Origin of the sequence: Curtobacterium sp. PhB137, from assembly GCF_003814955.1 — a bacterium.
Taxonomy (GTDB): Bacteria; Actinomycetota; Actinomycetes; order Actinomycetales; family Microbacteriaceae; genus Curtobacterium.
This window is the reverse complement of record NZ_RKQO01000012.1, coordinates 1-54,778: the sequence shown is the minus strand read 5'-3', so window position 1 is coordinate 54,778 and position 54,778 is coordinate 1. Positions and strand designations below refer to the sequence as shown.

The window sequence follows — 54,778 nt, the reverse complement described above, 5'->3', positions numbered from 1 at the left end:
GGCCTCCTCGTCGGCACCGCCACCATCACCGCACAGATCAAGTAACACCCCACGTACTCCGGCTGTGCATGGCAGACCGGAACGGCCAACGCCCCGTCGCTCGCGACGGGGCGTTGCTCGTGCGTGGAGAAACCGGGTCAGCGAGCCCGCGCTCGGTACGCACCTGGCGCAGTCCCGCACGCACGGGTGAAGTGCACGTAGAAACTCGACTGCGACCCGAATCCTGCGGCGTGCGCGATCTCCGACGTCGTCATGGACGTCGTCGCGAGCAACCGCTGCGCCTCGGCCACCCTGCACCGTGTCAGGTACTCGACGATCGTGGTGCCGACGTCCTGTCGAAACACCGACATCGCGTAGTGCGGGTGCAGGTGTGCGGCCGCAGCGACGTCAGCGACCTCGATCGGTTCCCGGAACCGGTCGACCACGAACCGCACCATGTCGATCACGCGGTGCATGGCATCCGCGGTGCCGTGCCCGCCGCCGGGCCGCAGGTCAACGGCGTCGCGGTGGTGCCGGAGCAGGCGACGCACGAGCGCCTGCGCCTCGAGGTTGGCGATGATCTCCGCACCGTCGTCCTCGAAGTCCCGCTGCCACGACTCGAGCATCGACTCGACGTCACGGCCAGCGGCTGCGGTCGGCACGACGACCGGGCGGTTCAGGAGCATCGCTCCGAGGTCGTGGTCGGGCAGTCCCCACGCCAGCACCTCGGCCAGCGGGATGTGCACCCAGCGGAACTCGCCCGTGCCGGTGCCGTCACCCACGAGCTGGTGCGGGGTCCAGCCCCAGAACAGTGCGATCTCGCCCGCGTGCACGCTGACCGGCGCCCCGCCGAACCGGTAGTCCAGGTGCCCCTCGAGCACCAGGTTCATCTCGAGGTCGTCGTGCCGGTGGGACGACGCCATGAGCGGGGCCGGGCCGCGGTGGCTCCAGTACGCCGCTTCCATCGTCTCCACGTCGAGCACGATGTCGAGACTACGTCAGCGAGGGTTTGCCCGCAGGTTCAGGCTCAGGAGGACGGCTGGTACCCCGTCACGGAGCAGTCGTCCACGGTGAGCGTGCCGCCAGCAGCGGCGGCGTTCATCGAGAAGACCTGCATCGCGAGCGAATCCCCGGCCTCCTGCACGTAGCCCGTGGCGTCGAGGCGCGTCCACACCCCGACGGTGAGCTCCCGGACGTCGAAGCCGGTCCACCCGGAGTGCGGAGCGATCGGTGTGGCCGGGGTCGTGGGCGGGTCTGATGGTGCCCACTCCCGACTGCGGAACGCGACGCTCGCCCCGGTCGTGCTCGGTCGGACCCAGCACGACGCCCGGAACCACGCGTGCCGCTGCGCATCGGTCGCCACGGTGCGCGTCGCGCCGACCGTACCGGCGGTGCTCGAGGCCGGAGTTACGGTGATCGCACCCTTGCCGTTGCGCGTCACCGTCGTCGTCCTGTCCACCGACCCATTCCCCATCGGCGCCCATCCATCCTCGCCGCGCTCGAAGCCGGGGTCGGAGAGCATCTCGCCGGGGGTGGTCACGACCGGGATCGACTTCGATGGCACGTAGGTCTGGACACCACAGGCGGTGGAGACGAACAACCGGTGCTGTGCGATCGCCAGGTTCCCGCCGGATCCGCCGTCCGCGCACGGTGCGACGAACTCACTGCGGCGGACGCCGGTCGACTCGTCGAGCGCCAGGACGGTCGTCTCGTCCGTGGATCCGCTCATCGACGTGATCCACACGAGACCGTTCGCGACCAGCGGGGCGCTGGCTGCATCCCACGGGAAGATGCTGTTCATCGGGAACGAGTGTGTCCAACGCACCGTGCCGGTGACCAGGTCGATCGCGCGCAGTGTGGCCGCCTTCGCGGGCGACGACGTGTCACCGTACGTCGTGAAGAAGCCTGTCCGGCCGTCGAACGCGATGGACTGGGCGGACTGCGGGAGCGTCCGCACGATCCTCCCGGTCTTTGCGCCGAGCACGATCGTCTTCGGCCCAGGCACGTAGACCAGTCCGTCGTGCAGGGAGGGCCTGGCGCTGCTCTGGTTCGGCCAGATGCCCGTCAGGTCCTTCGGGTACAGCGTGCGCCAGAGGCCGCGGCCCGATGCGTCGGACGCGGTGGCACCCATCCCGGACGCGTAGAACAGGCGTCCGCCGGCGACGAAGGACCAGCCAGGGCGGCCGACGTCGATCCGTGGTTTCCAGAGTGCCCCGCCGGTTCGAGCCGACAGGACGACGTCGTCGTTCGTGACGAGCCCTGCTCCGACGCTGAGGCTGCCACCACGGGTGCTCACAGGACCCGTCCACAGTCGACCGCCGGTCCGGGCGGAGAGCGAGTCGACCATGGTCTGACTGGTGGCGGGGTCGTCGCGCTTGACGTACACCGTGCCACCGGAGACGATCGCCTCGTCGACAGAGTGGTACTGCTTCCGCCAGACGAGGGCACCGGTCGCGATGGTGTACGCGGAAACGCTCGCGCACTGGTACTGCGACTCCGCCACGATCGTGAGGGTCCGGCTGACGCTGATCGAGGACGCGCCCACGCCGCCCGACTGCGGGCAGAGCGGCGGCCCGTTGCGCCAGCTCGGCGCGACGGTCGCCGGCACGGAATCGGTGAACTGGGCGTTCTGGTTCGCCCCGTCGTTGCCCAGGCCTGCCACGCTGTTGCCGCCGGATGGGTACGCCAGACGGGTCGGGACGATGGCGGGCAGCGCAGCGGCTGTCGTCGTCGCAGCGCCGGCCGAGGTCGGAACGACCAGGCCTGCGGTCAGGAGGCCGATCGCGACGAGCGTGGTGAGGGTGGGGCGCCATCGCATGGCGGGCTCCGTTCGGGTCCATCGGACGCCGAGCGTCGGCGCTGGTCGACCCTATCCTTCGAGGCGACCTCAGGTCGCACTCCGTCCGTGACCGATCCGAGGATCCTGGAACCCCACCGTCCCAAGCCGGAGGACCGCACACCCCCGCGCTTCCTACCGTCGACACATGACCAAGATTACCATCATCGGCGCCGGCGGCTTCGTCTTCCCCTTCCGCCTCATCGGCGACCTCGTCTCCTTCCCCGCCCTGCAGGACGCGACGTTGCACCTCATGGACCTCGACGCGGGCCGGGTCGCCCGCACCGCGACGGCCGCCCGCGAGCTCGTCGCCCACCACGGCCTCGGTGTCGAGGTCCTCGAGACCACGGACCGGCGCGCGGCCCTGGATGGTGCGGACGTCGTCATCATCACGTTCCAGGTGGGCGGCGTCGAGTCCTACAAGTGGGACGTCGAGATCCCGCGCAAGTACGGCATCGACCAGGCGGTCGGCGACACCGTCGGCCCGGGCGGCGTCTTCCGCTTCCTGCGGTCGGTCCGCGCGTACGAGGACATCGCCCGCGACGCCCTCGAGCTCTGCCCGGACGCCCAGTTCATCAACTACGCGAACCCGATGGCGATGGCCACGGCGTTCCTCAACGCGAAGGGGCTCCGGACGGTGGGGCTCTGCCACAGCGTGCAGGGCACGACCCGCATGCTGGCGCGCACGCTCGGCGTGCCGTACGACGAGGTCGAGTTCGTCAGCGCCGGCATCAACCACCAGGCGTGGATCCTCGAGTTCACGCGCCGCAACGGCGAGGACCTGTACCCGCGTCTGCGCGAGGTGATGACGGCGAAGCACCAGCGGGGCGTCGCGGCGTCCGACCTGCACGACGACGACGGCGACCACAGCGAAGCGGCTGCCGCGGCGAGCAACTACGAGGGCGGCAACGAGCAGGTCCGCACCCAGCTGATGCGCTCGTTCGGGTACTTCGAGACCGAGTCGAGCCACCACGCCAGCGAGTACGTGCCGTACTTCCGCAAAGACCCGGAGACGGTGCTCGAGTACATCCCGGAGCGCTGGGACTACTACGAGATCTGCCTGGCGCACGACGAGCAGGGCGACGTGGACACCCAGCTCGAGAAGCTCAAGGCCGACCTGACGCCGAGCGTCGAGTACGGCGCGAGCATCGTGAACGCGATCGTGACGGGTGTGCCGGCGGTCGTCTACGGCAACGTGCCGAACGCCACGGGCGTCATCCAGAACCTGCCGTCCGACGCCTGCGTCGAGGTCGCGTGCCTGGTCGACGGCAAGGGGGTGCAGCCGACGTCGTTCGGTGAGCTCCCGCCGCAGCTCGCCGCGATCAACCGCACGAACACGAACGTGCAGACCCTGGCGGTGCGTGCTGCGCTGACGGGCAACGTCGAGCACGTCCACCACGCGGTGGCGCTCGACCCGCTGACGGCGGCGCACCTGACGCTCGACCGCATCGCCGAGATGACCGACGAGCTCCTGCACGCCCACGCGGCGCTGCTCCCCGAGTCGTTGCGTCCGGCGGACGCGGTCACCGCGGCACCGGTAGCCGACCGGGAGGCCCGCCCCGCGCTCGTCTGAACCGTCGCGCCCGACGTGGGGTCGGGTCCAGGACGCGACCCCACGTCGGACGCGCGGCGCCCCGTGTGCGCACCCCGCGCCTCCCGGCCGACCTGAACGGCACCACGACCTCAAAGGAGAGGACCATGCCGACCCGACCATCCCCCCAGCTCGCCAGACGGGGGTTCCTCGCCCTCGCCGGCATCTCGCTGACCGGCGCGCTGGCAGCGTGCGCCGGCGGCGGCACGACCGGCCGCGGCGGGACGAAGCACATCCGCCTGTCCACCTGGAACATCCCGACGGACATCACGAGCTACCAGGCGATCGCCGACGAGTTCGTCGCAGCGCACCCCGGTACGAGCGTCGCCGTCGAGGTGACCACCGGGCAGTTCCACCAGTGGTTCATCACCCGGCTCGCCGCCGACCTGGCGCCGGACGTCATCCGGATCACCCCGCAGCAGATCGGCCGGTACGCCGCCAACGGCAGCCTGGTCGACATCTCGGGGTCCGTCCCGGCGGACTACCGGCAGGACTACAGCGACCCGTTCTGGGCGATCGGCGCGCGGGACGACGGCGTGTACGGCGTCTTCCAGCACACCGACAACTTCATCACCTACTACAACCGCGACGTCATGGAGCAGATCGGCGTCACGCCGCCGCAGGCCCTGGCCGACGCGTGGACGTGGGACGAGTTCCTCGACGTCGCGAAGGAGGTCAAGCAGGTCACCGGCAAGTACGCGTTCGGGTACGGGTGGTCGTCGCCCGAGACGGCGTACCGGTGGCTGCCGCTGGTCCACCAGAACGGCGGCGCGTTCCTCGGCGAGGACGGTGCCACCCCGTCGATGGACACCCCGGAGGCGATCGACGCCCTGGCCTTCGGCCGGAAGTGGTACGCCGACGGACTCGCGACCACGGGCAACCTCAGCAAGAGCGGCGGCGGTGACGTCTCGCGGAACCTGTTCCTGACCGGGCAGATCGGCATGATGCTCAACAACCCGGAGTCCATCGCGCAGCTCGACACCGACATGCCCGACAACTGGGGCACGGCCCCGATGATCCGCAACGTCGGCGAGGCGAGCGACCTGGGCGGCAACGCCCTGGCCGTCACGAAGTCGAGCAAGCACCCGGAGCTCGCGGCCGAGCTCGTGGCGATGATCACGTCACGGTCGAAGATGCAGCAGTTCTGCCACGACGGCAACTGGCTGCCCGCCCGGAAGTCCCTCGACGCGAAGGACATCGGGTACGCCGCGAACACCGACACGATGCAGCGGTTCATCGACCAGGGGACGACGATCCCGCTCTCGATGGTGAAGGCCGAGAGCGGCGAGTACTTCAGCTCGCTCAACGCGGTGTTCGCCGACTACCTCGACCTCTGCCTGCTCGGGCAACTGAGCCCGAAAGAGGCCTCGAACCAGATGATGGAGGCGATGCGCAGTGTCACTGCGAACTGAGACCGCGCCGGTCCGCACGACGGCGTCCACCGCCCCACCGACCGGCGGACTCCCCGCGGGCGGCGGTGCCCGCCGGAACCGGGGCCGCTTCGTCCCGTACGTGTTCATCGGCCCCGCGGCGCTGCTGTTCCTCGGCTTCTCGCTCATCCCGATCATCACGGCGATCGCGCTGAGCTTCCAGGACTCCAGCACATCGCTCGGCGACGGCACCTGGGTCGGCGGGAAGAACTTCGTCGACATGGGCTCCGACCCGCTCATCGGCACGGCGCTGCGGAACACGCTCGTGTTCACGCTCGGCACCGTGCCGACCTCGATGGCGATCGGGCTCGCGCTGGCCGTCGCCCTGAACCGGCCGCTGCCCGGGCGCTCGGTGTTCCGCGCCCTGTTCTTCGTGCCGATGGTCGCGGCCGGCGTCGTGGTGGGCGTCATCATGTCGTGGATCTTCAACGGCGACTACGGCGTCGTGAACAACCTGCTCGAAGCGCTCGGCATGGGGCGCGTGCCCTGGCTGACCGCTCCGGGGTGGGCGATGGCGACCCTGGTGGTCGTCGTGGTCTGGACCCGGATCGGCTTCTGCATGGTGATCTACCTCGGCGCGCTGCAGTCCGTACCCGCAGAGCTCAAGGAGGCCGCCGCGATCGACGGCGCCTCGCGCTGGGTGCGGTTCCGGACCATCACGTGGCCGCTGCTCCGCCCGACGACGTCGATCCTGCTCATCCTGAACGTCGTGTTCTCGTTGCAGGCCTTCGACGTCATCTACGTGATGACCGGCGGTGGCCCCGGCTTCTCGACGACCGTGCTGATCCAGTACGTGTTCCGGTCCGCGTTCATCGATGCCCGGATGGGCTACGCCGCGGCGCTCGGACTGGTGCTCGTCGCGATCCTGCTCGTGTTCACGCTGCTCCGGCAGCGCGCCAACCGCAAGGCGGAGGAGATGCTCTGATGGCCGTACTCGATGTCCGCGGTGCCCGCCGCCGTCCGGCTGGAGCCCGCTCCCGGCGCCGGCCCGGTCGGTGGGTGCTCGTCGCCGGGCTCACCGCCCTGGCCATCCTGATGGTGTTCCCGCTGTACTGGATGGTCGTCTCCGCGCTCACCCCCGGCGGGCAGTCGCAGAGCGGCACGTTCTCGCTGTTCCCGACCCGGCCGACGTTCGAGAACTACACGCAGGTGTTCAGCACGCAGCCGGTCTGGCGGTGGCTCGGCAACTCGGCGCTCATCACCAGCGTCGGCACCGCGTTGAGCGTCGTCGTGTCGCTGATGGCCGGGTACGCCCTCGCCAAGTTCCGGTTCGCGGGCCGGGGGCTGCTGTACTCGGCGTTCCTCGTCACGATCATGATCCCGATCCAGGTCACCCTGGTGCCGAGCTTCCTGGTCGTCGCGAAGATCGGCCTGGTCGACTCCCCCTGGGCGGTGATCCTGCCGACCGTGTTCGACGTCGTCGGGATCTTCATCGCCCGGCAGTTCATGCTCGGGGTGCCGGACGCCCTGATGGAGGCCGCTCGACTCGACGGCGCCGGCGAGTTCCAGACGTTCTTCCGGGTGGTGCTGCCCTCGTGCGGCCCCCTGGTCGGGGTGCTCGTGATCCTCGGCTTCATGACGCGGTGGAACGACTTCCTCTGGCCGCTCGTCGTGCTGCAGGGCAACGAGAACCTGACCGTGCCGGTGGCCCTGTCGACGCTGACGAACAACCCGGCGTTCAGTTCGCCGTGGGGTGCTGTGATGGCCATCGCGACCGTGACCGTGCTGCCGCTGCTCGTGGTGTTCCTGGCGTTCCAGCGCCAGTTCGTGCAGGGCATCGCCTCGACCGGCATCAAGTAGCCCGGCGGCTCGCGCCGGCACGGCGGGCGGCGGGCGGCGGGCGGGCGGCGTACCGAGCCGAATCGGGCGTACCTGGTCGATTCTTTCGACCAGGTACGCCCGATTCCGCATACCAGCGCAGTGGACATGGGAAAGAAACGACGGGAGGCACGGTGCCAGCTGGCACCGTGCCTCCCGTTCGTCGTCCGCGTCAGCGGATGATCGAGATGTTGTCCGCCTGCGGGCCCTTCTTGCCGGGGCCCACGTCGTACTGCACGTGGTCGTTCTCCTCGAGCGACCGGTAGCCGGTCGTCGCGATGATGCTGGAGAAGTGGGCGAACAGGTCCTCGGACCCGTCGTCGGGGTGGATGAAGCCGTACCCCTTGGCGTGGTCGAACCACTTCACGGTGCCGGTCGGCATGGTCGACAGCACGGCGTCAGTGGATGCGCAGTTGCGCGACCATCGGGCAGGCGAACGGGTCACGGGCAGCGAGCCCGACCCGGTTCAGGTACCGGACGACGATGCCGTAGGAGCGCAGCAGGGTGGTCTCGGTGTAGGGCACCTCGAGCGTGTCGCAGTGGTCGCGGACGAGCAGGCGGGCCTGCTTCAGCGCCGGTCGGGGCATCGACGGGAACAGGTGGTGCTCGACCTGGTAGTTCAGGCCGCCCATCAGGAACGAGACCCACCAGCCGCCGCGGATGTTGCGCGACGTGCGGACCTGGCGCGAGAAGAAGTCGACCTTGGCGTCGTGCGCGATGGTCGGCATGCCCTTGTGGTTCGGGGCGAACGAGGCGCCCATCATCACGCCGAACACGGCGAGCTGCACACCGAGGAACGCGCAGGCCATGCCGAACGGCAGGAACCAGAACACGACCGTCAGGTAGATGCCGAAGCGGGCGACGAGCAGCGCGGCCTCGAGCCAGCGGTGCTTGACGTCGGCCTTGGTGCCGTTGCCGGTGACGATGCTCTGCACCGCGTACCGGTGCAGGTTCAGGCCCTCGAGCGTCAGCAGCGGGAAGAACAGCCAGCCCTGGAACCGCATGAACGTCGTCATGAGCGGACCCTTGACCGCGGCGGCGTCCTCCGGCAGGAACCGGATGCCGTCGGGTGCGATGTCGGGGTCCTTGCCGACGGTGTTCGGGTTGCCGTGGTGGCGGGTGTGCTTGTTCATCCACCACGAGTAGCTGAGGCCGACCAGGAACGTGCCGAGCCAGCGGCCGGCGTGGTCGTTCCACTTCTGCGAGGCGAAGACCTGGCGGTGCGCGGCTTCGTGCGACAGGAACGCGAACTGCGTGAAGATCACGCCGAGCGCACCGGCGACGATGAGCTGGAACCAGGTGTCGCCGAGGAATGCGAACGCGACCCACGCGAGGGCGAAGGTGACGATGAGTGTGCCGAACAGCGACCAGTAGAACCCGGTGCGGCGGCGGAGGAGTCCGTTCTCCTTCACCTGCGCGAGCAGGGCTGAGTAGGTCGAGGTGCCCTTGGGGCTTCCTGTTCCAGGTCGAGTGCGGGTGTAGCCCGGAGCGAGCGGAGTGGTGGTCAAGATGGACCGACCTTCCGGTGCGGACCGGCCCTTCGGCCGGTTCGAGAGAGTTCACGCGATTGCGCTTGGTGCGACCCTAGGGCCTGAAGGTGCGATTCCACCTGACAATCAGCCTGCCCTGTCCAGCGGGCGTTGTGATGGCACCTGAAGGGGGTGTGCGTCCCCACGGGCGGACGGGAGGCGCGGGTCGCGCCCGCCCCGCGCCTCCCGTCCGCCGCACGCGCCCGACCAGGGCCGTGGCCCGCGCCGTCAGGTCGCGATCCGCGCTCCGGAGCGGTGCGACTCCGTCGCGGCGTCGGCGAGCAGGAGGGCTCGCCGGCCGTCCTCGAGCGTCGCGCGCGGGCGCTCGTCGCCGCGCGTCACCGCGACGAGGTGGGCGATCTCGGCCGCGTAGGCCTCGCGGTACCGGTCGCCGTAGTGGCTGATGGCGAGGTCGCCCGCACCGACGCCGGCGGTGGTCGACGCGCTGACCGAGGTCGCGGTCCGGTTGCCGACCGCGAGCGTGCCCGCCGGCCCGGACGCCTCGAGCCGCTGGTCGTACCCGGAGGCGTTGCTCCGCGCGTCGACGATCGTGACGAGTGCCCCGCCAGCCGTGGTCAGGGTGACCATCGCACCGGAGACGTCGTCGAGTGCGGCGACCTCGGGGTCGCTCACCTGGCCGACGGCGTGCACCGAGGTGACCTCGCCGCCGAGCCACCGGGCCATGTCGAGGTCGTGGATGGTCATGTCGCGGAACAGTCCACCCGACCCCGGCACGGAGGCGATGGGCGGCGGTGCAGGGTCGCGGCTGACGATGACGAGCTGCTCGAGGGGGCCGATCTCACCGGCCACCAACCAGTCGTGCAGGGCCGCGAACGACGGGTCGAACCGACGGTTGAAGGCCACGACGACCCGATCTGCGGCGGCACCGACGGCCGCGATGCAGGCGTCGACCCGGGCGATGTCGAGGTCGACGGGCTTCTCGACCAGGACGGCCTTGCCACCGTCGACCGCCTGCGTGGTGTGCGCGGCGTGCAGCGGGTTCGGCGACGCGATGACGACGGCGTCGATCGCCGGGTCGGCGAACGCGGCATCGACCTCGAGGGCGGCGGCTCCGTGGCGAGCGGCGAGCGCCGGTGCTCCGGACCCACCGGCGACCGCCGACAGGACGGCACCGTCGGTGCGGGCCACGTTGGCGGCGTGCACGGCCGCCATCTTGCCGGCGCCGATGATCGCGATGCGGACGTCGGCGATCACGAGGCGTCGACCCGGATCGCTTCGAGCCCCTCGACCACGAGCGCGTGGTCGTCGTGCATCTCGAGGCCACTGACCCCGACCGCACCGATCAGGCGGCCCTGCAGCAGGAGCGGGAACGCACCGCCGGCCGCCGCGTACTCGTTCGTGTCGAGGGCGCCGTCCTGCTTGAAGCTCCCGCCGGCGGCCAGGTAGGTCGCGCGGACGCGCAGCGACGACTGGCCGAAGTGCCGCACGACGCGGAACTTCCGCTCGAGCCAGGCGTCGTTCAACGCAGCGGCGCCCTCGGTCGCGGCGTGGAAGACACGCTGCTCGCCGAACACGACGGCGAACCCGATGGCGTGGCCGCGGTCGATCGCCGCCTGCCGGAGCCAGGAGCCGAGGCGCCACGAGTCGTCGAGGTCGAAGGACGGGAACGTCAGGCGCTGCTCCTCGGCCGCGAGGGCATCGCGCAGGGCGGTCGGGTCGAGGTCGCGGTAGTGAGCGCCGTCGGGGTGGGCCATGATCTCTCCTTCGAGGTGGTCCGGAACGCCTTCTGGAACGTTCCAGCGCGCTGAGCGTACCGCCCCCGACACGCCTGAGCGAACGCACAGAGCCGCCGCCAGGCACCATGGAGAGCATGGCAAGCACCACCTCCGCTCCCCCGCCCGGCCCCGTCGAGACGACGTCGAAGGTGCGGCGGTGGGTGTTCTGGCCCGCCGCCGTCCTCGTGCTCGGTTTCGTGGCGTTCACCCTGATCTCCCCGTCGAGCGCCGAGGCGATGTTCGTCGGCCTGCAGGACGGCATCGTCAAGAACTTCAGCTGGTACTACGTCCTCGTCGCCGCGTTCTTCGTCGGCTTCTCGCTGTTCGTCGGCTTCAGCAAGTTCGGCGACATCAAGCTCGGCAAGGACCAGGACGAGCCCGAGTTCTCGACCGGGTCGTGGTTCGCGCTGCTCTTCGCCGCTGGCATGGGCATCGGCCTCGTGTTCTACGGCGTCTCGGAACCGCTCAGCCACTTCGCCTCACCGCGCCCCGGCGTCACCGGCACCGAGAACGAGCTCGCGCAGCAGGCCCTCACCCAGACGTTCCTGCACTGGGGACTCCACGCGTGGGCGATCTACGTCGTGCTCGGCCTCGCCCTGGCCTACGCCATCCACCGCCGCGGCCGTCCGGTGTCGATCCGGTGGGCGCTCGAGCCGCTGCTCGGCAACCGGGTGCGCGGCGGGTGGGGCAACCTCATCGACGTCATCGCGCTCGTCGGCACCCTGTTCGGTGTCGCGACCTCGCTCGGCCTCGGGGTCATCCAGATCGGCGCCGGGCTCGAGAGCGCTGCCATCGCCGACAGCAGCATCGTCAGCCAGATCGCCATCATCGCCGTGATCACCGCGGTCACCATCGTGTCGCTCGTGACCGGTGTCACCAAGGGCATGAAGATCCTGTCGAACTTCAACCTGCTGCTCGCCGCCGCACTGCTGCTGTTCGTGCTCATCGTCGGGCCGACCCAGTTCCTGCTCCGCGACTTCGTGCAGTCCATCGGCGCGTACCTGCAGAACATCGTCGGCCTGTCGTTCAACGTCACCGCACAGCAGGGCGCCGAGGGCGTCGCCTGGCAGGGCGCGTGGACCACCTTCTACTGGGGCTGGTGGATGTCGTGGGCGCCGTTCGTCGGCGTCTTCATCGCGCGCATCTCGAAGGGCCGAACGGTCCGCCAGTTCGTGTTCGGCGTCCTCCTCGTCCCGACCGCGCTCACGTTCCTCTGGTTCGCCGTGCTCGGCGGCGCCGCCATCCACCGCGAGACCGACGGCTCCGGTGGCCTGGTCGGCTCGGACGGCTCGGTCGACCTCGAAGGCTCGCTGTTCGCCCTGCTCGGCGACCTGCCCGCCGGAGCGGTGCTGACCTTCGGCGCGATCCTGCTCATCGGCGTGTTCTTCGTGACCTCGTCGGACTCCGGGTCGCTCGTGATGGCGATGATCGCGTCCGGCGGCGACATCGAGCCGAAGAACTGGCTCCGCGTCTTCTTCGCCACCGTCTCGGCACTGCTCGCCGTTGCCCTGCTGCTGAGCGGCGGGCTTAACGCTCTCAAGACGGCGGCGATCACCACGGCGTTGCCCTTCAGCATCGTGCTGCTACTCACCTGCTGGTCGACGATCATCGCCTTCACCCGCGAGCGGCGGGCGTACGACAAGGCCGAACGCGAGGTCCTGCTCGAACACGTCGGCGCGTACTACGGCCTCGAGGTCGAGGGGCCGTCAGAGCGCGCGCCGCGATCGGCCTTCGGTCGGCCGTGGGCAGCCGTCAAGAAGCGCGTGCGCGGTGGGTCAGCGGCACACCCGGCCGCCACCGCCCTCGACGACTTCCCGATCCGGACGCAGACGGTGTCACCCGACCCGGCGGTCGACGCGAGCCTGGACGACGGGCCGGCTGCGGAGAGCGCGCCGCGCCCGACGGACGGATGACGGACGGGAGGCTCGTGGCGGGGCCGCCACGGGCCTCCCGTCCGGCAGCGGTCACGACCAGGGCGTCGCGCTTGCCCCGACACGAGGGGCTCAGAGGCGCTTCTCCATGCAGTAGCTCGTCGGGTCGTCGGTGTACGGCCCGAACCGCGGGACCTGGCGGTAGCCGAGCTCCTCGTACAGGGCGATCGCCGCGACCTGCGGCAAGCCCGTCTCCAGTTGCATCGTCGAGATGCCCCCGGCCAGCGCATGTGCTTCGAGCGCCTGGAGCAGGGCACGGCCGACCCCGAGTCCTCGGGCCTCGTCGGTGACGAACATGCGCTTGACCTCGCCGGATCCGTCGCGCCGATCAACCAGCGCCGCCGTACCGACGGCTACATCACCCTCGCGAGCGACGAAGAGCGAGACCCCGTCGGCTTCCAGGGCGTCGACGTCGAGGCCGTAGTAGTTCTCGGCCGGGTACAGAGCCAGGGCGAAGGCGTCCCCCTGGCGGAGCAGGCTGAGGACGTCGTCGCTGCGAGGGCTCTCGATCTGGATGGAAGGCACGGCCGATTGTACGAGTTCAGTCGGCGACTGGGCGTCGTCCCGCCGAGGACTGGAACCGCACCAGGTACCCGTCCGGGTCCTGCACGAGGAACTGGTCCACGCCGGCCTGCTCGTTCCCGACGTCGTACCACTTCGTCTCGGGCTGCATGAAGAGTTCGGTCCCGGCACGGAGCAGGGTGGCGGCGAGCGCGCGGCTGTCGGGCACGGTGATCTGGAAGTTCACGCCTCGGCCGAGCGGGCGCTCGAGCGGGCCGGTGATCCAGTTCCGACCGACGCCGACCTGTTCGAGCATGAGGTGGGCAGTGCCGAGGGCGATGTACGCGAAGCGCTCCTCCGGCCGGGAGTAGCGGGTCTCGAAGCCGCACAGGCCGCACCAGAACGCCAGGCTCCGGTCCAGGTCGGCGACGAGGAGTTCGGGGACGAGTGCGGGCTCGGGCGTCACGCTCATCGGAACAGGTCGAGGTGCGGCGTCGCGCCGGGATCGGCCATCTGCGCTTCGGTCTCGCGCACCAGCTCGTCGACGCGGGCTCCCCACTTGCGCATGAAGACCACGCGGACGATGCCGATGACGGTCCACAGCACGGCGATGACCCCGCGCCCGATGCCCGCGGGGTCTCCCTGCAGAATGTCCGGCACGGCGAGCGCGGCCCACAGGACGCCCAGGCTGATCCAGACCCACCCGGTGACCGCGCCCTGCGACGTCTGGCGGCGCAGGAAGCGCCTCCGGATCGCGACCGGGACACCGGTCGGGTCGGCTCCACCGCGCAGCCACCGGTTCATCGCTCGGTACGAGCCGTAGCCGCCGAAGCGCGACCAGCTGCCCAGGATGAGCGCGAAGCCACCTGCGGCGAGGACGGCCACGACGACGAGGACGACCGTCTGGGACATCTCCGGAAAGTCGAGGCCGACCAGCATGAGCCACAGCCCCACGAAGAGGGCGGGGACGCCGAGGAGCTGTGCCCACCCGATGAAGTCGAGTTGTCTGATGCTCACCATTGCACTCTACGCACGCCCACCACCGCCGTCAGATGCCGGGACAGGAATACGTCGATGCGGCGTCGTGCGAGGATTCGTCGACCACATCGACGAAGGGCTCGATCATGACCACCGCGCGCACGTTCCACCTGATCAGCACGCCGCTGCTGGCCGTCGGGTTCCTCGGGGTCGGCGCGCTGATGGCCGACGTCTACTACGGACCGGAGGGTGGGGGTGCCAACATCGGCCTCGGGCTCGTGATGCCACTGTGCCTCGGCTCCGGCGTGGTCGGCATCGCGATGGGGATCGCGGCCCTCGTGACGACGTGGTCGGCCGGCCGCGCCGAACGTTCGCGCCAGCCACGCCCGGGGCACCTCCCCGAGGTTCCATGACATGCCGCGTGCACGTCGCCGAGGTTCCACGGGCAGGCTCCGCGGCGCGTGAGATGCCCGAATCTTGGAACCTCGGCGCGCTCACCACCCCGGCACGGCCACCCGCACCGCACTGATCCGCCCCGCACGCGTCTGCGCCGTGGTCGCCGGGTCGTAGCTGTCCGCCGTCGCCAGGTACAGCGTGCGGCCGTCCTCGCCCCCGAGCGCGCAGTCGATCGCGCACAGCCCCGGCGCGTCGATCCGGTCCGTGACCTCGCCGCCCTCGAGGACCCGGAGGAACTCCCCCGTGTCGACGGAACAGACCCAGACGGCGCCGTCGCGGTCGACCGTGCTGCCGTCCGGCGTGACGCCACCGGGCAGCGCTGCCCATTCGCGTCGGCCGGTCAGCGACCCGTCGGGCTCGATGTCGAACGCGGTGAGACGGCCGCCCCACGTCTCGCTCACCACGAGGGTCCGGGTGCCGGGCAGGACGTTCGCGCTGTTCGGGAACACCAGCCCCTCGGCGGCGAGGCGGAACGAGCCGTCCTGCTCGATCACGTACAGCGGACCGGGGCGGAGCTCCTCGCCGCCGTACAGGTCGTAGCCGAAGGCCCCGATGTAGGTGCGGCCGGTCGCCTCGTCGACGACGAGGTCGTTCAGGAGCGACGACTCCTCGCCGGACAGGTCGGCGAACACCGACGCCTGGCCATGATCGTCGACGGCGACGACCCTGCGGGACTCCATCGAGCTGACGACGAGTCGCCCGTCGGCGAGCCACCCGAGCCCCGACGACTGGCCCTCCACCGTTGCCTCCAGGCGCGGAGCCGCGGTCGAGGTCGGGTCCATCGAGAAGACCTCGCCGGTGTGCATGTCCGAGTACCAGAGCCGCCCGTCGTGCCAGCGGTTGCCCTCGGGGAAGCGGATGTCGGTGACGACGTCGGTCGCGGAGTCCAGAGTGATGTGCACCGATCCACCCTGCCAGTCGCACCCCCGCACCACCCGGTGGTCTGGCACGATCGAGGCATGCCCCTCGACGGAACTCCCCTGGAACGGCTCGGCTTCCTGACAATCGGGTCGTTCGACCCCGCCCGACCGTCCGAGGGCCACGAGGACACGCTCCGGGTCATCGAGCGTGCGGAAGCGCTCGGCTTCGACAGCGCGTGGCTGCGCCACCGGCACCTGCAGCACGGCATCTCCTCCCCCGTCGCGGTGCTGGCCGCGGCGTCGCAGCGGACCTCGCGGATCGAGCTCGGCACCGCCGTCACGCCGATCGGCGCCGAGAACCCCTTCCGGCTCGCCGAGGACCTCGGCACCGTCGACGTGCTGTTGGGCGGGCGGCTGAACCCCGGTTTCTCGGTCGGCACCCCGATGAACTTCGACCTCTACAAGGACGCGATCTACCCCGACACCGCCGAGCACGAGGACCTCGGCAACGACCGACTCCTGCGCTTCCGTGCCCTCGTGCGCGGAGAAGCGGTGACCGGAACCGGAACCGCGACCGGCACCGTCGAACGCCGAGGGATCGAGGAGTTCGCGAGCACCGTCCAGCCGCACAGCACCGGCCTCGCCGACCGCATCTGGTACGGCACCGGCAGCACCAAGTCGGCGGTCTGGGCCGGCGAGAACGGCTTCCACCTGCTCACCTCGAGCGTCACGCGCAGCGAGGTCGGCACGGACTTCGCCACCAACCAGCGCGCACAGATCGAGGCCTACCTCGACGTCCACCCCGATCCCAGCACCGCTCGGGTCTCGCAGGGCCTGGTCGTCATCCCGACCGACACGGCGACCCGCGAGCAGGAAGCACGGTACCGCGCCTACGTCGAGAGCCGGTCGGGCCGCGTCGGCGTGCCGATGGGGCCCGCGGGGATGCTCTTCGCCGCCGATCTCGTGGGGACCTCGGCGGAGATCGCGGACCGGTTGCGCGCCGACGCCGGCTACCAGGCGGTCACCGAGGTCGCCTTCGCGCTGCCGTTCTCGTTCGAGCCGGACGACTACGCGCAGATCACCACGGACATCGCCGAGCACCTGGGTCCGCAACTCGGCTGGGCGCCGCGACCGGCGGCCTGAGAACGGCGCCAGACCGCCGGACGGGAGGCACGTGGCCAGCTCGCGCCGTGCCTCCCGTCCGCCCTTCGGTCGCGCCCAGGGCGCGTGATCAGTCCTGCTGGTCCGCCTCCACCGCATCCTGCAACCGCTCGAGCACGTCTGGCACCGCCGAGCGCACCCGGCTCCAGCTCGGGATGAACGGCTTGTCGTCCGGGCGCGCGCTGAAGGCGCCGCCGGCGTCGAGGATCGCCTTGGTGAAGAGCTCCACCGCGGCTTCTTCGGCGTGCTGGTCGAAGCCGAGGCCGCTCATCTCCGCTTCGTGCCGGTAGACCTCGACGATGTCGAGGGCGTTCCGGTAGTACGTCGCCTTGAGCACCCGGAACGAGTCCGAGGTGAGCGGGACGCCCATCGTCGCGAGCTTCCGCAGCAGCGACTGCACGATGTCGTTCCCCATGCGGGCGAGTCCGCCGGTGCCGTCGGCCTCGGCGAGGGGCTGGTGCTTGTGGTCGTACGCGTCGGCGATCTCCACCTGGCACACCTGCCGGGTCGCGTAGTCGCGGTAGACCTCGGACAGCATGCCGATCTCGAGGCCCCAGTCCCCCGGGATCTTCAGGCCGTTCAGCACGTGCGCGCGCATCGCGAACTCGCCGGACAGCGGGTACCGGAAGCTGCTGAGGTACTCCAGGTACTCGGACTCCCCGTAGACCTGGCGGAGCGACCGGAGCAGCGGGCCGACGAGCAGGCGTCCGACGCGACCGTTGATCCGGCCGTCGGCGACGCGGGCGTAGTAGCCCTTCGAGAACTCGTAGTCGAACGCCGGGTTCGCGACCGGGTAGAACAGCCGCGCGAGCATGCCCCGCTCGTACGTGGTGATGTCGCAGTCGTGCAGCGCGATGCACTCCGCGCGCTCCGACGCGAGCGCGTAACCCGTGCAGTACCAGACGTTCCGGCCCTTGCCCGGCTCCCCCGGTGCCAGCCCCTCGCGCTCCAGCTCGGCGTCGAGTTCCCGCAGGCGCGGCCCGTCGTTCCACAGGATGCGGTGCCGCTGCGGCAGCCGAGCGAAGAACTCCCGCGCGTGTTCGAACTGCGAGCGGTCGGCGCGGTCCAGGCCGATCACGATCTCGCTGAGCCAGTCGGCCTCGGCCAGCTCGTCGACGATCCGTGAGAGCGCCGGGCGTTCGAGCTCCGAGTACAGCGCCGGCAGGATCAGGCTCATCGGCCGCTTCTCGGCGAAGCCCCGCAGGTCGTCCTCGATGCTCGCGGTGCTGCGGCGGCCGAGGTCGTGGAACGTCGTGATGACGCCGTTCTGGTGGAAGTCGCTCATCGGTGGCTCCTGAGGTGCTGTTCGCGGTGCTGTTCGCGGTGGTGTCCGAGGTGGTGTTCGAGATGGTGTCCGAGGCCTTCGCTCCATCCGAGCGGGCCGGGGTGCGTCGTGCGGTACACGCGCTCGGGTCGGTCGTCGGCGAGCGGACCGGGTGCCGGGCCGTGGCCGCGGACGACGACCGCCAGGTCGACGGCGTCGAGCAGCGCCGTGTCGTTCGGGCCGTCGCCGAGCCCGACGGTGCGCGGAGCGGTGCCGGTGCGGCGTGCGTGGTCGGCGACGAGCAGGCGGACCGCGGTGCCCTTGTCGCGCCCGGCGGGCAGGACGTGCCAGAAGCGGCCGCCGCGAACGAGGTCGAGGCCGGCCGCGGCGAGCGCTGCGCGGAACGCGTCGGCGCGGTCGTCGTCCTCGGCGTGCCAGAGCAGGACCTCGGAGGCTTCGCGCCGCCGGGCATCACCGGCTGCTTCGAGGTCGAGGCCGGTCCAGGCGGCGACGGCCTCGTCGGTCTCGCCGCCGAAGGTCGCGAAGTGGAGGTCCAGGTCCGCTCGGGTGCGGTCGAGGGCCGTGCGGAGACGCGCGAGGTCGGCGTCCGCGGGGCCCGCGCCAGCGCCGGTGGTCACGTTGCCGTCCGGTCCGACGACGATCGCGCCGTTCTCCGCGACGAACGCCTGCCCGTGCAGACCAGTCCGCCGCTGCAGGGCGGTGATCTCGGCCCGGGTCTTGCTGCTGCAGAACACCACCGGCACGCCGTCCGCACGCAGCCGCTCGAGCATCGGCAGGGCAGCGTCGAACGAGTAGTCGTGGTGGTCGAGGAACGTCCCGTCGAGGTCCGTGACGACCATCAGGTCCTGTGGTGGCATCGTGCTCCGCTCGCGGCTGGGTGGGCTGCGGGCGACGGTGCCCCGGACCACCCTGCCATGCGTGGGAGTCCGGTTGGTGAACAGGGGCAGCTATCGAGACGCTCCGTTCCGGGATCCGTTACGGATCCCGGTCCCGGCTTCGACCGGCGAAGGATCGCCGAGCAGTCGTCGGGTCCAGTCCGCAAGAGCCGCGGTCGCGGTCCTCGAGATCGCGGCACCGGGCATCATGCTCGTGAACCCGTGGAAGGCACCGGGCCAGACGTGGAGCTCCGCGTCGACCCCCGCTGCCCAGAGGCGGCTCGCGAAGGCGACGTCCTCGTCGCGGAAGACCTCAGCACTGCCGCAGTCGATGTAGGTGCGCGGCAGCGCCGACAGGTCTGCAGCACGAGCCGGAGCGGCGTATTCGGAGACGTCAGCGGTGGCACGGCGTGGTCCGAGGTACGCGTCCCATGCGAAGCGGTTCATCTGGCGGTCGGCGACCCCGACGCCGTCGATCTGCTGGGTCGAGACGGTCTCGTCGCGGTCGTCGAGCATGGGTGACACGAGGATCTGCGCCATCAGGTCGGGACCCTGCCGGTCACGGGCGAGCAGGGCGGTCCCCACGGCGAGTCCGCCGCCGGCGCTCTGCCCCGCGATGACGATCCGTGTCGGGTCGATGCCGAGCTCGTCGGCGTGCTCTGCGACCCAGACGAGACCGGCGTAGCAGTCCTCCACCGGGTACGGATCGGGGTACTCGGGTGCGAGGCGGTAGTCGACGCTGACGAGGACCACGTCGTGGTCGAGCAGCCAGTCGTCGAACGAGTCGAGGTTCCCGAGGTGGTGGCCGAACATCATGCCCCCGCCGTGGATCGAGTAGACGGCGGCGGTCGCACGGGTCGCACCGGCCGCACCGGCCGCACCGGTGCGCTCGACGCGGTCGATGATCGCGAGGTCGATGGGGTCACCGAGGTACCCCGGAACCGTGACGTTCCGCCGCTGGTACCCGCGGGACCGCAGGCGCTCGTCGAGGACGTCCTCGGGCACGTCGAGCTGCCGCATACGGGGCAGCATCTCCGCGGTGATGGTGAACGGACCACGGGCCTCGAGCGCCGTCAGGAAGGTCGCGAGTTCGGGGTCGAACGGCGGGCGGACGATGGTGTCGGACACGGGCACACTCCTTCGATGAAGAAGTGACGACTCCCGTGAGACGCGTGTGCGGTCCCGTCTGCCGGAGCAGCGCGGGATTTTTTCCCTCTGCGGACGACAGTAGTGCACACGACCCTGCGGTTCGCGCGCCGCTGTACAAGACGACCTCCATGTGGAACGTTAACCACTGAACTGTTGAACATCAGTTTCAGTGAGAGGAGTCGATGATGAACAAAATCGGTCAGCAGGCTCGACGGATTGCTGCCGGCTTCGCCGCAGTAGCTGTCGGCGGGACGGTGCTCCTCGGCGCGGTCCCTGCACATGCGCAGGGCGATGCCGAGGAGCAGGGGGTCGTCGGCGGATGGTCGGAGGGCGCCGGGACCATCAACGGCGCAGGGATCGGGATGTCGGTGTTCGCGGTGAACCACCGTGGTGCAGCCGAGAAGAAGACGATCAGCGGGACGACACACAAGCGCTCGCACGGTTGGACGACCTGGGCAGGCGTGAAGCACTACACGCGAGCGCGGCTCGAGCACGGCAGCAGCATCATCGCTGACTCTGGCCGGAAGTGGGGCAAGTCCGGCACTGAAGCAGTGACCGCGTGGAAGCCGTACCGGCCGAACCAGCCCGGCAGCGGTGTCGGCTCTGCGAAGACCTACTACGGCAAGTGACACATCGCAGTGGGTGCGAGCCAGTCGCTCGCACCCACTGCGGCGTGAGGAGAAGACGTGACGAAGCGACAGCTCACGGCGACAGCCGGCCTGCTCCTGCTGGCCATGCTCCTGACCGTGCTGATCGGAGTGTTCGACGCTCGTCGACGTGTCATCGCCGCGGAGGGCAACGATCTCCGCACCGGCCAGAGCGCCTGGGTGACCGCGACAGTCGACGAACTCAGGCGCGCCCGGGGCGCGTTCGCACCGGGAACGAAGGTGTTCGTGAACCTCGAGGATCAGGTCCGCGCCGTTGCGATCCTGTCGGGACGATGGACAGACGTTCCGCTGCACGACGGGCACGCGCTGACCGGGCGTCGCGGCGAAGCTCTCGTCGGCGCTGACGTCGCCGTCCGCGGCGACGACCTCGTCGTCGACGGCACGACGTACACCGTGGTGGGACGCCTCGGCGCCCGGGCAGACAGTCTGCTGTCCGATGCCGTGGTCCTCGCAGATCCGTCGCAGTTCTCGGCATCACCACAGCGGCTGCTCCTGGACGGCCCGGACAGTGTCCGCCACTACACCGCACAGTTCCCTGGCCGAAGCGTCGAGATCATCGACGACGGCACGAACCGCAGGACGAACGTCGACGCCGTGTCGCCGGTGCTGGTCACGCTCGGCGCGCTCGTCGTCACGCTCATCGCCGTGGTGGCTGGCCTGCAGGCTGGACGATGGGAGCTCCGTACCGCCGCCGTCCGCTTCACCACTGGGATCCGACCGCTGACCACCCTGTGCAGCGCGACCACCAGAGTCAGCGTTGTCAGCGCCGCCGCCTGTGCAACCGCATTCGTGGGCGCGGCAGCCGCGCGGCACACGACCTTCCTCGACCTCGACGTCGCCGTCGCCGTCGTCGCGGTCGGAACGGTCACGCTCGCCGTCTCCGTCGCCTCCTTCTGGCAGGGAAGCCGGCGATGGAACTGCTGAACGACCTCCGGTCCAACTGGACGATCCTCATCGCCAAGATCGTCCTGCTCGTGCTGCTCGCACTATGCTGGTACAACGTGGCGTCGTTCGCCCAGTCCACCTCGCAGGCCGTGGCCCAGGGCTTGTCCGCTGATGCCGACGTCGACCTCTACACGGTGATCGACGATCTCGACCCGGACGCGTTCGAAGCGATCCGACGAGACCAGCACGCGCTCGATGGAGTCGCCTCGTTCGTCGATCGCATCGACGACGAGCCCGGGTTCGACTTCATCTCCTCGTACGACCAACCCGTCACCGTCCAGGACTTCCGCGGCGACGATCGTTTCGACGTCGGCTACGGGACCGAGTACACGCTCAACGGGAAGTACCAGGACGAGTCCGGACGGAGCGTGCAGGACATCAAGTCCATCCAGCTCAACGAGACCGCGTACGAGTTCGCGGGGCTCTCCGTGCAGGACGGCGAGCCGATCGTCTGGGACGCCGTCGACTGGGGATCCGGGCGGATCCCGGTGCTGCTCGGCAACGAGTACCGCGGCGTGTACGAGCTCGGAGAGCGACTCACCGGAGCGGTCATCCTGCAGGAGCAGGAGCTCGAGGTCATCGGGTTCCTCGAACCGGACAGCGCCATGTACTTCCGTGGTGAGGCCAACCACTACCTCGATGACACCGTCATCGTGCCCTACCCGCCGACACTCGCCGGACTCGACCGAGCAGCACTCGACCGGCTGGATCCCGAGCTGTTCGCACGCCTCGTGTTCCAGGTGTTGAACGCCGACCTCGCCGTCGATCGCAGCCTCGATTTCGGTGGAGTGGTCGCGCGACTCGACGAGATCGGAGACGACACCGGCTTCGGGTCGTACACCTTGCTCGGAGTACCGACCTACCTCGTGCAGCTCTCCCTCGTCCGCCAGCTCATCCACGACAACCTGGTGCTCGTCACCGCGCTGCTCGTCGTGCTCACCGCGGGTGTGGCCATCGTCACGGCGTTCCTCAACCGACTTCTCCATCACCGTCGAGCGCCAGTCGCGCGGGTGCACCATCTCCTCGGGAAGAGCCCGAACCGCACGAACCGGCTGTTCCGCGCAAGCCGCCTCACCGAGTACGCCGCCGCGCTCGGGCTGTTCCTCGCGACGAGCGCGGTGCTCCCCAACGACAGCGCGCTGGCTCGATTCGGCGCGGGTGCCGCCCTCGTGCTCTGGTGCGTGGTGGACGGCGCACTCAGCCGACGAGCCGTCCGCATCGAACTGACCACCCAACACCGAAGGGGTACCCCACGATGATCGTGCTGCGCGACGTCTCGAAGACGATCATCGAGCCCGACGGATCGACCAGAACGCTGTTCGACCGACTGCACTTCGACCTTCGCGAAGGCGATCGCTCCGTAGCCGTCACCGGGCGCAGCGGATCGGGCAAGAGCACGCTGCTCCGGGTCCTCGCCGGCCTCGACACCGACTTCACGGGGACCTACGAACATGAAGGGCATGTGCTCGAGCGCACCGCACGCAGGATGGCGGAACACCGGCTCCGACACGTCGGCATGGTCACCCAGGACCACAGCCTGCTCGGTGACCGCAGCGTGCTCGACAACGTCCGGCTCGGAGTTCCTGCGCGTGCTGACTCGGCGGACCGAGCACACGACGCCCTCGAGGCGGTCGGCATCGGTCACCTTGCCGGCAAGCGCCCACGACGACTGTCGGGAGGAGAAGCGCAGCGCGTCGCGATTGCTCGGGCCATCGCGAAGCGCCCAGCCGTCGTCCTTGCCGATGAGCCCACCGGCGCGCTGGACGAGACGACCGAAGACGAGGTGCTCGCCCTCTTCGATCAGCTGCAGCACGCAGGCACCAAGTTCGTGATCGTCACCCACAGTGAGCGCGTTGCACAGCGATGCGGGCGTCGACTCCATCTCCAACACGAGCAGCTCCTCGCGCGCGGCACGTGACGGACGGGAGGTGGGCCCCACCAGCCGGTACCGGCGCACCGCGCCAGCGGGGCGACGGCCGTGCCTGGAGGGACGGTGCCAGCTGGCATCGGGCCTCCCGTCCGTCAGTGGTTGCGCTCCAGATCCCCGATCACGCGTGCGCAGTACGGTCGCGGCTGAAGAACTCGGCGAACATCTCCCGTTTCGCCGCGTGCGAATCGAGGTCGAGCTCGAAGCCCTCCATGTTGAGGTCGGTCCCGAACAGACGCAGGATTCCCGGGCCATTCGGCTCCGCGGTCTCGAGGGACACCGAGAACAGCGTCGGCGACGTCTCGCCAGCAGCAATCCGCCGAGCTTCTGCGAACGCCGCGCGGTACGTCGCGTCGGTGACGCGGATCACACTGACCGACCAACTCGTGGCGTCCCAGTCGGGCGCGACCATCTCACCGCTCGGCGCATGGAAGAAGTGCACGACGAACGTGTCGCGCTCGCCTTCGGCGCCGTAGTGCCGCTCGTCCACTTCTTCGATCTGCACGAACTCATTCTGGCTACGAACCGAGCATGCGCAAGAGGACCAGCTCACGGGAGCCGACCAGGGCGCTACGCTCGGCTCGGCTTCGGTTCGCGGAATTCGCTCGCGGAGAAGCGTCGATCGAGAGAATCGAATGAAGGCACGCCTCGCAAGAACACCCTGGAGAGAGCACGCTGGTCGAGCCGACCTGGTCATCATCTGGGCTCTCATCGTTGTCGGGATCATCGCCGTGGTCATCTCAGCCGGCTACGTGTTCAACGAGAACCTGTACGCCTACGGGCTCTGCTCAACACCTCCACGCACGGGGTGCTCGGACGCACCCTGGTTCAGCAGCACGAGCCTTTCGTTCTTCGGAGGCATTGCCGCGGTGGGCGTCGGCGCTTTCCTGGGCCTCCGCCGGTACGGCAATGGCCGTCTCGGCATGTGGTTCCCGCTCGCTGCACTCGGAGTGGTGGCTGCGTTGACGGGATTGTCGATCGCCATCCTCGAGATCGCGACCCCGTTGTAGTCCTGCTCGCACCGAGTCGGATCGGCGTCCTGGCGAATGGCGAAACGGAGCAATCACGGCGGTCGACGCTCGTTGGTCCTCCGCAGCAGCTCAGCGTCACTAGGCTTCTCCGAATGTCTTCCAACCCGTTCGGCGAAGTCCCCGTCCTGCCGGTTGCCGTTCCCTTCGGTGTCGTCGTGTTCGTCGTCCAGCTGGCGCTCCTGCTCAGGGGACGGCGCTTCACGTGGCCGCGTGTTGCCGTCGCCGCCGCGATCGCCGTCTATGCCGCGGGGATCCTCGCGAACACGGTCTTCCCGATCTTCCTTCACCCGACCTCGCGCGACGAGCCGTGGGCACCGGCGCTGGCGCTGATCCCGTTCCACGACTACGAGCTCGCGGACGCGCTCACCAACGTGGCGGTGTTCGTGCCTCTGGGCGTCCTCCTGCAGCTCCTCATGCGGCGTCCGCGGTGGTGGAATGCGCTGCTCACCTCCGCGGCCGTCAGCCTGACGATCGAGCTCCTGCAACTCGCCGCGCAGAAGCTGTTCTCCGGTGGTCACGTCGCTGACGTCAACGACTTCATCTGGAACACCCTCGGTGGAGTCATCGGCTACGCGATCATCGTGTTGCTGACACGTGTCCCGATCGTCGCCGCGCTCGTGAACCGGTTCCGCTGACGCTCGACCGCCGGGGCAGCACGCACCGCTTGAGCTGCGGAGCGCCGTGCACTTGCGGATCCCTGTCGGACAAGGTCGTGCCCCACGTCATCCTTCGCGATGATCTTCGTGGGCATCCCAGCGAGCACTGCGAGCGATGGCTTCGTCCGCCCGGCGATTGGCCCCTGCCCGTTGCGCAAGGCCCATCACCGTGGCCCACACTGCAGCACCAGCAGCGAAGAGGCATCCCTCGAGAAGCGGCCCACGTCTCCGTGGGCAGAAGCGATGAGGGCGATCGCGACCCCGGCGAGTCCGAGGAACGGAAGCCCCAGGATCGCGGAGAGTCCTACCAACCACTTCACGCCTCGATGGTACGTCCGCGAGCGGGAGCCGGGCGGCCCACGGTTGGTCGAAGGACGTGGGTCTCGGGAGCCGATCCTTGACCGGGCGGCGTGGTGCGAGAGCATGAGGTATGACCTACTCGCCGGTGACGAACGACGATGTCCAGGAGCTCCGCGCGTTCCTCAGCGAAGCTGACCTCACCATCGCTGGGCTCGACTCGACCGCCGTGCGAGTGTGGGTCGAGCGCGACCACGATGGCGAAATCGTCGGCAGCACCGGATACGAGACAAGCACTGACGGTGCAGACGTCTTGATCCGGAGCGTCGCAGTCTCGAGCACACGGCGCGCCGCCGGTGCCGGCACCCGTCTCGCGAGATTCGCCCTCGAGGAAGCAGCTAGCCTGGGCGCGACGCGGGCGTGGCTCTTCTCACGCAGATCGGGGCCCTTCTGGCAGAAGCTCGGATTCGGTCCGGCAGACCGGGGCGAACTCGCTGCCGTGCTGTCCGGCACGCAGCAAGTACGCCGCTTTGCCGAAACCGGTCAGCTCGAGCGGGAAGTGGCGTGGATGCGCGACCTCACAGCTCTCCGCTCCGCGCCTGGCGGCCCTGCCCGGTAGGCGATCCCTTACCGCGCGTCGGCTGTGGGTGAAGATGCGGCGTTCTCGGCGGAGGCGGGATTGTGGCCGCGGCTGCCTGTCACGAACCCGACGGCGCTCAGGAGGGCGCGTGTCTGGAGCATGCGCATCGCAACGGCGTTCATCCTGATGCCCCATTGGCGTTTCGGAGCAACCATGGATACACGGCCTGGAAGCAGTTTCTGCGCTGCGGCGGCCCTGGGCCGCATGGCACCTTCGAACGTCTGCAGCGCCGCGGCCATCCGCGCTCCGGACGCATCTCCGTGCACGCCGTGCTGGCGCAGTGCGCGTGCGAGTTCTGCTGCACCGCGAAGACCGAGTGCGGTCCCGAGGCCGCTGAGTGGGCTGGCGCACCACGCGGCATCACCGATGAGGACCACGCGTCCGTCGGACCAGGTGTCGGGTAGGAGGATCTGGTCGTACGTGTCGAGTGCGAAGTCCGGCGCGGTTCGTGCTGCTCGGAGGAACTCGGCAGCACGCCACCCGGTGCCGGCGAACACGTTGCCGAGGAGAGTGAGCTGCTCATCCCGATCGCGAGGCACGGTGGACGCCGCGAACGTCATCCCGACCTCTTGTTGACCGTCATGGCCGGGCCGAGCGGTCAGGCCGCGACGACCCGGCTCGTTGTAGGACATCGCCCAACCATCCAGCAGAGGCGTCTCGGGTTGCTCATCAAGGGTGAACCAGGCGTGCGCCAGACCGAGGGGCTTCCGGTAGCGGGATTCGGGGCCGAAGCGGAGTGCTCGCGTTCGGGAGTGCGTTCCATCCGCGCCGACGACGAGATCGAACGATCCCGAGCGCCCGGAACGAAAGCGCACATCGATCCCCTCGACCGCGTCCGTGAGGGCGTCGACCGTGTCCGCGAACCGGTGCACGACACCGGCCGCGCGCGCCTCGTCATGCAGGAGACGTGCGAGGTCGGCCCGCAAGAGTTCCTCGCGTGAGATGAACCCGCGACCACCGAACGCCTCGACCGGCATCTCGGCCATCCGACTGCCGTCAGCGCGGATCCAGGCAATGCCGCGCTGCGGGATCAGGTGCTCGAGTGCGGCGTCGATGATCCCGAGGTCGACGAGGACCTGCCGCGAGTCGCCGCGCAGGTCGACGGTCTGTCCGCCGGTCCGGAGCGCGGGCGCGATCTCCACCACGGTGACCTCCCATCCGTCGCGGGCGAGACAAAGTGCGAGGGTGTCGCCGGCGATGCCAGCTCCGACGATGAGCGCGGTGGTCATGATGCTCCGTTCTTGCAACTTACGTTGCGTTAGTGGCTTGGAGCATACCTAACGCAGCTGACTGTGCAATAGGGTGGGGTTATGCCAGAAGTTGCCGGTTCTCGTCGCCCTGGTGGGCGCACTGCTCGCACGCGGGAAGCCGTCCTCGCCGCGGTCCGGGCGACGCTTGCGGATCCTGAAGCAGAACTGACGGTGCCCGCGGTCGCGAATCGCGCCGGGGTGCATGCCACCACGGTGTACCGCCGGTGGCAGACAATCGAGTCACTCTTGCTCGACGTCATGGTCAGCGACGTCCGGCAGGCTTCCCCGGTCCCGGCGACCGGCAACCTTCGCGCCGACCTCACAGGGTACGTCCGCCGACTCCTCACAAGCCTCCGCGGGCCGCACGCGCTCGGGTTACTGCGGGCACTCCTCGCCGCGTCGCAGGCAGCGCCGGATCTCGAGGCGGTCAGCGAGCTCGTGAAGCCTCGAATCGACGACTTCCAGGCGATGCTCGACGCCGCGGATGTCACCACGATCGACGGCATGAGGTGCATCGAACTCGTGATCGCGCCGGCATATCTCTGGGCCCAACTCGGCGCCCCACTTGACCCAGCCAAAGACACGGAACGTTTAGTGAGCACCGTGCTCCGAACCGTCTAGGACCAACTGTCGCTGCCACCGGTTACTTCCCCCGGCGGCAAACCGACTTCGAGGACCCCGCACGCTCCATTGAGGTGAGCGCTGCTGTCGTCCGACAGAAATCGAGGCGAGACTCCCTCTCGATAGCGAGCAGAGGAAGGGGCGACCCCGGCTGGCCAGGCGGCGCCCGTTGGGTCTGCGACTCGGGAGACGCGACTAGCTGAGCAATTTCGCGAGGAGTCGTTGGAGCTCTGTCTGCTCGTTCGGGTCGAGGCGGACGAGCCATTCGTCGAACTTCGCGGAGAGGATTTCGAGCGCCTGGTCGAGGGTCTTCAGTCCTTGCGGGGTGACGGCCAGGCGGTGCCGCCTGAGGTCGGTGGGATCGATCTCCCGGCGGACGAAGCCCTTGGCCTCAAGGTTCTTCAAGTACACGGTCACGCTGGGCTTGGGCAGGACGAGCCGAACGGCGAGCTCGGCGGGGTACGGGCAGTCGCCGATCTCGCCGAGGACGAAGAACTCCTTCGCCTCCAACCCGAGCGCCTCGATCTCCGGAGCGCAGTCGTTCATCACCCGGGTCAGCACCTGGTGGTTCAACGACCAGATCCGGGCCGCGCTGGAGTCGTGCATGGGACCTCCATCGTGAGTGGTACAGTTCTGTACTAGTTCCAAACGGAACGTTCGTAGTCTCGGACAACCTTGCCCGACGAACAGTCTACTCCGGGGCGTTCGGCCCCTCGGAAGGATCGACCGCCATGTCGACCACGCACGACACCACCTTCTCCAACGACACCTTCGACCTCGCCGGCCAGCTGCACCTGCCGGACGGCTTCAGCGAGGACCGCACCTACCCCGCGGTCGTCATCTCCACCCCAGGCAGCAGCGTGAAAGAGCAGATCGGCGCGAACTACGGCCGACGCCTCGCCGACCGCGGCTACGTCGCCCTCGCCTTCGACCCTGGCTTCCAAGGGCAGAGCGGCGGCCAACCGCGCGACCTCGAGAACCCGGCAGCCCGAGTCGACGACATCCGCTTCGCCGTCGACCACCTCACGACGCTGCCGTACGTCGACAACTCCCGCATCGGCGCCCTCGGAATCTGCGCCGGAGGCGGCTACGCGGTCAGCGCGACCATGACCGACCACCGCATCAAGGCACTCGGCACGGTCGTGCCCGTCAACATCGGTCGAGCCTTCCGCCAGGCCGACACCTCCTCCAAGGATTCCGCGATCGCGATGATCGACGCCGTCGGCGTCAAGCGCACCGCCGCAGCCGCAGGCGAGGACATCGACCGCAATATCTGGATCCCCGACACCGAGGAACAAGCAGCAGCGTTCGGCATCACCGACGTCGACACGCTCGAGGCCGTGCGGTTCTACCGGACCCCGCGCGGGTACAACGAGCACTCCACCAACCGCCGCTACTTCACCAGCGACGCCATGATCCTCGGCTACGACGCGTTCAACCTCGTCGAGGAACTCCTCACCCAGCCCCTCCAGGTCATCGTCGGCGGCCGCCTCGGGACAACGTTCTCCTACTCCGACGGCCTGACCCTGTGGGAGAAGGCACCGAACGCCGTCGCCTTCCACGTCATCGACGGTGCCGGACACTACGAGCTGTACGACGACCCGACGTACGTCGACGAAGCAGCCGACACCCTCGACGACTTCTTCCGCGAGCACCTCGCCGGCTGAATCCCCCGACAGTGTGCGCTGCCAACGGTCGGGGGCCTGCCGCTCGTGCACCCCAACGGCCGCTGAAGTATCGGTCGACGGCCGCAATCGGCAGCCCCGGCGCACGCTAACCAGGAGGTACCCCTAACCGCCCCTCGTCAGCAAAGCGTCGCGGGCGAGGGCTCGGAACCACTGGTGGCCGACGTCGGCGGTGAACTGGCGGTGCCAGGCGAGGACGATCGGTATCGGCGGCAGGTCGATCGGGAGGCGGAACTGCGCCACGTCGGCGCCGAGTTGCGCGGCGACGGATGCCGGCACGACTGCGAGCGTGTCCGTGGCGCGGACCACCTCGACTGCCGCGCCTGTGGCAGCCAGTGAAGCCACCACCGTGCGCGACCTGCCGATCGACTCCAGGTGTTCGTCGATGCGGTCTCGCAGTCGCCCTCGACGCGATACGACCACGTGTGGCACGGCGACCCACCGGTCGAGGTCGACGGGTGCCGCGAGGATCGGGTGGCCAGCCCGAGCGACCCCGATGAGTTCGTCCGCACCGGCGGCGTCGTGGTCGATCGCCGGTGACGTCGGCGCGGTCGACCCGATCTGAAGGTCGACCACGCCTCGTCCGAGGTCGTTGTCCTCGCCGGACGCCTCGCCGAGGAACCGCACCCGCACCCCAGGCGCACTCGCCGAGACCCGCTGCACCAGCATTGGCGCCAGTGCCGACGTCAGCGCGTCGTGGGCTCGCACCGTGAACGTCCGCCGCAACGCGCCGAGGTGCAGCTCCCGCTCCGGCGCCAGGACGGCAGCACTCCGCAGCACCAGTGCCCGCACCTCGTCCCGGATCGCTCCGGGGACGCCGCTGACCACTTGCTGGTCGGAGAGGCCGGACTGTTCGAGGAACCAGGCGCGGATGCCGAGTTCGCCGGACACGGTACCGGTGCCCTCACCACTTCCGCCCAACCAGCGAAATCAGCGTATTTGAGGCCCGCCATCGACCTCCCCCAATCACCCCCATGCAGGACAGCCGGCCACCCGAAGGGTGGCCGGCTGCTTCCACTCGGGCCGCCTAAGCAGCCGTCTTACAGACCCGATTCGTCGTTGGTGTCGCCAGTGTCTCGACGATCCGTCACCATGATGTTGATGGTCCACAGCAGACCAAATGCGGACAATCCAGCAAAGAACCAACGAGACAACGGGACTGACACGTCAAAAAACTTCCAAAGCACGATTCCGACAACTGCCGTCAAAACGACCGCAATCGCATACCACAGAAGAAGTTTGGCCGATGGAAAACCTAGTTGCGCTCGCACATTCCGCGGTACGGCCATATCAATCCGTCCTGTTTCGCCGCTCAACTCTTACCTGCCAATTGTTTTGCCAGGTCAACACAGCTGCCGATACCGAGGGCGTCGAACAGCATCGAACCGACCAAGCCAATAATTGTCGTCCAGGCTGCCAGGTTTTTCTTCTTCATACTCGCCTTGTTAGCGATGTACTTCTGCAACGACTTCATGACCTTGTCGAGCTTGCCGCCAAGCTGATTGTAGGCCTTGATGACCTTCTTCGAGCCCTTCACGATCTTGTTAACCTTCGAGATCGTCTTGACAGCTTTCGCCGCGGGGAGGGCCCAGCTGGCAAGGTCAGCGGCGCAGCCCGCGACGTTCTTGATGGTGGTCCAAAGATCAGGGTCGGCAACCACCGGGAACGCATCGACACCGGACGTGTCGACAACCTGAGTCACAGTGTCTGCATCGACCTCGTAGTGGGTCGGGACGTCGGCACCACGCGCATCCTTGGCCCACGGCGCCTTCAGCGATCCGATGAAGAAACCAGAACCGTCGGTCAGCACGAGTGAACCGTCGTCAAGTGTTTTGATGGAGCTTCCCGCGGGGAGCGCGAGTGGGTATGTGAAGCGAGTCGGTGCTTGCGCCGAGGCCATCACCGTAGCCACCTGCACCGATCCATCTGAGTGAACAATCGGGACGGTGCTCGATCCGTTGTTGTTGTCGTAAGACACGACGCCATTCATCTCTGCGACAGCCTTAGCCGCGCTCGACGCGAACGGAAGGTTTGCCGACACGACCGTGCTGGCAGAGTCGGTCGCCGTGGGATCAAGAGTGATCCCTGTGGACGCCGCAGTCGGAACGGTGACGGCAACATCGCTGTCGCTCTGCAGCGCGATGGAACCAGAGGTCGCCGCTGTCATCGTGGAGAGGTCCATCAGCGCCTCGGGGGATGCCTGCTCAAGAGCTCGCAGCGTTGCGCTTGGGGAAGCGATGTTCAGACCGAATGAGTACTCCTGCTCTTCCGTGTCACCCATCTCGTTCGCAGTGATCGCCGTAATTCGGTGCCAGCCCGGGGTTCCAGGGACTGTCACCGTGGTGTTGGTGCCGTTGGCACCCGTCAAGGGCAAAGTGTTGTCAGCATTGTCGTCGACGAGAGTGAAGAGATACGACTCAGAGTCCACCGCCGGAGGCGCAGTGACCTTGCAGACAACGTCAGATCCATCCGAATGCACCGTCCAGGTGGACTGCTGATAATCAGTAGGGCAGCTAATTGTCGGTGCAGTGACGTTCGAGTACCAGCCCTGGACGTCGACGACGTAGTTCGTCGCGTCGGCCGCGTTGCGGAGCGCGATCTTCCCGTTCGCGCCCAGCGGCACGGTGATCGTGTTGGTCTGGATCTCGTTCTGCTGGAAGTTCACTGCCGTGGTGCCCGGGTTGGTCTTCCCGTCCGCATAAACGTCCGCGTAGCCGGCGCTGCCGCCGTGCGCGACGATCAGCGTCAGCGTGACGGCGGTGACGCCGGAGCCCATGACCGGGACGCCGGCGGTGCCGGCGATCTGAATGGACCGGGTCTCGTTCTTCGCCAGCGCCGTGTTCCCGGACGCCCGCGAGTCGTACGCACGCCCGTAGGACGGCGTGAAGACGGCGCCACCCTTACCGGCGGCGGTGAAGTACCCCTGGATGTCGACGAGCAGGTTCGTGGTCGTTGATGAATTGGCGATCGTCATCTTGCCGGCTGCCGACAGGGGCACCTGCGCCTGCACCGACGTCGTCTCCGATGGGGCGTAGTGCAGCGAATTTGCCGGCTTCGTCCCGCCGGTCGCGTACGGCGTGAGATACCCGTCCGCGTCAGTCGAGTTCACCGCCATCAGGTTCACCACCGCAGCGGACGCACCAGCTGGGACTCCGTTCGCGCCGGTAATCTGCACGTCGATGCTCTTCCCCGGTGCGATTGCCGTCTTCGCAGCACCCGTCCCGGAGCGCGTGTCGACAAGCCGCTTCGTGACCGGGACGAACCCACCAGCGGCGGTGCCGTCCGTGTTGGCGGTGTAGTACCCCTGTACGTCCAGGATCAGCCGGGCGCTGGACTCGGTCATGACCTGGATCGTGCCGTCCGAGCCGACCGCGAGCGTGGCGCTGTTGGAGGTGTACTCCCCCGAGACGCCGTTGTAGATCAGCATCGTCGTGCGACCCGAGTCGGCGTCTGGACGGCCGATGAGCGTGCCGTTTCCGGTTGACGCGCCAACGGTCGCGTTCAGCGACACTGCGCCGACGGAGCCGTCATCAGGCAGGCCCGCCAGGCCAGCGACCTTGATGGTGCGGTACTTTCCCGCCTCCATCGGCGTGCTGAACCCGCCAGTGCCCTTCGCCGTGTCCAGGATGCGACCTGTCGACGGGACGAACACACCGCCAGTTCCGGTGTCGTTCAGCGCGTCTGCCGGTGTTGCCACCAGCAGAGAACCAATCAGTGCCAGCGCACCAAGGGTCGCGGCAGCGATGCTGCGCTTCCTTGAGCGCTGAGCGTGCAGCAACGACGAATCCCCCTACGTCCAGCTGACAGCACGGATCGCTGTCAGCTCGCGAGCATAAGAGACAGCTGAATGACCACGCGTGACACCCATCTGGGGGTGGAACACAAAAGTCCCGATCAGAACGGGTAGTACCGCAGCGGGCTTAACGACCCCTCAGGAAGCAGAACCGCGATGGATCAGTGAAGGGAAGACACGAGCGACTAAACGGATAGACCCGCCGAAGACCAGCGAGGCCGCCAACGCGAGCCCGATAGCCGATCGCCGATCGGACACTCCCGTCGGCTCAGGATTGTTCCGTTCACTCACCGTCGGATCGGGCGGACCCGTGCAGTGCGAAGCCAATCGCACCAACGATCGCGGCCAGGAATCCCATCGCACTGATGACCAGCCCTCCGGCCATGAGCCCGACGTACCCGACGCCGGCGCCGATGAGCGCAATGACGAGTCCTGCGGCCAGAGCCCCCGCGCCGATTGCAAGGCCGAGCACACGAGGCGGCAGGCGGGACAACATGCTTGCATTCAACCCTCCACTCGCGGCGACCGGTAGCTGATCGCCCACCGAGACGACACTCGTTGGCAGAAAGCGCGATCGAGGTCCTGGTGGATCAAGGACTCTGGATCTTGAGGACGCCGAGCACCGCGAGGACGACACCCGCGACGGAGATGGTGACCCCAACCATCGTCACCACCTGCGCGAACGTGTGGGCTGCGCCCTGCGCGCGGAAGTGATCGATGGCGGTTGCAGCCAGCAGCGTCGCTGCCAACGCCACAGGCACGGTCGCCGTCCAGATCAGGGCGAGAGTCTGCCTCGCCGAGCTGACATCGGCCGGACGAGCATGCAAGACACCGCGGAGGCGACCAGGGTCAGCCTCCCACGCAGTCTCAATCGGAGCCAGGTGAAGGTCGGCTATGACGCAGGCGATGATCTGCATCACGAGGAGGACGAGGGCCGCGCTTGGCAGGATCCACGTCAACCTTGCGACTCCGCTCTGGCTCGAGCTCCGCGACACCATCACTTGTCGAGGAAGCGGCCGAGGTAGACGTACGAGCCGCCCGGGCAGTCGCCGCCGAGCTGGAGCCACTGATCAGCCCCGAGGTCCGCATCCCGGTGTACTTCGATGTCCGTGGGCTGCTTATCGGACCAGTCGTGGCGTTCGGGGTAGTCGGAGGGCGCGCGGGGAGCGAAGCCGTCTGCCTCGGCCTCAGCGAAGAGACGCTCCGCTTCCGGGACGCACGTCACCGCCCACGCCTCGGACGCCTTGAAGAGGTCCCGGCTTCCGGAGGAGACGAATTGGGCACCTTCCGGGAGCGCAATTCCGACCATCTGTTCGATAGCAGATCGCGAGAGCCGGCTGCACTCACCTCCGAGCGGACTGCAGGTGCTGCCGTTCGAGGTTCGCGAGGGACCGAGCGCGGTCTGGGCTGCAGCACCGACGACGGCGATCGCGCCGACGACGAGCGCGCCCACCAGGACCAGCAAGGCCGCGAGGGTGGCGAGCAGCCGCGTGAGGCTCGGACTGCGTACCTCTTCCACCCCGCCACCGTAGGGGTTGAACCATCGCCGAGCAGTCACCGCCCGTCAGCATGTGTCCCGAGCAACACAGCCGAAGGCCAACCCGCACCATGGCCAGAGGTAGCTAGCGGGGCGTCGGGCTGCTCGGGTATGCGCGTCTCGTTGCCCTATCGGCTAACGGTCGGCGGTGAACGGCGACCAGGCGAGCGACAGGAAGGCCGCTCGTAATTTCCGAGTCTGATGCATACGGGAACGGCTCGTAGCTACCGAAACCTGCGTCGACCATGTCGTGTTGCGACAGCCGCACCGCTGACCCGTCGAACGTTCCGGCTGCGGCCTCGTTGATGCCGGGGCCGAGCAGCTGACGCAGGGCCCGCGGAACAACGGGTTCGACGCCGCTCAACGATCGGCTCCCGGACGACCAAACACACATTGCGCGAGTGCACGACACTGATTACGTGAAGCTCCTCGTCATCGGCCCCCTCGCCTCAGGGAAAACGACTATCGCACGTCACTTGCGGTCGACGACGAGCACGATCGTGGACCTCGACGACGAACTGACCCGGCTAAACGGCGGTGTCTATCCCGACATTGCGACGAGGAAGACGGTCATCGCCCCGCGGGCCCTGGCCGCTGCCGCGGCCCTATCCGACGTGGTTTTGCTCCATTCCACGTTCGACCCGGACGACGTGCGTGCGCTGCGCGACGCCGGCTTCACGACCGTTCTGCTTGAGGTGTCGAGTGAAGAATTGCGGCGTCGCCACCGCCAACGCCAGCGTGAGGAAGGCTGGAGCAATGAGGAGTGGGCCGAGGACAACCGGGCGCAAATCGCCGAGTTGGGCCGCCTGGCTCTGTTCGACCACGTCATCGACGCGGAACGCGCTCCCGTCGTCGTCGCCAACGACCTACTGGCACTGACCACACCGTGACCCGTGCCGTGTCGTGCCTCGACGGGCGTCAGCCCACCCGCACGATCGAGCCGTCACCATGCACCGCTCGTCATCCTCCGCTTCGACCTGCACTTATCTCGTCGTCCTAGTCGACCATCGCTCAGCGGGACGTCCGTCGGTTCCGTCGAGCGCGCGCGTCCGCTCTCACGAGACGCCACCACTTTGATCCAAGTTCGCGTACTAGCACGGAGACGACCACGACGACGCCGATGCAGGCGGCGACGAGCACAGCCCCGCCGAATGCTTCAATGACCCCCATGAGTTGCATGGTAGCTCTCGCGGATCCGTTGACCGATCGTCAACCGAACGATGTGCAGGGCCGGAGGTGCCCCGCTACGTCGTGAGGATCCAGAGGAATCCGAGTACGGCGAGAACCACGCCCCCGATACACCCGGCGACCCCGATGAGAGTGGCGATCTGAGCGAACGTGCGAGCAGCCCCTTCGGCGTAGAACCGGTCCTGAGCCGCGGAGGCCAGGAGCGTGGCCGCGACGGCGACCGGGAGCGAGGTGATCCACGTGAGGCGCAGAAACTCAGTGGCACCCACGACTTCCGGGGCTCGGGCTCGAGGCACCCCTCGGCCGTCTGCCGGGAACGCGGCGTCCATTCGGGCAAAGTGCAGGTACACGACCACACATAAGAGAGCACACGCAGCCAAGAGCACGATAGCAGCGCCCGGCAGGGCCCAAACGATCACTCGCTCCCGCATCCCACCCCTCACGCCTTCAGCCTGCCAGACCGATTAGGGCGAATCATGGCCGAGAGGGCGAGGAGCTGCGTGCCGAATGCGTCCGGTAATCGACCGTCTAGCAGGCAGCGAAGAAGCAGCCCAGGGCGGAAGGCAACTGCTGCCTTCCGCCCTGCGCGCGCTAGCTTCCGTATTCGCGGATGGTGATGTTGGAAAAGGTTGCGGTGCCGCCGTCGGAGTAAAGCGAGATGCCCGTGTCGCCGGCGTCGAAGTTCACCTGATTCGAGAGCACGGTGTAGCCGGCGTTGACGAACACCTCGACGCTTTGCGTGTCGACGAGGATCCGGAGGTGCACGGCGCGGGCGGCGGGGTCGATGGGCGCTGCGGCACGGGTGTAGGGCGTCAGTGCGAATCCTGCACGGTCGGACGGGGCCCTGTCGACGTATAGGTCGCTCCCGTACTTGCCGATGTTGGTGTGTCGCGCCCCGTCCGCCGAGCGTCCTACCGAGACTCCGACGTTGGTGGCGTTAGTCCAGGTGGCGTCGAGCTCGATCTCGTACGCGCGGCCGTTGTAGGGCAAGACCACTGAACCGTTGACGGTCTGGTTCGTGATCGCCACGGTCCGCTTCGCGGTGCCCTTGAGCGCCGCGATCGGTGCGCTGAGCAGCGTGTAGCGACCATCGGTCTGCTTCTGCAGCGTGATCTCGCGGACGATCGAGTTCTGGCCGTTGTACCCGTCGGATGCGTCGGTGGGGACCTGCCGGTTCGCGTACTTCCAGTTGTTCGTCCAGCCGAGGCCGTACCGCTTCGTTGTCGGCGCTTCGTTGGCAGGCCAGGTGACTGCCGCGTACCAGTCCCATCCCCAGTCGAGCCATTGCGGTGTGAGGTTGTCCGCGGTGTACGTGGTGCCGTTCCACGAGCCGGTCCAGTACGCGTACGTGCAGGGCAGCCCCTCGTTGTAAGCGTCCATGCTGCCGGCAAGGACCCAGTGCTTGGTGCCGTCATCTGCTGTGATCTGGAAGAGGTCGGGGCACTCGATGCCACCGAGGTTGTGGTCGGGGTAGTCAAAGTTGTGCTGCAGTGTCCAGTCGATGAGGTTCTTTGACGTGTAGAACGCGGCGTAACGCTGCCGCCCGATGACGCAGACCCATTCGTTGCGGACGTCGTCCCAGGCCACCTTGGGGTCGCGGAACCACTCCGCGTTGGAAATCTGCGCGTCGGTGGTGGCGGTACGCCCGTCGGTGTTGACGATGACGGGGTTAGGTCGGGCGGTGAAGGTGAAGCCGCCGTCGGTGGAGTAGAAGAGGTACTGCTCCTGGTACTTCCGCACGCCTCCGGTGGGGCGGGTGGCCAGCGCGATGACGGCACCGGCGCCGTAGCCGGCGGTGTTGTTGGTGTCGATCAGGGTGCAACCGGTCCAGGTGGGCAGGCCGGTTTGCAGGGGGATGACGGTGCCCTGGAAGGTGAAGTTGATGCCGTCTGTGGTGGAGACGTGGTCCCATCCGCCGTCCCCGTTGTCGACGTCGGAGTGCAGGTAGTACAGCTGGTAGGCGCCCCGTGTGAATACCGGTCGCTGCGGGTCGGAGAGCCACCCTGAGGGCGGGGTCATGTGGTACTTCGCCCGGAAGGAGGTCGCTGCTGTGGTTGTGGTGGAGGCGGATCCCGCGGTGGCAGCCTGCGCGGCTTCAGCGGGCGCTGCTGTGGCGAAGAGCGCCAGGGCGCCGATGCCGGCGCCCTGGAAGAGGGTTCGGCGGTGGAATTCAGATGTCATCGTTGACTCCGGTTCGGGGGTTGGTTGGTCCTGCAGTGTGGGTAAGCGCCGTTGGTCCTGCAGTGGGTTCGTGTGGTGTCGGAGGTTGCGTGAGCGCGTCGCGGATGATGCGGCGCGGGTCGTAGCGGCGCGGATCGAGTTCGGACCAGTCGATGTCGACCCCGGTCTGCTCTTCGATCTGCGCTTTGGTCGTGTCAGCCCATCCCCGCAGCTGACGCAGGAGAGCGGTGAGCTGTTTGGTGTGGGTGGCGAGGCGAGCCGGTCCGAGACAGAACCCGGCGATGGCGGCGATGACGAGCATTTTCTCGACGTCCACGGTGCTTCCTCGTCAGCTACCCGGAGAGCAGCTCACTCGTGCGACGGCACGGTGCCGTCGTGTGCGACCGGGCTGCTGGCCTGGTCGGCGCGTTTGTTGTTGTCGCCCGCGTGGATCTCGCTGCGGAAGATGTTGAGCGACTGCCCGAGCCCCTTTGCCAGGGCGGGCAGCTTGGTGGCGCCGAAGAGCAGTACGACGATGCCGAGGATGATGAGCAGGTGGATGCCGGTGAGGTTGCCGAGCATGATGGTGTCCTTCGTGTGCAGGCGGCGCAGCGGACGCTACGTCACGGGGTGGTGGTTGAGGAAGCTGCCGCGAGGCGGCGGGCGAGACGGCGGTCGTGCAGCCAAGCGACCGCGCACGCTGCGAGGTAGAGCACGCCCATCGGGATGGCGAGGAGAAACATCGATGCAATGTCGGCGGAGGGTGTGACGAGTGCGGTGAAGATGAGGATGCAGAGCACGGCGATGCGCCATGCGCCGAGGATCGCTTTCGCGGTGAGGACCCCGACGAAGTTGAGCAGGACGAGGAACACCGGCAGGACGAACGCGATACCGACGGCGAGGACGAGCTTCACGGCGAAGTCGTAGTACGCCTTCGCGTCGACGATCGAGGTGTCTTGGTGTGCGACGAAGCTGCCGAGGATCTGCACGATGTGCGGCAGGACGTACCAGCCGAACCAGCAGCCGCCGAGGAAGAGGGGAATCGCGGATCCGAGGAACCCGACGGCGTAGAGCCTTTCCTTTCGAACCAGGGCAGGAACGATGAACGCCCAGACTTGGTACAGCCAGGCGGGGCTGGCGATGACGACCGCGATGGTGATCGTGATTTGGAGGCGCAGGTCGAAGGCGCTGCTGATGGCGGGGAAGTTCAGTTCCGCGGTGTGACCGCCGCCGGCAGTTGCGAGCTCGGTGACGGGTGCGCGGAGTTGGTCGAGCACGAATGGTGTGAGGAACCAGCCGATGACCGCGCAGACTGCGATGGCGAGCACCGCGCGGAAGAGCCGCTTCCGGAGCTCGTTGAAGTGTTGCCCGAGTGACATCGTTCCGGCATCGGGGCGCTTCTGCCGCGTCGTCCCGCGGGGAACGGACGGGGCGCTCATCTGGTGGGCTCGCCCAGTGCTGCGAGCACGTCATCGGCGGTTGGTAGGTCCGCACCACGACGGCTCACCGTGATCGCAGCGGCGCTGGTGCTGACCTGGCCGAGTCGTGTCAGAGCTATGGAGTCCAAGGCGTCGAGCGTGATGGTGTTGTCCTGGAGTTGCCAGATGAGGGTGGCCATATACGTATCTCCGGCGCCGACCGTGTCGACGACATCGACGCGTTCGCTTGGGACGGTGACCCTCTCCCGGGTCGTCGCGAGCGTTGCGCCGGCGGCACCGCTGGTGATGGCGCCCAGCATCACGCCGAGCTTGAGGAGCCGTTCGAGGACGGCGTTGGCGCTGTCGCCTGGGTAGAGCCAGGCGGCGTCCTCCTCGGAGAGTTTCAGCACACTGGCGTCTGCAGCGAGCTGCTCGAACCAGACCCGTGCAGCCGCCGGGTCGCCGAGGAGCGCGGGCCGGATGTTCGGATCGAATGAGACCGTGCCGCCGGCGGCTGCGGTGCGCTGGGCGAGCTCTCGCACTTTGCCCGCTCCGGGCTGCAGGAATGCGCCGATCGATCCGATGTGCAGCCAGCGAGGCGTTTGCGGCAGGTGCGGCAGGTCCCATTCGATGCCGAACTCGTAGGTGGGTTGGCCGTCCGGAGCGAGCCGGATTGTCGCCGTGGAGGTTTTCGTGGCACCGAAGACGCCGGGAACCAGCTCGACCCCTGACGCCTCGAGGTGATCTGCGATCTGCTGGCCGCGGGCGTCGTCACCGAGCCACGTGGCGAATTCGACCGGCGCGCCGAGTCGTCCGAGCCCGAGGGCGACGTTCGCGGGGCTCCCGCCGGGGATCTCCCGGGTGGCGTCGTCGTGGACGATGTCGACGAGCGCTTCTCCGGCAACGGTAATTCGATGCACAGTCATCTCCTTCGATGATCGGGAACGAGTTGGTGCCGGCGAACCTGTCGGCGCCGCTCCGCTAGATCGATGGGTATTCAGCGGTGATGTCGGCGGCGGGAGCCGAAATGGTCCCGACGGTGTGCTCGAGTTCCCACACCAATGCCTGGCTCGGTGCGTCCACGGTCCACGGCGGCGCCTGCGTCGGGTAGACGCGGGTGGTGATGGAACGTCCGGCGCTGGTGAACAGTTCGACGACCGATCCGTCCAGCACCACTCGGACTGCGGGTCGGTCCGCGGTCCGGTCGAAGGGACCACGAATCGCCGCGGGACTCGGGTCAGCGCGGTGATCTGTGCTGGCGTGCGCCCGGTCGACGGTGAGGGTGTCTGCATCGACGTCAACGTTGATGTCGAGATATTCGGCTTCGGAGAAGCGCAGCCGGATGCAGCCGGTGACGGCGACGGGCAGCACGATTTCGGCTTGTGCTCCGATGCGAGCACCGTGCGCAGCCTCCGAGCTGCCGACGCGGAGGGCGTCGATTACCGGGTGGGGTTCGGTGCCGAGCCGACCGTTCGTGATCCACGCCCGGCGCGGCAGGGAGATCGCGCCGGACCAGCCTGCCTGCTCGGTCCACTGCTCGGTTCGGCCTTCGGTGACCCATCCGAAGAGCACCGGCCCCCACGAGCTGGTCCGCATCACGGAAGCCGCGTAGAAGTGCTGCCCGTCGTCGACCTTGAACGGCGAAGGAGACCCGGTCAGGGGGATGGCGACGACGTCGCCCGGGCCGTCGGCGTGGGACCAGGACGCCACGATCGCGACGTCGGTGCCGTCGACGGTGAGGATCTGCGGGCACTCCCATCCTTCACCGGTGTCGATGCCGTTGGCCGTGTCGCGTGTCATCGATACCAGATCGCCCGCGTGGGTCCAGCTGATGCCGTCGACGGATCGGTAGTGGCGGATGGACGCTGTTTGATTCCTGGAAGCCGCGCCGACCGCCATCGACCAGCCGTCGTTCGTCTGCCAGACGAACGGGTCGCGGAACATGGTGATTGCTTCGTCGGCGGACGGATCGGCGACGACCTGCACGGGGGCGCCGAAAGTGTTCCCACCGTCGGTGGATTCCGCGAGGAGGACCGACTGAAACGGACTGTGATCGACTTTGCCGGAGTAGTAGGCGCGGACGGTGCCGTTGTGCAGGACCGTGTTGCCGGACCATGCGCCCCCGGAGTCGGTGCCGCCGGGGACGGGAACGATCGCGGGTCGGTGGAGGGTCCAGTGCACGAGGTCGTCGCTGGTGGCGTGTCCCCACTCGACGGGGATCTCGAGGTCGACCCGGGGTCGGGACTGGAAGTACAGGTGGGCCTGCCCGCCGATGTCGATGGGTCCGTTCGGGTCGTTGACGTACCCGCGAGGGAGTCGGACGTGGAACTGCGGGAGGTGGTGGTCGGCTACGGTCACGGCGCTTGCGGCTTCCTGGGGTGCTGTTGGCAGGGCTTGGGGGTCGGTCATCGGGACGACCCCGCGGTGACGCCCTCGATGAAGTACCGCTGCGCGAAGATGAACAGCAGCACGCTCGGGATCATGGTCAGCACGACGCCGGCGAGGACGACGGAGATCGATCCGGTGCCGAGGTTGCCCTGCAGGCCGACGAGTCCGAGCGGCAGTGTGAAGGTGTCCTGCTGGTTGAGGAAGATCAGCGGTCGGTAGTACTCGGCCCAGAAGCCGGAGAAGTTCAGGATCGCGAGAGTCGCGATCGCGGGGCTGGCCATCCGCGAGTACACGTGCCAGAACACCCCGAACTGGCTGGCGCCGTCGATGCGGGCCGCCTCGCCGAGCTCCTTGGGCATCTGCATGAAGTACTGCCGCATGAGGAACGTTCCGAATGCGCTGCCGAGAGCAGGGACGATCAGGGAGGCGATGGAGCCGGTCAGGCCCATGTCCTTCAGGATGACGAAGACCGGGATGATGATCGTCTGGATCGGGACCATCATCGTGGCGAGGAAGATCCCGAAGATGGTGTTCTTGCCGGGGAAGCTGATCATCGCGAACGCGTACCCGGACAGGGTGCACGTGATCGTCTGGCCGACGACGATGAGCAACGTCACGAGGACGCTGTTGATGAAGAACTGCCCGATCGGGATCTGGTTAAACACCGCGGCGTAGTTGCTGAAGTCCCAGGACAGGGGTAGCCACTGCGGCGGGTTGTTGAACGATTCCGCCGGTGTGCGTAGCGAGGTGGTCAGTGTCCAGAGCAGTGGCCCGAGCGCGAACACGGCGGCAATGATCAGGATGATCATCCCGATGATGCTCCCCACCTGGGCGACAGGCTTGCGGCGACGAACGATGTGACTGACAGCTGGTTGCGCGACGGTTTCTGGGGCGTGCAACGGGTTGAGGGTGTCCGTGGACGTCATTGGTAGAACACCAGCTTTCGTGCGGCGATGAATTGGAGCCCGGTGATGATGCCGATGATGACCAGCAGCAGGATCGCGATGGCCGAGGCGAACCCGAACTGCAGGTTCTGGAATCCGGCCTGGTACATGGAGATGGTCGCGGTCGTCGTCGCGGTGCCGGGTCCGCCCTTGGTCATGATGAACGGCTGGTCGAACAGCTGCATCGCGTTGATCATGGCGATGACGGTCGCGAACAGGATCGTCGGGCTGATCAGGGGGATCTTGATCCGGAACAGTGTCCGCCAGGGGCCGGCACCGTCGATCGCGGCGGCTTCCTGCACGTCGACAGGCACCGCGAGGAGTGCGGCGACGAAGAGCACGAAGGTGAAGCCGACCTGCTGCCAGACGACCACCATCACGACCGTGACTTTCGCCCAGAACGGATCGTTGAGCCAGTGTGCGCCGGGCAGCCCGATCTCGTTGAGGTAGTAGTTGATGAGCCCGAACTTCGTGTCGAAGATGTAGCCCATGAAGATCGACACGGCGGCGGTGGAGGCCAGCAGCGGCAGGTAGAACGAGGTGCGGAAGAACACGCGGGTGGCGTTGCGCTTCCGGTTGTTCGCCAGTACCGCCAGGAGCAGGCCGAGCGAGATCTGCAGCACGACGATGGCGATGGCGAGTGCGACGGTCACGCCGAACGACGCGAGGACCGGCCCGTCGGTGAAGAGACGCTTGTAGTTGTCGAACCCGACCCACTTGGGGCTGCTGATGACGTCCCATGAAGTGAATGAAAGCCCGAGGGAAGCGAGGATGGGGATGAGGGTGAACACGGCGACGAAGGTCATCGCGAGCCCGATCATCAAGAAACCGAACGTGGATTCACGTCGGCGGGCGCGCTTGGCCGCCGGCCGGCGGGCTGCGACCTTGGCAGCCCGCCGGATGGGTGTTTCTGTTGCTGTTGTCATCACGAAGCCTGCGAGGCTGCCTTCTCGATGTCTGCCTGGAGGCCGTCGAGCGCCTTCTTGGCATTCCCGGAGGAAATCGCCTGGGTGGTGCGCTGGTTGAGGGCGGTGGCGAGGGCGTTGTAGTACGGCGGGGCGGAGATGGGCACTGAGTTGTCGAGCTGGTCGTAGAACACCGACCAGTGCTCCGGCCCGGTGGTCTTGTACCGGTCGGCGGTCATCAGCGACTTCTGCGCCGGGGTGGTGACGTTGCCGGGCCAGAGTGCGTCGAAGCTCTCCGGCTGCACCATGACCTTGATGACCTCGAACGCGAGGTCCTTGTTCTTGGAGGAGTTGAAGATGCCGTAGCCGCCGGCGCCGAAGAGCGACTTGTTGCTCTTCCACGTCGGGAACTCGACGACGTCAAAGCTGCCGTTCTTCATCCCGGCGTTGTGGAGGCCACCGGCCCAGAAGCCACCACCGATGGTCATACCGATCCGGCCGGATGCCATCAGACCTTGCAGCGTGGCGCCACCGCCAACGTCAGGCGAGGGCGACGCGCCGGACTTCTGCAGGTCGATGACGTACTGCAGCGCCTCGACGGCGGCGTCCGAGTTCGCCGTGGGGTCGCCCCACTTCCAGCCGCCCTTGCGTCCGGAGACCCCGATCGGGTTGTCCGCGAAGGCCTTGCTGTTCCACAGCCAGTCGCCGCCGGAGTACTTGCCCTCCTCGAGGAGGTTTCCGTCGTTAGCGTAGAGGAACGAGGTCCAGCTGCCCCAGAGGCGCACCACCCAGTCGAAGGCGTAGGTGCCGCCACCGACCTTTGCAAGGCTCGCTGCAGAGGAGTGGAAGTCGTCCATCGACCACTTGCTCGTCGGACGGGACAGGCCTGCCTTGTCGAACAGGTCGGTCGAGTAGAACATGCTGCCCGCGTTGAAGCTGTCGGGCAACGTGTAGAGGTGCCCCTGGTACATCGTCGACTCCAGCAGCACCGGGTGGGCGCCGGTGAAGTACTTGTGCAGGTCCGACAGGTTCTTCGTGACGTAGTCGTCGAGCGGAGTGAGGAGGTTCTTCGACGCCAGAAGCTGCTGCCCCTCGGTTGCGACGCTGACGATGTCCGGCACGTCGCCCGAGGCGATCTGGGTGAGAACCTTTGCGAGGAAGTCGTTCCAGTCGGTCCCGTTGATCGCGGTGACCTGCAGGCTGGCCTTCTTGTCGAGCTGCTTGATCTTCGGCTCGATGGCCTTCTGCAGGGCAGTGGCTGCGCTCTGCTCGCCGAAGTAGAGCATCTTCACCGTTCCGGAGCTGCTGCTTCCACCGCCAGTGGTCGAGCATGCAGCCAGCGATCCGATGCCGGCCAGGGCGAGCCCGGCCCCGCCGAACTTGAACAGCGTGCGCCGGTCGATCGGGGTGCTGAATCCGTTCGCCATGGGTCGCTCCTCTCTGAGCGATCGTGGCCCCGCTTGATCGGGACCAATACGTATTTGTGGTGCGAGCGTACACACGGGGCGGGCGAGACGCAATACGTATTTGTTCTGGCATGATGAGAGCAACGGAGGAGGGTCGATGGCGAGCCGCAAGCAGACAACGCAGCCACAACGCGTCACCATGAAGGACGTTGCGCGCCATGCTGGGGTGTCGCAACCGACGGTGTCGTTCGTGTTGAACGACCGCCGCGATGTGTCCATCGCAGCCGAGACGCGCACCCGCGTCCTCGAGGCCGCGAGGGAACTGAACTTCCAGCCGAACCGTGCAGCACAGTCGTTGCGGTCGAACCGGTCCTACACGGTCGGCGTGATCGCCGACCGGCTCGTCTCGCAGCCCTACGCCGGTCACATCGTGCTGGGTGTCCAGCAAGCCGTGCAGGAGGCTGGATACGTCTGCTTCGTGGTGGAGACGGCGCAGACGACCGATGGCGGCAAGGCGGCCGTCGAGAATCTCGTCCAGCAGGGGGTCGCCGGCCTGGTCTACGCGGCACCCGGCCCCGAGTACGTCATTCCGGTCGAGGGGCTCGACACTGTTCCGACGGTCTTCGTCAACTGCTTCCCGCCCGGTGAAACGCCTGCGGTGACGGTGCTCGCCGACGAGTACCAGGGCGGCTACGACGTCGCCGCCGCCGTGTTCGCAGCCGGCCACGCCGATGTGGCCTTCCTCGGCGGCCCCGAGGACGACTACGCCTGTCAGGAACGAAAGCGCGGACTCCAGTGCGCCGCCGTAGACGCGAGCATCGCACCAGAGCGCATCCACATCGCGTTCGGCACGTTCCAGGTGGGATCAGGCTATGACCTCGCGATAGAGGTCCTCGCGGATGCAGGCACGTGTCCAACGGCGATCATCTGCGGGAACGACCGGATGGCGGTCGGCGCGTTGATGGCCGCGCAGTCCCTGGGGATGCGCTGCCCAGAGGACATCAGCATTGTCGGCTTCGACGACCAGCCCGACCTCGCCGATCAGATGCATCCGCCGCTGACCACCGTCGCTCTCCCGCATCAGCAGATGGGTTTCGAAGCCGGAACCCTGCTGCTGGCGGAAGCAGAACAGCCCGGCCGACACCTTGTGCCGTGCGAATACATCTCCCGTAGCTCGCTCGCTGCGCCGCGACCCGAAGGAACCTGAGTGACTCTCCCGTCCAGCACCCACTTCCAGCCTCCGAACGGCTTCGTCGGCGACGTCATCCCGTTCGAACACGACGGAACAGCGTGGCTGTTCTACCTGCTCGACGAACGGCCGGATGCTCCGCCGCTCGAACGTCCGACGGGTATGCCTTGGGCGGCCGTCACGACGACCGACTTCGTGACATTCGATGACAAGGGCGTCGTGCTGCCCTCCGGGGGGCCCGACGCAAGCGATTTCGACTGCTACACCGGCAGCGTCGTTCAAGACGACGAGGGGACGCTCCACTTGTTCTACACGGGGCACAATCCCCGAATCAAGACCGGATCCGACGGCGACGGTAAAGACGCGCAGGTCGTGAGCCACGCAACGTCCTCCGGCGACCTGACCGACTGGACCAAGCACCCCGACTGGGACTTCCCCGCACTCGCCGGCTACTCCCCCGAAGACTGGCGAGACCCCTTCGTGTTCCGCCCCGCTGCCGACCGGCCCTGGCAGATGCTCCTCGCCACGCGGCGACTCGGTGAGCCGTACCGGCGCTCCGGCCTCGTTGCACGCCTCGAATCCGATGACCTCGTCACATGGCGAGACGCCGACCCGATCTGGGAACCGCACCGCTTCATCACGCAGGAATGCCCGGACGTGTTCCAGTGGGGCGAGTGGTGGTACCTGGTGTACTCCGAGTTCTCCGACGCGTTCTGCACCCGCTACCGCATCGCGAAGTCGCCGGACGGCCCATGGCTCGCGCCGGCAGATGACACCGTCGATGGCCGAGCCTTCTATGCTGCGAAGACGGTTGCGCTCGGGAACGAGCGGTACTTCGTTGGGTGGATCGCCTCGAAAGAAGACCGGCGCGATGGCGGCCCGTGGCAGTGGGCCGGCACCATGGCAACACTGCAAGCACACCAGCGCGCTGACGGATCGTTGCGGTTCGACCTTCCCGACGGCGTCAGAGCCGCGTACACCGACGAGGTCGATGCCACGGCGCTTCTCGAACCGGTCAACGGCGCTGCAGCAACGGTCGGCGCTGGCGCAGCCAGCCGATACGCATCTTGGGTTGGGCCGGAACTGCCCGCTGAGGCGCTCGTAGCCGTGGACCTGACGCTTGAAGCAGACTCCAGGTCATTCGGGGTGCTCCTGCGCACTAGCGACGATGGCGAAGAGGGCTACGCACTCCGCCTCGAACCTGACCGGAACCGGCTCGTGCTGGACCGGTGGCCGCGTGGCACGACTGGCGCCGAGCAATGGCAGATCCTTGGCGATGTCCCGCACGCCGTCGAGCTCGAGCGCCCAGTGGAACTCGCCCCCGGCGCACATCACCTCGACGTCCACTTGGACGGGGAAATCTGTGTTGCCATCATCGACGGGTCGGTCGCGCTGAGCACACGCCTCTACGACCACCCTGCTGGCCACGTCGGCGTGTTCGTGCAGGACGGCGCCATCACACTTGATCGCCTGACGGTCCGCACTCGCTGACGCTGGCACAGACAAAGTGCGCCTGCCCCGGACAACGGGGCAGGCGCACTTCGTTGTGGCGTTACTTCCAGATCGATTTCAGGGGCCAGGCTCTGAGATCGCCGACCGCGAACGGTCACCAGCCGGATATTCGCCTGGTACCGGAAGGATCCCACCAATCCCGATTCGCGCCCGAAGATGAAAGCGCCTGTAGTCAGCGCCTGCGCGCTCACCACATCCAGGCGATCCACGTGCTGCTCTCGAGCGCCCGATTAGCGATCCCCTATCGGGACTCGTCTTGTGGGCCCGTCCGGCGCATCTTGGCGGTCGGAGTCAAACGTTCCTCGTCATCTAGTGAGGGTCGAGCCCTGCTGCCATCGCACGAGCATGACGCGGCCGTAGTGCGCGGACGCGACGTAGTGGAACACGAGCCCGACGAGGAAGACGAGGTAACCGAGGCCCGCGACGAACGAGAGGTCCCTGCCGCCCGTGGCACCGATCAAGAGCGTCACCAGGCCGACCCCCAGGAGGACCGTCCGCAGCTTGCCGGCCCACCACACCCGGACGCCGGGGTCTCCGCGATAACCGATGAGAGCCCCCAGGGCGAGGAGGAGGTCCGGCACCACGACGAGGACGACCTCCTGCCAGCCGAAGATCCCCGAGAGCGCGAACGCACCGACGACGAGGAGGAGTGCGACCCTGGTCGCCACGGGGTCGAGCCACGCGCCGAGGACCGACACCGTGCCGGTCCGCCGGGCGATCGGGCCGTCGACGAGATCGGTCAGCAACGTGACCACCAGGACGACCGCCGCCGCCTGCGTTTGTCCGGCGACGAGGAGTCCCCCTGCCACGGCCGCACCGAGGAGGCGCCCCACGGTGACGGCGTTGGCGACGGTCCGCCATCCGCCACCGTCCGCCAGGCGAGCAGCGAGGTCGCGGGTGAGCCCCGGTCGAGAGGAGGCCGCCTCGGCGGCACCCGCGACGGACTCAGCGGCCGTCCCGCCATCGGCGGTGGCGGCGTCCCTGGCGGCTGCACGCCGCCCTCGGACGAGGCGGACCACGATGATGACGGCGATCGCGACCGCGACGACGACGAGCGCCCAGGACGACGCCTCGCCGAGGTATCGCTGCGCAGCCTCGAGCGAGGACCGCAGGAGGAACCCGGTGCCGGCGTAGACGGCCGACCAGGTCAGCGCGCCCGCGAACGACGCCAGGAGGAACGCCCGATAAGGGACGCCCGCGACGCCGGCGGCGGCGGGGGTCAGGGTCCGGATCACTGGCACGAGCCGGGTCAGGAACACGGCCGCCGCCCCTCGCCTCTCGAGGATGCCGACGGCACGGTCCCAGTTGTCGACCCCGAGTCGACGGATGAGCTTGGAGTCGCGGAAGCCGGCGCCGAACCGACGGCCGAGCAGGTAGCCGACATGGTCACCGGCCGAGCCGCCGACCGCCACGACGAGGAAGAACACCACCGCCGGCGTGACGTCGTCGAAGGTGGCTGCGAGCAGCAGCACCAGCGTCTCGCCCGGCATGAAGAACCCGAGGCCGAGCCCCGACTCGGCGAACGACAACGCCAGGCCCATGGCCCAGACGAGAGGTGTCGGCAACGAAGCAGCAGTGTCGGTGATCCACCCGATCAGATCCATCCCATCGATGGTAGATGCTCGGCGGGCAAGGCGTGGCTACTGTGTCGGCATGAGGAACAGGGTCATCAGTGCAGCACGCGTGGTGTTCGCGGCCGCGTCCGTCGCAGGGGTCGTGACGCAGCTGGTCATCGCCGTCAGGACCGATTTCGGCGTCCTGAACTTCTTCAGCTACTTCACCACCCTCGGCAACCTCTTCGCCTCGACCGTCTTCGTCGTCGGTGCCGTCAGGACCGCTCGGGGCAGGCCGAGCAGCCCGCGGTGGGAGACGGTCCGCGGAGCGTCCGTCGTCTACATGGCCTTCGTCGGCATCGTCTTCAACACCCTCCTCCGTGACGCGGACCTGGGCGACCTGACCCCGTGGGTGAACGTCGTGCACCACATGCTCATGCCCCTCGCGGTCGTCCTGGACTGGGTGTTCGTCCCGCCGCGGTGGTCGATCACCCGACGCGTCGCCGCCTGGTGGGTTGCCGTGCCCGTCGTGTACACCGCCTACTCGCTCGCGCACGGTGCCGCGTCCGGCTTCTACCCCTACCCGTTCTTCGACCCCTCGCGCGGCGGGTACGGCACGGTCGCCCTCTGGTGCGTGGTGCTCCTCGTCGCGTTCCTCGTGCTCGCCGCCCTCGTCCGCCTGATCGGCAACGCCCTCTCGACACGAGCCCGGAGGTCCGACCCTGAAGGTGCATCCACCCGGTAGACGATCCCTGACCGGGCGGCGTAGTGCGAGAGCATGAGCTATGGCCTACTCGCCAGTGACGAACGACGATGTCCTGGAGCTCCGCGCGTTCCTCAGTGAAGCTGACCTCACTATCGCTGGGCTCGACTCGACCGCGGTCCGACTGTGGGTAGAGCGCGACCACGATGGCAACATCGTCGGCAGCACCGGCTACGAAGCCAGCACTGACGGTGCGGACGTCTTGATCCGGAGCGTCGCGGTCTCGAGCGGACGGCGCACCGCGGGTGCCGGCACCCGTCTCGCGAGGTTCGCCCTCGAAGAAGCAGCTAGCTCGGGCGCGACGCGGGCATGGCTCTTCTCACGCCGATCGGGGCCCTTCTGGCAAAAAATCGGATTCGGCCGGGCAGACCGGGATGAGCTCGCCGCCGTGCTGTCCGACACGCAGCAAGTGCGCCTCTTCACCGAAACCGGCCAGCTCGAGCGGGAAGTCGCGTGGATGCGCGAACTCAAAGCCCTCTGCTCCGCACTTGGCGGTCCTACCCGGTAGCCGATCCCTGACCGGTCGACCTACGGGACGAGGTGCTGCACGATCGAACTGTCCGCTCCGTTGAGTCGGACTTCTGCCATGGCGCCGTTCACGAGTGGCATCTGCGGCGGTTGGTGTCCGGTATCGAAGTCGAGGAGTACCGGCACGTCGAGGTCGCCCAGCGCTCGACGCACTGCTTCGTCCTGGGCCAGTTCGGGCACGGCCGGGCCGTCGGTGCGTCCGATCAGAACACCGTTTGCGTCCTCGAACCAGCCCGCGAGACGCAGCGAGGTGAGCAGCCGAACGACGGCGATCGCGTTGGACTCGGCCGCTTCGAGGTAAACGATCGTGCCCTCCGGGGCGTACTTCCGCGCGAACCCGGGCACGTCGCCGTAGGGCGTTCCGGCGAGCAGCGAAACGGTTTCCAGGCAGCCGCCGATCAAACGGCCGCGCATCGTGACGTGATCCGTTCCGTCGAGGGACCGCCATTTCGTAGCTGCTTCGTACGCGTGCTCGCGATCCAACGGCTCATCGGCCCACGCTCCCCAAGGGCGGCTGCGCCGGCGAGGTGCGCTGCGTTGCTCGAAGGTGCTTCCTGGCGGAAGCGCCGCGACGTCGGTCCATCGCTCGAACTCGCTGGGTAGCTCGTACGGCTCGTCCATGAGGTTGGCGCCGTGAAGTGTCGCGAGCCCGGTCCGCGTGGTCAGGGGCAACAGCAGTGTGGAGATGTCCGACCAGCCCACGAACCACGGGCGAGCTTCGGCGAGGGCGTCCCAGTCGATCTTCTCGACCAATTCGATAGCAAGCTCCCCGCCCCACGGCGGAAGTACTGCGTCGGCTGCCTCGAACGCAGCGTGCAGATCCTCGGCGCGGGCAGCGGCAGGCGCCGGCGTGAGACCAGCCGTGGACGTGTGCGGGCGCACGTGGATCTCGAACCCGAGTGTCGTGAGCGCTTCGACCGAAGTCTGCAATCGCTCGAGGAGATGCGCAGGGACCCCCATCGACGGTGCAGGAACCTCGATCCGCCCGCCTGCTCGGAGCGGCATTGGGTAGGTGATGCTCGCCATGCTTCGACGGTAGCGGGATCCAAAGCATGTCCCACAAGCCGATCGCCTATCGAGACCGTCCGCGAAGTCCAGTGGTACGCGCTCACCGCATCGGCGGCTACGACGACCTTCCGTCACTGCGTGAAGTGCTGCGTTTCTTCGCGTCGATCGAGCTCGGTGAGCATCGTCGTCGTGTTGCGGAGCACCCGCGGCGTGGTCACGACGGTGATGACGAAGATCGCGATGAAGAACGCTGCACCGAACCAGAAAAGCGGTTCGCCGGTGACGGCGAGCCAGATGGCGAGAGCCGTCATCGGCAGGTAGAACACCGGCGCCAACCATCGGAGCGGCCGGTACTGCTGTTGGCGAGATTGCAATGCTCGCCGCCAATCGGCGATGTCAACGTTCGATGGAACGGTGCCCCAACGGACCGCCTTGCTGAACTCGGGGCGCCGCCCTACCCGCCCATGAGCACGCCGTGTCCGGCCGACCCAGATCCCCATGAAGATTCCGTAGAACGCGCCGACGATGATGGACAGAAGCGCTCGAGGTCCGACGCCTAGTTCCGGCGTCGTAATGAAGGTCGCTCCGAACCATGCGCCGGCAAACATGACGGCCATGATGACGCCCGCTATCCACGTCGGCACCTGCTTCATCCACCCCATGCCTCGAGACTGCCATGTCCAGCCGATTGCTGGTCGGTCCACGCTGCGCCAGACGCGTCCGGTAGGCGATCCGCTACTGGGACGGTCTGAATGGCCAGTCGTGGGACTGGTCCATCGGGGTCGCGACGATCTGTACTTCGTCCTCGTATGTGATGCGCCCCGGTGAGGTGGTGCGAAGCTCGACCCAGGGGACGCGGTACCGGTCGAGGAGGTCGAGGTACCCGACGCTCATTGCGAGCAGGGTCGTCGCGTCAGCTCTGAACCAGGATCGTGCTCCCGGGTGAAGCGTTGGGTCGTAGCAGTTCGGTTCGACCGTCGACGGATCCCGATACTGAGCTGTGGCCTGCTCGTTCGCACGCAGCAGCCAATGGGCGTCAGCAGGGTCGAGCATGCCGTTGCGCCGGAGGCCGTTGGCAAGCGCAAACACTCCGGGGAACGTGCCGCGTGGGTTCGGGGCTGCGCTTTGATACCGAATGAACAGGGGCACGTCTCGAGGGTAGTGAACCAAGGTCTCGGCCAATATGGAACGGTGCAGCGGATCCCGATCACGGCGCCTGAGGGGGTGCGGTTCGTCCCGGACGATGCGTCGGGCGACGCGGTGCTGGTGATCGCGGGTTCTAGTGGCAGGGTCGATGTCGATCGTGCGCGGGTGTTCGCTGAGCACGGCTTCATCGCGGAGTCCATTCGGTGGTTCGGCGGTCCTGGTCAGCATGCGGGCCCGTGGGAGGTCCCGTTGGAGTGCTTCTTCGACCGGATCGCCGCGCTGGAGTCTGTGAGCGACCGGGTGTGGGTGGTTGGTACCTCGCTGGGAACCGAGGCAGCGCTGCTGATCGCTGCGCACCTTCCGTCAGTGGCTGGGGTGATCGCGTTCGCGCCTTCAGATGTTGTCTGGTCGTGGACCGACGATGCGGGGACGGAGCGCTCCCACTGGACGCTGGCGGGCAGCCCGTTGCCATTCGTGCCGCTTGCGTGGGGTGGCTACGTGCGTGAGACGCCGCCCAGGTTCCGGCCGCTCTACGAGCAGTCGTACGCGCAGTCACCAGCACGGGTCGAAGCAGCTGGCATTCCTGTGGAGCAGATCCAACAACTCGTCCTGGTGGCCGGCGGGGACGATCAGGTATGGCCGAGCGCTGAAAGTGCGCACCGCATCAGTGCTCGGCGGCGGCGTGCGGGCCTCGAGACCACCGTCGTCACCAGGGCGGATGCGGGACACCGAACGATCCTGCCTGGTGAAACGGTCCTTACCGGAGGGCAATCGATGCAGCGTGGTGGGTCCGAGCATGCCGATCGCGCACTCGGTCGAGCTGCATGGGCAGCGATCAGGTTGACAGTCGCCCGGTAGAAGATCCTCTATCGGTCGCCCGACGGGGCTCCGGTAGCATCCCGGCGTGAGATCAATGAAGCCCTGGCCTCGGGCCTTTGCCTGGTTCGTTGCCATCGCTGCTGTGCTAATGCTTGCCCTGGGGCTTTTGAACTTGGTCATCAACACCGGGATGATCGGTTCTTGGCTGCCCCTGATCGTTCTCATGCCTTGGTCTCTGTACCTCGGCGTCTGGAGCCTCCGCAACCAGGACAAGCGCTGAGTTAGCAGAAGACCAGGTGCGTGTCCGGAAGCCGATCGTTCAGTGAGACGAGGGCGCCGGTGGTGGTGTCTATGCTGCTGCACGATGTCGACGATCTGCCCGAGCACCTTCGATAGGTGGAGATGTGACCTGATCCTTGGTCACTCTGGAGAGCACGAGTGTGTCTACGGGAGCGAGCGGGTGCGTTGGAACGAGCGGGCCACAGGTCACGCGCTCCGTGAACGAACTCGATTGCCGAGGTAACTGGCGGCACGTCGGACGTCGCCTGCTTCCCCTCCTCGGAAACGAGCAACGCCCCGTCGCGAGCGACGGGGGCGTTGGCCGTTCCGGTCTGCCATGCACAGCCGGAGTACGTGGGGTGTTACTTGATCTGTGCGGTGATGGTGGCGGTGCCGACGAGGAGGCC

The 54,778-nt window shown here is 67.7% G+C and carries 58 protein-coding genes; 23 read left to right on the top strand and 35 right to left on the bottom strand.

What is annotated here, in order from left to right; genetic code table 11:
• Window positions 1–137: 137 nt before the first annotated feature.
• Window positions 138–962, bottom strand: coding sequence for a helix-turn-helix domain-containing protein (locus tag EDF28_RS19040; RefSeq protein ID WP_123939458.1), 825 nt, complete (start codon window positions 960–962; stop codon window positions 138–140).
• A gap of 44 nt (window positions 963–1,006) precedes the next feature.
• Window positions 1,007–2,797: a PQQ-binding-like beta-propeller repeat protein gene (locus tag EDF28_RS19035; RefSeq protein ID WP_123939457.1), complete on the bottom strand. Its 1,791-nt coding sequence runs from the start codon at window positions 2,795–2,797 to the stop codon at window positions 1,007–1,009.
• Between the two features lie 166 nt (window positions 2,798–2,963).
• Here EDF28_RS19035 and melA point away from each other — a divergent pair, with 166 nt between their 5' ends.
• The 4 genes from melA (at window position 2,964) to EDF28_RS19015 (ending at window position 7,636) form a co-directional block, all read left to right on the top strand.
• On the top strand, window positions 2,964–4,388 hold the full coding sequence (melA, locus tag EDF28_RS19030; RefSeq protein WP_123939456.1) for an alpha-galactosidase: 1,425 nt from the start codon (window positions 2,964–2,966) through the stop codon (window positions 4,386–4,388).
• 125 nt (window positions 4,389–4,513) lie between these two features.
• Window positions 4,514–5,818 carry a sugar ABC transporter substrate-binding protein gene (locus tag EDF28_RS19025; protein ID WP_243698142.1) on the top strand — a complete coding sequence of 435 codons (1,305 nt, stop codon included), beginning with the start codon at window positions 4,514–4,516 and terminating at the stop codon, window positions 5,816–5,818.
• On the top strand, window positions 5,802–6,761 hold the full coding sequence (locus EDF28_RS19020; RefSeq protein ID WP_123939455.1) for a carbohydrate ABC transporter permease: 960 nt from the start codon (window positions 5,802–5,804) through the stop codon (window positions 6,759–6,761). Before EDF28_RS19025 ends, EDF28_RS19020 begins: the two co-directional genes overlap by 17 nt.
• Window positions 6,761–7,636 carry a carbohydrate ABC transporter permease gene (locus EDF28_RS19015; RefSeq protein ID WP_260155097.1) on the top strand — a complete coding sequence of 292 codons (876 nt, stop codon included), beginning with the start codon at window positions 6,761–6,763 and terminating at the stop codon, window positions 7,634–7,636. The genes EDF28_RS19020 and EDF28_RS19015 overlap by 1 nt, the downstream gene beginning before the upstream one ends.
• A gap of 190 nt (window positions 7,637–7,826) precedes the next feature.
• On the opposite strand, the gene EDF28_RS19010 is transcribed toward EDF28_RS19015, so the two are convergent.
• The 4 genes from EDF28_RS19010 to EDF28_RS18995 form a co-directional block, all read right to left on the bottom strand.
• The gene (locus tag EDF28_RS19010) at window positions 7,827–8,036 is read right to left on the bottom strand and encodes a cold-shock protein (RefSeq protein ID WP_111086735.1); all 210 of its coding nucleotides are present in this window, start codon (window positions 8,034–8,036) and stop codon (window positions 7,827–7,829) included.
• A 16-nt stretch (window positions 8,037–8,052) separates the two neighbouring features.
• Window positions 8,053–9,162, bottom strand: a complete 1,110-nt coding sequence (locus tag EDF28_RS19005) for an acyl-CoA desaturase (RefSeq protein ID WP_123293869.1) — start codon at window positions 9,160–9,162, stop codon at window positions 8,053–8,055.
• Window positions 9,163–9,411: 249 nt separating this feature from the next.
• Entirely contained in the window at window positions 9,412–10,398 is a 987-nt protein-coding gene (locus EDF28_RS19000; protein WP_260155096.1) for a Gfo/Idh/MocA family oxidoreductase, read from the bottom strand.
• A complete protein-coding gene (locus tag EDF28_RS18995; protein WP_123939454.1) occupies window positions 10,395–10,898 on the bottom strand; it encodes a heme-degrading domain-containing protein in 504 nt (167 codons plus the stop codon). The genes EDF28_RS19000 and EDF28_RS18995 overlap by 4 nt, the downstream gene beginning before the upstream one ends.
• Window positions 10,899–11,005: 107 nt before the next feature.
• Here EDF28_RS18995 and EDF28_RS18990 point away from each other — a divergent pair, with 107 nt between their 5' ends.
• The gene (locus EDF28_RS18990) at window positions 11,006–12,832 is read left to right on the top strand and encodes a BCCT family transporter (protein WP_395875497.1); all 1,827 of its coding nucleotides are present in this window, start codon (window positions 11,006–11,008) and stop codon (window positions 12,830–12,832) included.
• A gap of 90 nt (window positions 12,833–12,922) precedes the next feature.
• Here EDF28_RS18990 and EDF28_RS18985 read toward each other — a convergent pair whose 3' ends face one another.
• From EDF28_RS18985 to EDF28_RS18975, 3 genes are read right to left on the bottom strand one after another with little or no spacing between them, the layout of a single operon-like run.
• Entirely contained in the window at window positions 12,923–13,375 is a 453-nt protein-coding gene (locus EDF28_RS18985) for a GNAT family N-acetyltransferase (RefSeq protein WP_123939453.1), read from the bottom strand.
• Window positions 13,376–13,391: 16 nt separating this feature from the next.
• Window positions 13,392–13,823 carry a VOC family protein gene (locus EDF28_RS18980; RefSeq protein ID WP_123939452.1) on the bottom strand — a complete coding sequence of 144 codons (432 nt, stop codon included), beginning with the start codon at window positions 13,821–13,823 and terminating at the stop codon, window positions 13,392–13,394.
• Window positions 13,820–14,368: a hypothetical protein gene (locus EDF28_RS18975; RefSeq protein WP_123939451.1), complete on the bottom strand. Its 549-nt coding sequence runs from the start codon at window positions 14,366–14,368 to the stop codon at window positions 13,820–13,822. The genes EDF28_RS18980 and EDF28_RS18975 overlap by 4 nt, the downstream gene beginning before the upstream one ends.
• Before the next feature lie 107 nt (window positions 14,369–14,475).
• Here EDF28_RS18975 and EDF28_RS18970 point away from each other — a divergent pair, with 107 nt between their 5' ends.
• Window positions 14,476–14,742 (top strand): hypothetical protein, encoded by a 267-nt coding sequence (locus tag EDF28_RS18970; protein WP_123939450.1) that lies wholly within the window; start codon window positions 14,476–14,478, stop codon window positions 14,740–14,742.
• A gap of 81 nt (window positions 14,743–14,823) precedes the next feature.
• Here the strand turns inward: EDF28_RS18970 and EDF28_RS18965 are convergent, their stop codons facing one another.
• Complete coding sequence (locus EDF28_RS18965; protein ID WP_185094312.1) at window positions 14,824–15,687, bottom strand: SMP-30/gluconolactonase/LRE family protein; 864 nt, start codon at window positions 15,685–15,687, stop codon at window positions 14,824–14,826.
• Between the two features lie 57 nt (window positions 15,688–15,744).
• On the opposite strand from EDF28_RS18965, the gene EDF28_RS18960 reads away from it, so the two are divergent.
• The gene (locus EDF28_RS18960; protein ID WP_123939448.1) at window positions 15,745–16,788 is read left to right on the top strand and encodes an LLM class flavin-dependent oxidoreductase; all 1,044 of its coding nucleotides are present in this window, start codon (window positions 15,745–15,747) and stop codon (window positions 16,786–16,788) included.
• An 88-nt stretch (window positions 16,789–16,876) separates the two neighbouring features.
• On the opposite strand, the gene EDF28_RS18955 is transcribed toward EDF28_RS18960, so the two are convergent.
• From EDF28_RS18955 to EDF28_RS18945, 3 genes are all read right to left on the bottom strand, one after another.
• The gene (locus tag EDF28_RS18955) at window positions 16,877–18,091 is read right to left on the bottom strand and encodes a glycosyl transferase (protein ID WP_123939447.1); all 1,215 of its coding nucleotides are present in this window, start codon (window positions 18,089–18,091) and stop codon (window positions 16,877–16,879) included.
• Window positions 18,088–18,948 carry a mannosyl-3-phosphoglycerate phosphatase gene (locus EDF28_RS18950; RefSeq protein ID WP_123939446.1) on the bottom strand — a complete coding sequence of 287 codons (861 nt, stop codon included), beginning with the start codon at window positions 18,946–18,948 and terminating at the stop codon, window positions 18,088–18,090. Before EDF28_RS18950 ends, EDF28_RS18955 begins: the two co-directional genes overlap by 4 nt.
• Window positions 18,949–19,038: 90 nt before the next feature.
• Window positions 19,039–20,094 carry an alpha/beta hydrolase gene (locus EDF28_RS18945; protein WP_123939445.1) on the bottom strand — a complete coding sequence of 352 codons (1,056 nt, stop codon included), beginning with the start codon at window positions 20,092–20,094 and terminating at the stop codon, window positions 19,039–19,041.
• Window positions 20,095–20,300: 206 nt separating this feature from the next.
• Here EDF28_RS18945 and EDF28_RS18940 point away from each other — a divergent pair, with 206 nt between their 5' ends.
• The 4 genes from EDF28_RS18940 to EDF28_RS18925 are packed head-to-tail and all read left to right on the top strand — an operon-like array spanning window position 20,301 to window position 23,646.
• Window positions 20,301–20,744 (top strand): hypothetical protein, encoded by a 444-nt coding sequence (locus EDF28_RS18940; protein WP_123939444.1) that lies wholly within the window; start codon window positions 20,301–20,303, stop codon window positions 20,742–20,744.
• A gap of 57 nt (window positions 20,745–20,801) precedes the next feature.
• The gene (locus EDF28_RS18935; protein ID WP_123939443.1) at window positions 20,802–21,707 is read left to right on the top strand and encodes a hypothetical protein; all 906 of its coding nucleotides are present in this window, start codon (window positions 20,802–20,804) and stop codon (window positions 21,705–21,707) included.
• Window positions 21,695–22,987 (top strand): hypothetical protein, encoded by a 1,293-nt coding sequence (locus tag EDF28_RS18930; protein WP_123939442.1) that lies wholly within the window; start codon window positions 21,695–21,697, stop codon window positions 22,985–22,987. Before EDF28_RS18935 ends, EDF28_RS18930 begins: the two co-directional genes overlap by 13 nt.
• 2 nt (window positions 22,988–22,989) lie before the next feature.
• The gene (locus EDF28_RS18925) at window positions 22,990–23,646 is read left to right on the top strand and encodes an ABC transporter ATP-binding protein (RefSeq protein ID WP_185094311.1); all 657 of its coding nucleotides are present in this window, start codon (window positions 22,990–22,992) and stop codon (window positions 23,644–23,646) included.
• A 130-nt stretch (window positions 23,647–23,776) separates the two neighbouring features.
• Here EDF28_RS18925 and EDF28_RS18920 read toward each other — a convergent pair whose 3' ends face one another.
• Window positions 23,777–24,208: a hypothetical protein gene (locus EDF28_RS18920; RefSeq protein ID WP_185094310.1), complete on the bottom strand. Its 432-nt coding sequence runs from the start codon at window positions 24,206–24,208 to the stop codon at window positions 23,777–23,779.
• 82 nt (window positions 24,209–24,290) lie between these two features.
• Here EDF28_RS18920 and EDF28_RS19385 point away from each other — a divergent pair, with 82 nt between their 5' ends.
• Together EDF28_RS19385 and EDF28_RS19380 are read left to right on the top strand one after the other, a co-directional pair.
• Window positions 24,291–24,665: a hypothetical protein gene (locus tag EDF28_RS19385; RefSeq protein WP_159572012.1), complete on the top strand. Its 375-nt coding sequence runs from the start codon at window positions 24,291–24,293 to the stop codon at window positions 24,663–24,665.
• Between the two features lie 113 nt (window positions 24,666–24,778).
• Window positions 24,779–25,321 carry a VanZ family protein gene (locus EDF28_RS19380; RefSeq protein WP_185094309.1) on the top strand — a complete coding sequence of 181 codons (543 nt, stop codon included), beginning with the start codon at window positions 24,779–24,781 and terminating at the stop codon, window positions 25,319–25,321.
• Window positions 25,322–25,506: 185 nt separating this feature from the next.
• On the opposite strand, the gene EDF28_RS19375 is transcribed toward EDF28_RS19380, so the two are convergent.
• Window positions 25,507–25,662: a hypothetical protein gene (locus EDF28_RS19375; protein WP_185094308.1), complete on the bottom strand. Its 156-nt coding sequence runs from the start codon at window positions 25,660–25,662 to the stop codon at window positions 25,507–25,509.
• Window positions 25,663–25,772: 110 nt separating this feature from the next.
• Here EDF28_RS19375 and EDF28_RS18910 point away from each other — a divergent pair, with 110 nt between their 5' ends.
• Entirely contained in the window at window positions 25,773–26,258 is a 486-nt protein-coding gene (locus EDF28_RS18910) for a GNAT family N-acetyltransferase (RefSeq protein WP_123939438.1), read from the top strand.
• 8 nt (window positions 26,259–26,266) lie between these two features.
• Here the strand turns inward: EDF28_RS18910 and EDF28_RS18905 are convergent, their stop codons facing one another.
• Complete coding sequence (locus tag EDF28_RS18905; RefSeq protein WP_123939437.1) at window positions 26,267–27,508, bottom strand: FAD-dependent monooxygenase; 1,242 nt, start codon at window positions 27,506–27,508, stop codon at window positions 26,267–26,269.
• Window positions 27,509–27,589: 81 nt separating this feature from the next.
• Between EDF28_RS18905 and EDF28_RS18900 the strand changes: the two genes are divergently transcribed.
• The gene (locus EDF28_RS18900; protein ID WP_123939436.1) at window positions 27,590–28,150 is read left to right on the top strand and encodes a TetR/AcrR family transcriptional regulator; all 561 of its coding nucleotides are present in this window, start codon (window positions 27,590–27,592) and stop codon (window positions 28,148–28,150) included.
• Between the two features lie 195 nt (window positions 28,151–28,345).
• Here the strand turns inward: EDF28_RS18900 and EDF28_RS18895 are convergent, their stop codons facing one another.
• The gene (locus EDF28_RS18895) at window positions 28,346–28,756 is read right to left on the bottom strand and encodes a MarR family winged helix-turn-helix transcriptional regulator (RefSeq protein WP_123939435.1); all 411 of its coding nucleotides are present in this window, start codon (window positions 28,754–28,756) and stop codon (window positions 28,346–28,348) included.
• Window positions 28,757–28,881: 125 nt separating this feature from the next.
• On the opposite strand from EDF28_RS18895, the gene EDF28_RS18890 reads away from it, so the two are divergent.
• Window positions 28,882–29,817, top strand: coding sequence for an alpha/beta hydrolase (locus EDF28_RS18890; RefSeq protein ID WP_123939434.1), 936 nt, complete (start codon window positions 28,882–28,884; stop codon window positions 29,815–29,817).
• 123 nt (window positions 29,818–29,940) lie between these two features.
• Here the strand turns inward: EDF28_RS18890 and EDF28_RS18885 are convergent, their stop codons facing one another.
• From EDF28_RS18885 to EDF28_RS18865, 5 genes are all read right to left on the bottom strand, one after another.
• Window positions 29,941–30,726 carry a LysR substrate-binding domain-containing protein gene (locus EDF28_RS18885; protein WP_185094307.1) on the bottom strand — a complete coding sequence of 262 codons (786 nt, stop codon included), beginning with the start codon at window positions 30,724–30,726 and terminating at the stop codon, window positions 29,941–29,943.
• A gap of 421 nt (window positions 30,727–31,147) precedes the next feature.
• On the bottom strand, window positions 31,148–33,613 hold the full coding sequence (locus EDF28_RS18880; RefSeq protein ID WP_123939432.1) for a hypothetical protein: 2,466 nt from the start codon (window positions 33,611–33,613) through the stop codon (window positions 31,148–31,150).
• A gap of 298 nt (window positions 33,614–33,911) precedes the next feature.
• On the bottom strand, window positions 33,912–34,124 hold the full coding sequence (locus EDF28_RS18875) for a hypothetical protein (protein WP_123938075.1): 213 nt from the start codon (window positions 34,122–34,124) through the stop codon (window positions 33,912–33,914).
• A gap of 94 nt (window positions 34,125–34,218) precedes the next feature.
• A complete protein-coding gene (locus EDF28_RS18870) occupies window positions 34,219–34,548 on the bottom strand; it encodes a hypothetical protein (RefSeq protein ID WP_123939431.1) in 330 nt (109 codons plus the stop codon).
• 77 nt (window positions 34,549–34,625) lie between these two features.
• Window positions 34,626–35,147: a hypothetical protein gene (locus EDF28_RS18865; RefSeq protein ID WP_123939430.1), complete on the bottom strand. Its 522-nt coding sequence runs from the start codon at window positions 35,145–35,147 to the stop codon at window positions 34,626–34,628.
• A gap of 437 nt (window positions 35,148–35,584) precedes the next feature.
• Between EDF28_RS18865 and EDF28_RS18860 the strand changes: the two genes are divergently transcribed.
• Window positions 35,585–36,055 (top strand): AAA family ATPase, encoded by a 471-nt coding sequence (locus EDF28_RS18860; protein ID WP_185094306.1) that lies wholly within the window; start codon window positions 35,585–35,587, stop codon window positions 36,053–36,055.
• Window positions 36,056–36,944: 889 nt separating this feature from the next.
• Here EDF28_RS18860 and EDF28_RS18855 read toward each other — a convergent pair.
• From EDF28_RS18855 to EDF28_RS18815, 9 genes are all read right to left on the bottom strand, one after another.
• Window positions 36,945–38,534: a glycoside hydrolase family 32 protein gene (locus EDF28_RS18855; protein WP_123939428.1), complete on the bottom strand. Its 1,590-nt coding sequence runs from the start codon at window positions 38,532–38,534 to the stop codon at window positions 36,945–36,947.
• Complete coding sequence (locus tag EDF28_RS18850; RefSeq protein WP_123939427.1) at window positions 38,524–38,850, bottom strand: hypothetical protein; 327 nt, start codon at window positions 38,848–38,850, stop codon at window positions 38,524–38,526. Before EDF28_RS18850 ends, EDF28_RS18855 begins: the two co-directional genes overlap by 11 nt.
• Before the next feature lie 32 nt (window positions 38,851–38,882).
• Entirely contained in the window at window positions 38,883–39,095 is a 213-nt protein-coding gene (locus EDF28_RS18845; RefSeq protein ID WP_123939426.1) for a twin-arginine translocase TatA/TatE family subunit, read from the bottom strand.
• A gap of 41 nt (window positions 39,096–39,136) precedes the next feature.
• The gene (tatC, locus tag EDF28_RS18840) at window positions 39,137–39,892 is read right to left on the bottom strand and encodes a twin-arginine translocase subunit TatC (protein WP_123939425.1); all 756 of its coding nucleotides are present in this window, start codon (window positions 39,890–39,892) and stop codon (window positions 39,137–39,139) included.
• 56 nt (window positions 39,893–39,948) lie between these two features.
• A complete protein-coding gene (locus tag EDF28_RS18835; RefSeq protein ID WP_123939424.1) occupies window positions 39,949–40,857 on the bottom strand; it encodes a carbohydrate kinase in 909 nt (302 codons plus the stop codon).
• A gap of 55 nt (window positions 40,858–40,912) precedes the next feature.
• Window positions 40,913–42,340 carry a glycoside hydrolase family 32 protein gene (locus EDF28_RS18830; RefSeq protein ID WP_123939423.1) on the bottom strand — a complete coding sequence of 476 codons (1,428 nt, stop codon included), beginning with the start codon at window positions 42,338–42,340 and terminating at the stop codon, window positions 40,913–40,915.
• Complete coding sequence (locus EDF28_RS18825; RefSeq protein WP_250899913.1) at window positions 42,337–43,128, bottom strand: carbohydrate ABC transporter permease; 792 nt, start codon at window positions 43,126–43,128, stop codon at window positions 42,337–42,339. Before EDF28_RS18825 ends, EDF28_RS18830 begins: the two co-directional genes overlap by 4 nt.
• 113 nt (window positions 43,129–43,241) lie before the next feature.
• A complete protein-coding gene (locus tag EDF28_RS18820) occupies window positions 43,242–44,084 on the bottom strand; it encodes a carbohydrate ABC transporter permease (RefSeq protein ID WP_250899912.1) in 843 nt (280 codons plus the stop codon).
• A gap of 104 nt (window positions 44,085–44,188) precedes the next feature.
• Window positions 44,189–45,595, bottom strand: coding sequence for a sugar ABC transporter substrate-binding protein (locus EDF28_RS18815; RefSeq protein WP_123291690.1), 1,407 nt, complete (start codon window positions 45,593–45,595; stop codon window positions 44,189–44,191).
• Between the two features lie 136 nt (window positions 45,596–45,731).
• On the opposite strand from EDF28_RS18815, the gene EDF28_RS18810 reads away from it, so the two are divergent.
• Both EDF28_RS18810 and EDF28_RS18805 read left to right on the top strand, forming a co-directional pair.
• Complete coding sequence (locus EDF28_RS18810) at window positions 45,732–46,781, top strand: LacI family DNA-binding transcriptional regulator (protein ID WP_123939421.1); 1,050 nt, start codon at window positions 45,732–45,734, stop codon at window positions 46,779–46,781.
• Entirely contained in the window at window positions 46,782–48,254 is a 1,473-nt protein-coding gene (locus EDF28_RS18805) for a glycoside hydrolase family 32 protein (RefSeq protein WP_123939420.1), read from the top strand.
• 326 nt (window positions 48,255–48,580) lie between these two features.
• On the opposite strand, the gene EDF28_RS18800 is transcribed toward EDF28_RS18805, so the two are convergent.
• The gene (locus EDF28_RS18800; protein WP_123939419.1) at window positions 48,581–49,879 is read right to left on the bottom strand and encodes a VTT domain-containing protein; all 1,299 of its coding nucleotides are present in this window, start codon (window positions 49,877–49,879) and stop codon (window positions 48,581–48,583) included.
• Between the two features lie 49 nt (window positions 49,880–49,928).
• On the opposite strand from EDF28_RS18800, the gene EDF28_RS18795 reads away from it, so the two are divergent.
• Together EDF28_RS18795 and EDF28_RS18790 are read left to right on the top strand one after the other, a co-directional pair.
• Window positions 49,929–50,573: a Pr6Pr family membrane protein gene (locus EDF28_RS18795; RefSeq protein ID WP_123939418.1), complete on the top strand. Its 645-nt coding sequence runs from the start codon at window positions 49,929–49,931 to the stop codon at window positions 50,571–50,573.
• Between the two features lie 40 nt (window positions 50,574–50,613).
• Window positions 50,614–51,099, top strand: coding sequence for a GNAT family N-acetyltransferase (locus EDF28_RS18790; protein WP_123939417.1), 486 nt, complete (start codon window positions 50,614–50,616; stop codon window positions 51,097–51,099).
• Between the two features lie 20 nt (window positions 51,100–51,119).
• Here the strand turns inward: EDF28_RS18790 and EDF28_RS18785 are convergent, their stop codons facing one another.
• From EDF28_RS18785 to EDF28_RS18775, 3 genes are all read right to left on the bottom strand, one after another.
• Entirely contained in the window at window positions 51,120–52,145 is a 1,026-nt protein-coding gene (locus tag EDF28_RS18785; RefSeq protein WP_123291682.1) for a S66 peptidase family protein, read from the bottom strand.
• A 113-nt stretch (window positions 52,146–52,258) separates the two neighbouring features.
• Entirely contained in the window at window positions 52,259–52,789 is a 531-nt protein-coding gene (locus EDF28_RS18780; RefSeq protein ID WP_123939416.1) for a hypothetical protein, read from the bottom strand.
• 73 nt (window positions 52,790–52,862) lie between these two features.
• Window positions 52,863–53,276, bottom strand: coding sequence for a hypothetical protein (locus EDF28_RS18775; protein ID WP_123939415.1), 414 nt, complete (start codon window positions 53,274–53,276; stop codon window positions 52,863–52,865).
• 42 nt (window positions 53,277–53,318) lie between these two features.
• Between EDF28_RS18775 and EDF28_RS18770 the strand changes: the two genes are divergently transcribed.
• A complete protein-coding gene (locus EDF28_RS18770) occupies window positions 53,319–54,131 on the top strand; it encodes an acyl-CoA thioester hydrolase/BAAT C-terminal domain-containing protein (protein WP_185094305.1) in 813 nt (270 codons plus the stop codon).
• 46 nt (window positions 54,132–54,177) lie between these two features.
• The gene (locus EDF28_RS18765; protein ID WP_123939413.1) at window positions 54,178–54,372 is read left to right on the top strand and encodes a hypothetical protein; all 195 of its coding nucleotides are present in this window, start codon (window positions 54,178–54,180) and stop codon (window positions 54,370–54,372) included.
• Window positions 54,373–54,778 lie beyond the last annotated feature (406 nt).

Excerpts from the sequence above, each read along its gene's own strand:
- EDF28_RS18785 (WP_123291682.1), bottom strand. The coding sequence starts at position 52,145 with ATGGCGAGCATCACCTACCCAATGCCGCTCCGAGCAGGCGGGCGGATC.
- EDF28_RS18875 (WP_123938075.1), bottom strand. The coding sequence starts at position 34,124 with ATGTTGTCCCGCCTGCCGCCTCGTGTGCTCGGCCTTGCAATCGGCGCG.
- melA (WP_123939456.1), top strand. The coding sequence starts at position 2,964 with ATGACCAAGATTACCATCATCGGCGCCGGCGGCTTCGTCTTCCCCTTC.
- EDF28_RS18955 (WP_123939447.1), bottom strand. The coding sequence starts at position 18,091 with ATGAGCGACTTCCACCAGAACGGCGTCATCACGACGTTCCACGACCTC.
- EDF28_RS19015 (WP_260155097.1), top strand. The coding sequence starts at position 6,761 with ATGGCCGTACTCGATGTCCGCGGTGCCCGCCGCCGTCCGGCTGGAGCC.
- EDF28_RS19025 (WP_243698142.1), top strand. The coding sequence starts at position 4,514 with ATGCCGACCCGACCATCCCCCCAGCTCGCCAGACGGGGGTTCCTCGCC.
- EDF28_RS18780 (WP_123939416.1), bottom strand. The coding sequence starts at position 52,789 with ATGGGGTGGATGAAGCAGGTGCCGACGTGGATAGCGGGCGTCATCATG.
- EDF28_RS18950 (WP_123939446.1), bottom strand. The coding sequence starts at position 18,948 with ATGCCACCACAGGACCTGATGGTCGTCACGGACCTCGACGGGACGTTC.
- EDF28_RS18900 (WP_123939436.1), top strand. The coding sequence starts at position 27,590 with ATGCCAGAAGTTGCCGGTTCTCGTCGCCCTGGTGGGCGCACTGCTCGC.
- EDF28_RS18825 (WP_250899913.1), bottom strand. The coding sequence starts at position 43,128 with ATGATCATCCTGATCATTGCCGCCGTGTTCGCGCTCGGGCCACTGCTC.
- EDF28_RS19385 (WP_159572012.1), top strand. The coding sequence starts at position 24,291 with ATGAAGGCACGCCTCGCAAGAACACCCTGGAGAGAGCACGCTGGTCGA.
- EDF28_RS18835 (WP_123939424.1), bottom strand. The coding sequence starts at position 40,857 with ATGACTGTGCATCGAATTACCGTTGCCGGAGAAGCGCTCGTCGACATC.
- EDF28_RS18980 (WP_123939452.1), bottom strand. The coding sequence starts at position 13,823 with ATGAGCGTGACGCCCGAGCCCGCACTCGTCCCCGAACTCCTCGTCGCC.
- EDF28_RS19010 (WP_111086735.1), bottom strand. The coding sequence starts at position 8,036 with ATGCCGACCGGCACCGTGAAGTGGTTCGACCACGCCAAGGGGTACGGC.
- tatC (WP_123939425.1), bottom strand. The coding sequence starts at position 39,892 with ATGTCACTCGGGCAACACTTCAACGAGCTCCGGAAGCGGCTCTTCCGC.
- EDF28_RS18790 (WP_123939417.1), top strand. The coding sequence starts at position 50,614 with ATGGCCTACTCGCCAGTGACGAACGACGATGTCCTGGAGCTCCGCGCG.
- EDF28_RS18810 (WP_123939421.1), top strand. The coding sequence starts at position 45,732 with ATGGCGAGCCGCAAGCAGACAACGCAGCCACAACGCGTCACCATGAAG.
- EDF28_RS18800 (WP_123939419.1), bottom strand. The coding sequence starts at position 49,879 with ATGGATCTGATCGGGTGGATCACCGACACTGCTGCTTCGTTGCCGACA.
- EDF28_RS18940 (WP_123939444.1), top strand. The coding sequence starts at position 20,301 with ATGAACAAAATCGGTCAGCAGGCTCGACGGATTGCTGCCGGCTTCGCC.
- EDF28_RS18820 (WP_250899912.1), bottom strand. The coding sequence starts at position 44,084 with ATGATCGGGCTCGCGATGACCTTCGTCGCCGTGTTCACCCTCATCCCC.
- EDF28_RS18910 (WP_123939438.1), top strand. The coding sequence starts at position 25,773 with ATGACCTACTCGCCGGTGACGAACGACGATGTCCAGGAGCTCCGCGCG.
- EDF28_RS18815 (WP_123291690.1), bottom strand. The coding sequence starts at position 45,595 with ATGGCGAACGGATTCAGCACCCCGATCGACCGGCGCACGCTGTTCAAG.
- EDF28_RS18990 (WP_395875497.1), top strand. The coding sequence starts at position 11,006 with ATGGAGAGCATGGCAAGCACCACCTCCGCTCCCCCGCCCGGCCCCGTC.
- EDF28_RS18995 (WP_123939454.1), bottom strand. The coding sequence starts at position 10,898 with ATGGCCCACCCCGACGGCGCTCACTACCGCGACCTCGACCCGACCGCC.
- EDF28_RS18930 (WP_123939442.1), top strand. The coding sequence starts at position 21,695 with ATGGAACTGCTGAACGACCTCCGGTCCAACTGGACGATCCTCATCGCC.
- EDF28_RS18795 (WP_123939418.1), top strand. The coding sequence starts at position 49,929 with ATGAGGAACAGGGTCATCAGTGCAGCACGCGTGGTGTTCGCGGCCGCG.
- EDF28_RS18855 (WP_123939428.1), bottom strand. The coding sequence starts at position 38,534 with ATGACATCTGAATTCCACCGCCGAACCCTCTTCCAGGGCGCCGGCATC.
- EDF28_RS18905 (WP_123939437.1), bottom strand. The coding sequence starts at position 27,508 with ATGACCACCGCGCTCATCGTCGGAGCTGGCATCGCCGGCGACACCCTC.
- EDF28_RS18895 (WP_123939435.1), bottom strand. The coding sequence starts at position 28,756 with ATGCACGACTCCAGCGCGGCCCGGATCTGGTCGTTGAACCACCAGGTG.
- EDF28_RS19380 (WP_185094309.1), top strand. The coding sequence starts at position 24,779 with ATGTCTTCCAACCCGTTCGGCGAAGTCCCCGTCCTGCCGGTTGCCGTT.
- EDF28_RS18890 (WP_123939434.1), top strand. The coding sequence starts at position 28,882 with ATGTCGACCACGCACGACACCACCTTCTCCAACGACACCTTCGACCTC.
- EDF28_RS18830 (WP_123939423.1), bottom strand. The coding sequence starts at position 42,340 with ATGACCGACCCCCAAGCCCTGCCAACAGCACCCCAGGAAGCCGCAAGC.
- EDF28_RS18960 (WP_123939448.1), top strand. The coding sequence starts at position 15,745 with ATGCCCCTCGACGGAACTCCCCTGGAACGGCTCGGCTTCCTGACAATC.
- EDF28_RS19035 (WP_123939457.1), bottom strand. The coding sequence starts at position 2,797 with ATGCGATGGCGCCCCACCCTCACCACGCTCGTCGCGATCGGCCTCCTG.
- EDF28_RS18845 (WP_123939426.1), bottom strand. The coding sequence starts at position 39,095 with ATGCTCGGCAACCTCACCGGCATCCACCTGCTCATCATCCTCGGCATC.
- EDF28_RS18970 (WP_123939450.1), top strand. The coding sequence starts at position 14,476 with ATGACCACCGCGCGCACGTTCCACCTGATCAGCACGCCGCTGCTGGCC.